The sequence below is a fragment of the Natronococcus amylolyticus DSM 10524 genome, from assembly GCF_000337675.1.
Classification (GTDB): Archaea; Halobacteriota; Halobacteria; order Halobacteriales; family Natrialbaceae; genus Natronococcus; species Natronococcus amylolyticus.
Window position 1 is genome coordinate 275,899 of record NZ_AOIB01000031.1, and the last position, 52,717, is coordinate 328,615.

General features: G+C 61.8%; 52 protein-coding genes and 6 pseudogenes. 28 read left to right on the forward strand and 30 right to left on the reverse strand.

The features are described from left to right. Window positions 1-116: 116 nt before the first annotated feature. Window positions 117-1,265 carry a glycosyltransferase family 2 protein gene (locus C491_RS16595; RefSeq protein WP_005558348.1) on the forward strand — a complete coding sequence of 383 codons (1,149 nt, stop codon included), beginning with the start codon at window positions 117-119 and terminating at the stop codon, window positions 1,263-1,265. Window positions 1,266-1,343: 78 nt separating this feature from the next. Here C491_RS16595 and C491_RS16600 read toward each other — a convergent pair whose 3' ends face one another. The 5 genes and pseudogenes from C491_RS16600 to C491_RS24035 form a co-directional block, all read right to left on the reverse strand. Beyond that, window positions 1,344-1,820, reverse strand: coding sequence for an FKBP-type peptidyl-prolyl cis-trans isomerase (locus C491_RS16600; protein WP_005558350.1), 477 nt, complete (start codon window positions 1,818-1,820; stop codon window positions 1,344-1,346). 272 nt (window positions 1,821-2,092) lie between these two features. Continuing rightward, window positions 2,093-2,529, reverse strand: a pseudogene (locus C491_RS16605) (hypothetical protein). Beyond that, entirely contained in the window at window positions 2,526-3,089 is a 564-nt protein-coding gene (locus tag C491_RS16610) for a DUF7342 family protein (protein WP_005558352.1), read from the reverse strand. Before C491_RS16610 ends, C491_RS16605 begins: the two are co-directional and overlap by 4 nt. 777 nt (window positions 3,090-3,866) lie before the next feature. Beyond that, complete coding sequence (locus C491_RS23380) at window positions 3,867-4,019, reverse strand: hypothetical protein (protein ID WP_005558354.1); 153 nt, start codon at window positions 4,017-4,019, stop codon at window positions 3,867-3,869. 152 nt (window positions 4,020-4,171) lie between these two features. Continuing rightward, window positions 4,172-4,297 (reverse strand): hypothetical protein, encoded by a 126-nt coding sequence (locus C491_RS24035; RefSeq protein ID WP_275040018.1) that lies wholly within the window; start codon window positions 4,295-4,297, stop codon window positions 4,172-4,174. Between the two features lie 472 nt (window positions 4,298-4,769). Here C491_RS24035 and C491_RS16620 point away from each other — a divergent pair, with 472 nt between their 5' ends. From C491_RS16620 to C491_RS16630, 3 genes are all read left to right on the forward strand, one after another. Continuing rightward, window positions 4,770-5,090 (forward strand): DUF7344 domain-containing protein, encoded by a 321-nt coding sequence (locus C491_RS16620; RefSeq protein ID WP_005558358.1) that lies wholly within the window; start codon window positions 4,770-4,772, stop codon window positions 5,088-5,090. A 138-nt stretch (window positions 5,091-5,228) separates the two neighbouring features. Then, window positions 5,229-5,678 carry a DUF2062 domain-containing protein gene (locus tag C491_RS16625; RefSeq protein WP_005558361.1) on the forward strand — a complete coding sequence of 150 codons (450 nt, stop codon included), beginning with the start codon at window positions 5,229-5,231 and terminating at the stop codon, window positions 5,676-5,678. 593 nt (window positions 5,679-6,271) lie between these two features. Next, window positions 6,272-6,646 carry a MarR family transcriptional regulator gene (locus C491_RS16630; protein ID WP_005558363.1) on the forward strand — a complete coding sequence of 125 codons (375 nt, stop codon included), beginning with the start codon at window positions 6,272-6,274 and terminating at the stop codon, window positions 6,644-6,646. A gap of 169 nt (window positions 6,647-6,815) precedes the next feature. On the opposite strand, the pseudogene hepT reads toward C491_RS16630, so the two are convergent. From hepT to C491_RS16660, 6 genes and pseudogenes are all read right to left on the reverse strand, one after another. Beyond that, window positions 6,816-7,132 (reverse strand): annotated as a pseudogene (gene hepT / locus C491_RS24145) (type VII toxin-antitoxin system HepT family RNase toxin). Between the two features lie 67 nt (window positions 7,133-7,199). Next, a complete protein-coding gene (locus C491_RS16640; protein WP_005558365.1) occupies window positions 7,200-7,712 on the reverse strand; it encodes a nucleotidyltransferase family protein in 513 nt (170 codons plus the stop codon). Window positions 7,713-7,836: 124 nt separating this feature from the next. Next, window positions 7,837-8,247 carry a type II toxin-antitoxin system VapC family toxin gene (locus tag C491_RS16645; protein ID WP_005558366.1) on the reverse strand — a complete coding sequence of 137 codons (411 nt, stop codon included), beginning with the start codon at window positions 8,245-8,247 and terminating at the stop codon, window positions 7,837-7,839. Further along, a complete protein-coding gene (locus tag C491_RS16650; protein WP_005558368.1) occupies window positions 8,234-8,461 on the reverse strand; it encodes an antitoxin VapB family protein in 228 nt (75 codons plus the stop codon). Before C491_RS16650 ends, C491_RS16645 begins: the two co-directional genes overlap by 14 nt. Before the next feature lie 124 nt (window positions 8,462-8,585). Next, window positions 8,586-8,830, reverse strand: a pseudogene (locus tag C491_RS23830) (hypothetical protein). Between the two features lie 229 nt (window positions 8,831-9,059). Further along, window positions 9,060-9,425 carry an ArsR/SmtB family transcription factor gene (locus C491_RS16660; protein ID WP_005558370.1) on the reverse strand — a complete coding sequence of 122 codons (366 nt, stop codon included), beginning with the start codon at window positions 9,423-9,425 and terminating at the stop codon, window positions 9,060-9,062. A gap of 131 nt (window positions 9,426-9,556) precedes the next feature. On the opposite strand from C491_RS16660, the gene C491_RS16665 reads away from it, so the two are divergent. Beyond that, the gene (locus tag C491_RS16665; RefSeq protein ID WP_241431346.1) at window positions 9,557-10,210 is read left to right on the forward strand and encodes a DUF7509 family protein; all 654 of its coding nucleotides are present in this window, start codon (window positions 9,557-9,559) and stop codon (window positions 10,208-10,210) included. A 9-nt stretch (window positions 10,211-10,219) separates the two neighbouring features. Here the strand turns inward: C491_RS16665 and C491_RS24285 are convergent. From C491_RS24285 to C491_RS16680, 3 genes and pseudogenes are all read right to left on the reverse strand, one after another. After that, window positions 10,220-10,321, reverse strand: a pseudogene (locus C491_RS24285) (VapC toxin family PIN domain ribonuclease); the annotation flags it as partial. Beyond that, on the reverse strand, window positions 10,321-10,566 hold the full coding sequence (locus C491_RS16670; RefSeq protein ID WP_049892189.1) for an AbrB/MazE/SpoVT family DNA-binding domain-containing protein: 246 nt from the start codon (window positions 10,564-10,566) through the stop codon (window positions 10,321-10,323). The gene C491_RS16670 and the pseudogene C491_RS24285, both read right to left, overlap by 1 nt. A 1,024-nt stretch (window positions 10,567-11,590) precedes the next feature. After that, window positions 11,591-12,055 carry a universal stress protein gene (locus tag C491_RS16680; RefSeq protein WP_005558379.1) on the reverse strand — a complete coding sequence of 155 codons (465 nt, stop codon included), beginning with the start codon at window positions 12,053-12,055 and terminating at the stop codon, window positions 11,591-11,593. A 141-nt stretch (window positions 12,056-12,196) separates the two neighbouring features. On the opposite strand from C491_RS16680, the gene C491_RS16685 reads away from it, so the two are divergent. Then, the gene (locus tag C491_RS16685) at window positions 12,197-12,388 is read left to right on the forward strand and encodes a hypothetical protein (protein WP_005558381.1); all 192 of its coding nucleotides are present in this window, start codon (window positions 12,197-12,199) and stop codon (window positions 12,386-12,388) included. 83 nt (window positions 12,389-12,471) lie between these two features. Here the strand turns inward: C491_RS16685 and C491_RS16690 are convergent, their stop codons facing one another. Next, window positions 12,472-12,720, reverse strand: coding sequence for an ArsR family transcriptional regulator (locus C491_RS16690; protein WP_241431347.1), 249 nt, complete (start codon window positions 12,718-12,720; stop codon window positions 12,472-12,474). 88 nt (window positions 12,721-12,808) lie between these two features. On the opposite strand from C491_RS16690, the gene C491_RS22665 reads away from it, so the two are divergent. Further along, window positions 12,809-12,979: a hypothetical protein gene (locus C491_RS22665; protein WP_005558385.1), complete on the forward strand. Its 171-nt coding sequence runs from the start codon at window positions 12,809-12,811 to the stop codon at window positions 12,977-12,979. Between the two features lie 244 nt (window positions 12,980-13,223). On the opposite strand, the gene C491_RS16700 is transcribed toward C491_RS22665, so the two are convergent. The 4 genes from C491_RS16700 to C491_RS16715 all read right to left on the reverse strand — a co-directional run bounded on the left by C491_RS16700 (window position 13,224) and on the right by C491_RS16715 (window position 15,119). Beyond that, window positions 13,224-13,727, reverse strand: a complete 504-nt coding sequence (locus tag C491_RS16700) for a hypothetical protein (RefSeq protein ID WP_005558388.1) — start codon at window positions 13,725-13,727, stop codon at window positions 13,224-13,226. Beyond that, window positions 13,724-14,035 carry a ribbon-helix-helix domain-containing protein gene (locus tag C491_RS16705; protein ID WP_049892191.1) on the reverse strand — a complete coding sequence of 104 codons (312 nt, stop codon included), beginning with the start codon at window positions 14,033-14,035 and terminating at the stop codon, window positions 13,724-13,726. The genes C491_RS16700 and C491_RS16705 overlap by 4 nt, the downstream gene beginning before the upstream one ends. Before the next feature lie 380 nt (window positions 14,036-14,415). Next, window positions 14,416-14,847: a type II toxin-antitoxin system VapC family toxin gene (locus tag C491_RS16710; RefSeq protein ID WP_005558392.1), complete on the reverse strand. Its 432-nt coding sequence runs from the start codon at window positions 14,845-14,847 to the stop codon at window positions 14,416-14,418. After that, window positions 14,844-15,119, reverse strand: a complete 276-nt coding sequence (locus C491_RS16715) for a hypothetical protein (RefSeq protein WP_005558394.1) — start codon at window positions 15,117-15,119, stop codon at window positions 14,844-14,846. The genes C491_RS16710 and C491_RS16715 overlap by 4 nt, the downstream gene beginning before the upstream one ends. 50 nt (window positions 15,120-15,169) lie before the next feature. On the opposite strand from C491_RS16715, the pseudogene C491_RS16720 reads away from it, so the two are divergent. Continuing rightward, a pseudogene (locus C491_RS16720) lies at window positions 15,170-15,598 on the forward strand (Cdc6/Cdc18 family protein); the annotation flags it as partial. A 330-nt stretch (window positions 15,599-15,928) separates the two neighbouring features. On the opposite strand, the gene C491_RS16725 reads toward C491_RS16720, so the two are convergent. Then, entirely contained in the window at window positions 15,929-16,264 is a 336-nt protein-coding gene (locus C491_RS16725; RefSeq protein ID WP_005558398.1) for a hypothetical protein, read from the reverse strand. Further along, window positions 16,261-16,578, reverse strand: coding sequence for a helix-turn-helix transcriptional regulator (locus tag C491_RS16730; RefSeq protein WP_005558400.1), 318 nt, complete (start codon window positions 16,576-16,578; stop codon window positions 16,261-16,263). The genes C491_RS16725 and C491_RS16730 overlap by 4 nt, the downstream gene beginning before the upstream one ends. Before the next feature lie 235 nt (window positions 16,579-16,813). Here C491_RS16730 and C491_RS16735 point away from each other — a divergent pair, with 235 nt between their 5' ends. Next, entirely contained in the window at window positions 16,814-18,103 is a 1,290-nt protein-coding gene (locus tag C491_RS16735; protein ID WP_005558402.1) for a Cdc6/Cdc18 family protein, read from the forward strand. A 707-nt stretch (window positions 18,104-18,810) separates the two neighbouring features. On the opposite strand, the gene C491_RS16745 is transcribed toward C491_RS16735, so the two are convergent. Further along, window positions 18,811-19,794: a TackOD1 domain-containing metal-binding protein gene (locus C491_RS16745; protein ID WP_005558404.1), complete on the reverse strand. Its 984-nt coding sequence runs from the start codon at window positions 19,792-19,794 to the stop codon at window positions 18,811-18,813. A 563-nt stretch (window positions 19,795-20,357) separates the two neighbouring features. Between C491_RS16745 and C491_RS16750 the strand changes: the two genes are divergently transcribed. The 3 genes from C491_RS16750 (at window position 20,358) to C491_RS16760 (ending at window position 24,659) form a co-directional block, all read left to right on the forward strand. After that, window positions 20,358-21,587: an outer membrane protein assembly factor BamB family protein gene (locus tag C491_RS16750; protein ID WP_005558406.1), complete on the forward strand. Its 1,230-nt coding sequence runs from the start codon at window positions 20,358-20,360 to the stop codon at window positions 21,585-21,587. Window positions 21,588-21,778: 191 nt separating this feature from the next. Beyond that, a complete protein-coding gene (locus tag C491_RS16755; RefSeq protein WP_049892193.1) occupies window positions 21,779-23,200 on the forward strand; it encodes an O-antigen ligase family protein in 1,422 nt (473 codons plus the stop codon). Between the two features lie 109 nt (window positions 23,201-23,309). Beyond that, window positions 23,310-24,659, forward strand: coding sequence for an acyl-CoA thioester hydrolase/BAAT C-terminal domain-containing protein (locus C491_RS16760; protein ID WP_152421361.1), 1,350 nt, complete (start codon window positions 23,310-23,312; stop codon window positions 24,657-24,659). Window positions 24,660-24,779: 120 nt separating this feature from the next. On the opposite strand, the gene C491_RS16765 is transcribed toward C491_RS16760, so the two are convergent. Then, window positions 24,780-24,980 (reverse strand): DUF7835 family putative zinc beta-ribbon protein, encoded by a 201-nt coding sequence (locus C491_RS16765; RefSeq protein WP_049892215.1) that lies wholly within the window; start codon window positions 24,978-24,980, stop codon window positions 24,780-24,782. Between the two features lie 554 nt (window positions 24,981-25,534). On the opposite strand from C491_RS16765, the gene C491_RS16770 reads away from it, so the two are divergent. Then, window positions 25,535-26,887, forward strand: coding sequence for a polysaccharide deacetylase family protein (locus tag C491_RS16770; RefSeq protein WP_049892194.1), 1,353 nt, complete (start codon window positions 25,535-25,537; stop codon window positions 26,885-26,887). A 169-nt stretch (window positions 26,888-27,056) separates the two neighbouring features. Here C491_RS16770 and C491_RS16775 read toward each other — a convergent pair whose 3' ends face one another. Both C491_RS16775 and C491_RS16780 read right to left on the reverse strand, forming a co-directional pair. After that, window positions 27,057-27,509, reverse strand: a complete 453-nt coding sequence (locus tag C491_RS16775; RefSeq protein WP_005558417.1) for a hypothetical protein — start codon at window positions 27,507-27,509, stop codon at window positions 27,057-27,059. A 129-nt stretch (window positions 27,510-27,638) separates the two neighbouring features. Beyond that, window positions 27,639-28,808: a mechanosensitive ion channel family protein gene (locus tag C491_RS16780; protein WP_005558418.1), complete on the reverse strand. Its 1,170-nt coding sequence runs from the start codon at window positions 28,806-28,808 to the stop codon at window positions 27,639-27,641. Between the two features lie 307 nt (window positions 28,809-29,115). Between C491_RS16780 and C491_RS16785 the strand changes: the two genes are divergently transcribed. After that, window positions 29,116-29,340 (forward strand): hypothetical protein, encoded by a 225-nt coding sequence (locus C491_RS16785; RefSeq protein ID WP_005558420.1) that lies wholly within the window; start codon window positions 29,116-29,118, stop codon window positions 29,338-29,340. Between the two features lie 636 nt (window positions 29,341-29,976). Here the strand turns inward: C491_RS16785 and C491_RS16790 are convergent. Further along, entirely contained in the window at window positions 29,977-30,342 is a 366-nt protein-coding gene (locus tag C491_RS16790) for a hypothetical protein (protein WP_241431348.1), read from the reverse strand. 542 nt (window positions 30,343-30,884) lie between these two features. Here C491_RS16790 and glmS point away from each other — a divergent pair. The 5 genes and pseudogenes from glmS to C491_RS16815 all read left to right on the forward strand — a co-directional run bounded on the left by glmS (window position 30,885) and on the right by C491_RS16815 (window position 38,405). Further along, window positions 30,885-32,764, forward strand: a pseudogene (gene glmS / locus C491_RS16795) (glutamine--fructose-6-phosphate transaminase (isomerizing)). 210 nt (window positions 32,765-32,974) lie between these two features. Further along, window positions 32,975-34,054, forward strand: coding sequence for a mechanosensitive ion channel family protein (locus tag C491_RS16800; RefSeq protein WP_241431349.1), 1,080 nt, complete (start codon window positions 32,975-32,977; stop codon window positions 34,052-34,054). 562 nt (window positions 34,055-34,616) lie between these two features. Continuing rightward, the gene (locus C491_RS16805) at window positions 34,617-34,865 is read left to right on the forward strand and encodes a hypothetical protein (RefSeq protein WP_005558426.1); all 249 of its coding nucleotides are present in this window, start codon (window positions 34,617-34,619) and stop codon (window positions 34,863-34,865) included. Between the two features lie 801 nt (window positions 34,866-35,666). Beyond that, the gene (locus tag C491_RS16810; RefSeq protein WP_005558427.1) at window positions 35,667-36,917 is read left to right on the forward strand and encodes a hypothetical protein; all 1,251 of its coding nucleotides are present in this window, start codon (window positions 35,667-35,669) and stop codon (window positions 36,915-36,917) included. Between the two features lie 24 nt (window positions 36,918-36,941). Continuing rightward, window positions 36,942-38,405 carry a flippase gene (locus tag C491_RS16815; protein ID WP_005558429.1) on the forward strand — a complete coding sequence of 488 codons (1,464 nt, stop codon included), beginning with the start codon at window positions 36,942-36,944 and terminating at the stop codon, window positions 38,403-38,405. Between the two features lie 62 nt (window positions 38,406-38,467). Here C491_RS16815 and C491_RS16820 read toward each other — a convergent pair whose 3' ends face one another. After that, on the reverse strand, window positions 38,468-39,139 hold the full coding sequence (locus C491_RS16820; protein WP_005558432.1) for a hypothetical protein: 672 nt from the start codon (window positions 39,137-39,139) through the stop codon (window positions 38,468-38,470). A gap of 170 nt (window positions 39,140-39,309) precedes the next feature. Here C491_RS16820 and C491_RS16825 point away from each other — a divergent pair, with 170 nt between their 5' ends. From C491_RS16825 to C491_RS16835, 3 genes are read left to right on the forward strand one after another with little or no spacing between them, the layout of a single operon-like run. Next, complete coding sequence (locus C491_RS16825; RefSeq protein WP_049892195.1) at window positions 39,310-40,275, forward strand: glycosyltransferase family 2 protein; 966 nt, start codon at window positions 39,310-39,312, stop codon at window positions 40,273-40,275. A gap of 51 nt (window positions 40,276-40,326) precedes the next feature. After that, window positions 40,327-41,430 (forward strand): glycosyltransferase, encoded by a 1,104-nt coding sequence (locus C491_RS16830; RefSeq protein ID WP_005558436.1) that lies wholly within the window; start codon window positions 40,327-40,329, stop codon window positions 41,428-41,430. Further along, window positions 41,427-42,194 carry an AAA family ATPase gene (locus C491_RS16835; protein ID WP_083909374.1) on the forward strand — a complete coding sequence of 256 codons (768 nt, stop codon included), beginning with the start codon at window positions 41,427-41,429 and terminating at the stop codon, window positions 42,192-42,194. Before C491_RS16830 ends, C491_RS16835 begins: the two co-directional genes overlap by 4 nt. 117 nt (window positions 42,195-42,311) lie before the next feature. Here the strand turns inward: C491_RS16835 and C491_RS16840 are convergent, their stop codons facing one another. Continuing rightward, on the reverse strand, window positions 42,312-43,406 hold the full coding sequence (locus C491_RS16840; protein ID WP_005558441.1) for a glycosyltransferase family 4 protein: 1,095 nt from the start codon (window positions 43,404-43,406) through the stop codon (window positions 42,312-42,314). A gap of 197 nt (window positions 43,407-43,603) precedes the next feature. Then, window positions 43,604-44,266 carry a sugar transferase gene (locus tag C491_RS23835; RefSeq protein WP_241431350.1) on the reverse strand — a complete coding sequence of 221 codons (663 nt, stop codon included), beginning with the start codon at window positions 44,264-44,266 and terminating at the stop codon, window positions 43,604-43,606. Between the two features lie 72 nt (window positions 44,267-44,338). Between C491_RS23835 and C491_RS23840 the strand changes: the two genes are divergently transcribed. The 6 genes from C491_RS23840 to C491_RS16875 all read left to right on the forward strand — a co-directional run bounded on the left by C491_RS23840 (window position 44,339) and on the right by C491_RS16875 (window position 51,995). Then, complete coding sequence (locus C491_RS23840) at window positions 44,339-44,569, forward strand: hypothetical protein (protein WP_005558445.1); 231 nt, start codon at window positions 44,339-44,341, stop codon at window positions 44,567-44,569. A 1,279-nt stretch (window positions 44,570-45,848) separates the two neighbouring features. Continuing rightward, complete coding sequence (locus C491_RS16850) at window positions 45,849-46,196, forward strand: hypothetical protein (protein ID WP_005558447.1); 348 nt, start codon at window positions 45,849-45,851, stop codon at window positions 46,194-46,196. A gap of 284 nt (window positions 46,197-46,480) precedes the next feature. Next, the gene (locus C491_RS16855; RefSeq protein ID WP_005558449.1) at window positions 46,481-47,131 is read left to right on the forward strand and encodes a hypothetical protein; all 651 of its coding nucleotides are present in this window, start codon (window positions 46,481-46,483) and stop codon (window positions 47,129-47,131) included. A gap of 1,531 nt (window positions 47,132-48,662) precedes the next feature. Continuing rightward, the gene (locus C491_RS23000; protein ID WP_005558453.1) at window positions 48,663-49,115 is read left to right on the forward strand and encodes a hypothetical protein; all 453 of its coding nucleotides are present in this window, start codon (window positions 48,663-48,665) and stop codon (window positions 49,113-49,115) included. 683 nt (window positions 49,116-49,798) lie between these two features. Continuing rightward, on the forward strand, window positions 49,799-50,437 hold the full coding sequence (locus tag C491_RS24410; protein ID WP_449289271.1) for a DUF7344 domain-containing protein: 639 nt from the start codon (window positions 49,799-49,801) through the stop codon (window positions 50,435-50,437). A 130-nt stretch (window positions 50,438-50,567) separates the two neighbouring features. Continuing rightward, window positions 50,568-51,995 (forward strand): hypothetical protein, encoded by a 1,428-nt coding sequence (locus tag C491_RS16875; protein WP_005558457.1) that lies wholly within the window; start codon window positions 50,568-50,570, stop codon window positions 51,993-51,995. A 249-nt stretch (window positions 51,996-52,244) separates the two neighbouring features. On the opposite strand, the gene C491_RS16880 is transcribed toward C491_RS16875, so the two are convergent. Further along, on the reverse strand, window positions 52,245-52,717 hold a 473-nt coding region (locus C491_RS16880; protein WP_241431354.1), incomplete at its 5' end, for a DUF7344 domain-containing protein.

A 52,717-nucleotide genomic window follows, 5' to 3' on the forward strand; every position in this document is an offset into this window, starting at 1 on the left:
GAGAGCCGCTTTACCGCCGTCGAAAGTCTCACGAAACCGCGGTACGGCCAGCCGACTGTCTCGGAGCGATCGTTCCGACACCCGGCAGCCGACGCAGAGCACATCTCGTTCACCCAATGATCACCCCACAACAGCACTCACCGATAGCGTCCACAGAAGCACAGCTCGGTCTCGGACTGATTCCCGACGACGGTCGGTTCTCGCTCGGGACCGTCTCCCGAGCACGCGCCAGCAACTACGCCGTCTTCGTTCTCGACACGGGCCTTGAGGCCGACCTCGTTTCCTCCCTCGAGGAGCTGGGAGCCACCGTGCTCGAGTCCCCCGACGACGGCGAGAGTCGGCAATCGAAGCTGGCTTCGGCCGCCGAGACCGACGGCTGTGACGGACTCGTCGTCACGGGAAGCGGCGACCGGGTCGATCTCGACGCGAGCCGCCGTCGGAGCATCGCGTCGTCGTCGTTCAGCACCGAGGCCGTCACCACGGCGTCATCGGCCGACTCCGACCGTCTGATTGGAATTCCGGCGTACAACGAAGGGGCCAGTGTCGAGGCTATCGTCGAGCAGGCGGCCGAGTTCGCCGCCGAGGTCGTCGTCGTCGACGACGGGAGCAGCGACGACACCGTCGAGGTCGTCGCCGAAACCGACGCGACGCTGCTCGAGCACGAGCACAACCAGGGGAAGGGGACGGCGTTGCGGACGCTGTTCGAGTACGTCCGAACGACCGACTGCGACTCGCTCGTGATCCTCGACGGCGACGGCCAACACCTCCCGGAGGAGATCCCGACGGTCGTCGAACCCGTCGAGGCGGCCGGCGCCGACATGGTCATCGGCAGCCGATACCTCGAGGCCGACGAGGACGAGACGCCGGGGTACCGACGCGTCGGCCAGCAGGTGCTCGACTACCTCACGTTCGGCTCGAGCGGAACGAAGCTCTCGGACACCCAGAGCGGCTTTCGCGCGTTCTCGCGGGACGCCGTCGAGACGCTCTCGATCGAGACGACCGGGATGGGCGTCGAGAGCGAGCTCATCATGGACGCCCAGGACGCCGAACTCGAGATCACCGAGCGTCCGATCGACGTCCGGTACGAGGACGTCGACGGCCAGACGCTGAACCCGGTCCACCACGGCCTCAGCGTCGCGCTGTTTCTGGCCAGATCAATGCCCGAGCGCCGACCGGCGCTGTTCTACGGAACGCTCGGCGCGGCGCTGCTAAGTGTCGTAGCGATCGTCGGCTGGCTCACTCGGTTGGCGTCCTCGAGCGAGTAGCGCGTCCGTTTCTCGGTTCGGTCGGGCTCGTCGAGCTCTCGGATTCGTCGTTTTGCTCCGGATGTGCCCTCGAGGGACTCAGTGGATCTTGAGGACTTCGAGGTCGAACTCGAGGGTCTCGCCCGCCAGTTCGTGGTTGAAATCGATGCGGACGATCTCCGGATCGATATGTGTGACCTCGCCGACGCTGCCGTCTTTGGTCTCGATCCGGGTCCCCATCTCGAGGGAGCGCCCCTCCGACTCGAGCATCTGGTCGAACTCGACGGTGTTGTGTTCGATAACCCGGTCGTCGCGTCGCTCGCCGTAGGCCTTCTCCGGCGGGATCGTGACCGTCTGCTGTTCGCCCTCGTCCATTCCGACGAGCGCGTCGGTGACCCCCTCGATGAGCTCGCTATCGCCGACCTCGAAGGTCAGCGGCTCGAACTCGCGGTCGGGGAGGTGCTCGACCAGCCCCGTCTCCTCGGCGACCTGTTCGTCCGTCGTATCGAACACGGGGCCGTCGGCGAACCGGGCCGTGTACTCGATGGTGACCGAGTCGCCGGTTTCGATCGACATGGGTAGTCGTCGGTGCTGGAGCGGATAAAGGACTCGACGCCGAGTCGATCGCGGTCGACGAGTACGGGTGACGGGCTCGAGAGAGTGGTGGCTCGAGGTGGATGGAGAGGGCTCGAGGTAGAGTCGACACCCCGAACGCCCCGCCCGCGGTGGTCGGATCGTCGTCGCGATGTCGCCGGGTCGACTCTCGAGGCCGGCTGTCGGCCTCGAGGGGCGTCTCGAGACACTACGAGGACGAGAACGGATCCGATCGTCTCGTTCCGACTCGTCGGCTACCGCTTCCAGAAGGCCCGCTGTCGATCTTCGATCTCCTCGAGAGGACGTCTCGCCAGTCTGCTGGGTGAGACGCGTCATCACCGGGCGTCGGTGCGTTCGGTCCGGGGCGGACGTGGTCACGGGCGTTGTGATCGGACGGATGGCGATCCCACCGATGATCGAACGTCCCGTTGGTATGGTCTTCGTGGTAGTGAAGCGAAAAATCCCCGTTTTCGAACCAGACGATCTCCAGACGAGCCGCTCGAACGCTATTCGGATAGAACCGCTGCTCGTAGCGACAGACGAGCCGATCGGGCGCGAAATCGGGTCGTTTGTCTATCCGTGCGAACCGTTCGTCGGTCGAAAGCCGCTTCTCGATGAGCTCGAGTCGGTCGAAATCGATCGGCGCGCCAGCGACGGAGTCGGGCGCGATCGCTTCGTCCTCGTCGGTCATACCGCGGGCTGCTGATCGGCAGCGTCGCCGGATTCGTTCGTTAGTGCTCGCTCGAGAAGCGCGATCCGGCGACGAGCCGTCTTCCAGTCGGTAATCTGCTCCCAGACGTCCTCGACCGACTGTCCCGTTTCGGACGCGTGGTCCGCGATCGAGATTTCGTCGGGCGACGCTCCGTCGAACGCCTCGGCGATCCCTTCGGCACGCTCCGTTTCCGCCCGCAGAAACTCGAGGAGTTCTTCGCTCGAGTACTCGTCCCGAAGGTGCTGTACGCGTCGCCAGTTCAGGTACGCCCGGTTGCGTTCGTACGTCGCGGGCGACTCGGTAACACGCGTGACTATTCCCATTCGGTCGAACCACTCGAGATACTCCCTGGCTGCATCCACGCCGTGACCAGCCCGCTCCGCCACCTCTCCGACCGTGGCCGGGGTCTCGAGTCCGAGCACCGCGTCGAAGAAGTCGTCCCGCGTTCGCTCCCCGCGGACGAGTTCGTCGAGGGGGACCAGAGCGTCGAACTCCGGTGGCTCGGCATCCGTTCGCCGTTCGGAACGCGGTTCCTTCATGCTCATCCTCTCGGACCGAAACGGAATAACTCTTTCCGGGGCGGATTATTCCGTCCACTGGTCGATGCGAGGCTTCGAAATGAGTATTGGATCAGTGATCCCGCTCTGTCAGGCGAGTCTTTGGTCCTCCGTGTCCGCTTTCGAGGGGGACCTCGAGCACGGTCGACGGCGGTGTCGTCGCTTCGCCCTCGGTCACGTCGTTCACTCAGCGGGGTTTCGCACTCAAGACGGGCCGCGATCGTAGACGAAGCGAGTCCCGGCGGGAGCGGACACTACCCCCGTGCTTCATTGCTCGGTCGCTCGAGTTCTTCCCGACGCTCGAGGACGAGCACCGGATCGAGTCGGACTCGTCGTGCCGCCCACTACCGCAGGGCGATACCGGGAGAGACGGATCCGAGACCCGAACGGTCGAAGCCGTCTCTCGGTCCGTCCCCGTTCGCGTGTTCGTCCACGTCCTCGACTCTCACAACCTTCGACGAAACATGTAGGCTTTAGTGTACGCCTCGAGACGGTACGACCGGGCGACCTGGCTTCGGCAGGCAGAAGCGGTCGTTTGGAAACGTGTCATAGATCGCCGTCTCCGACTGTCCGTTTCGCTGTCGTTTCTGGGTTGCCTGCTGTGAGGCGGTCATCGTGCGTGGGGGTTCGGGATCGGTATCGAAAACAGGTGAGTGGCAACCGTCTCGAGCCGTCGTTCGGCGATCGATGCGAACGATGAGCTGTCGACGGTCGAACGCGGAACGGAGATCGGACCGGTGTCGTCGAAGTGGCCGAGACTCACTCGAACCACTGGGTGTACTCGTCACAGCGCTCGCACGTCGCGTGGACCACCCACTCCTGGCCGCGGTCGTGGTCGGTCGGCGGGACGCGGGCGAGGTTCAGCTCCGTCGTGCCACAGTCGGGACACTGGGCAGGGATCGCCTCGTTCATTTCGCGTTCGTTTCTCGGGGACCGTTGTAACAGCATGGCATGATTCCGGGCGATGAGAACGAGCGAGGGGTCGGTGTCGAGCGCTCGAGTCGGAATCCGTCCGGAAAATGGGAATATAAAACCGAGCCATCGGGTCTCGATTCAGGTCCCGCTCAGCCGGGTGTGGGGGAGCCGGGTCCCGTCGGCGCGTCGTTCTCGGTTGGATCCTCGCGGTTGAGGATCGCCTCTCGGACGCGGTCGAACGCCGATTTGTCCGTGCGGACGGGAGGGAGTGTCATACTACGCCCCCATGCTAGGTAGTGGCACACTTAGACCTGGTGGATAGGGCTACCTCACCACGACTCGCCCGCCGCACGCTGCAGCAGGTGTCGACACACAGGTGCTATGAAGTACCTCGAGGAGTCCGTTTCGGTGCCACCCGAACCTCGAGACCGGTTCGGCTCGTCGATCCAGACCAGGAGTCCGTCGAAGCTGCGGATCGGTCCGTTTCACGAACCGCGGGACTCCTCGTGGTCAGACAGCGGTAGTTCCGCTGAAGACGAACGGAAACGGTGCGTTCGCCGGCGCCACCGCCCTCTCGAGCGCCCGTTTGCCGACACGGCTCCCTCCGAGACGGACCGCCACGACCGACCCATCGGGTGAGCCGGTCGGCGCTGCGGTGGCGGACCTGATCGCGAGGTGAATCGTCTCGCTGACGGGTCCCATGTGTTTTGGAGCGGACCTTTTGCCCGCGTTGTCCCCAGGACGGGTATGGACACCCACGAGGCGTTCGCCATCCTGGCTGACACGGACCGCCAGCATATCCTCACGGAGCTGCTCGAGAACGATGGCCGCTCCACGGTGGGCATCCTGGCCGACCAGCTCGCCGCTCGCCGGCAAAACCACGCCGACGAACTCGAGCGCGAGCGCGCCGAGCTTCGGCTGGTCCACAACCACCTCCCGCGGCTGGCCGACCACGGCGTGCTCGCGTACGACCGCGCGAGCGGCGAGGTCGTCCTGAAGGAGGTCTCCGACCTCGAGCCGTATCTGACCGACCCGACGCGAAAGCGGACGATCCCGCTCGATTCGTAGGCGACGAGTTCGGGTGCGGCGATCGAGATACGCGGTGGGTCGCGAGGGGCTTGGCCCCCTCCTCGAGCCATCACGTCGCGTCCGGCTCTAACAGTGCACAGGGCTTTGTAGCTCAGTGTCGTTCAGGCGACCACCGTAATGAATTCCAGCTGGGTCACGCGCCCGGTACTCCGCGTCCGGAGCGCGTTCCGGGTGGCGTTCACTGAGGATCACCCCCCGCAGTGGATCGCGAGTAGCTTCGCCCTCGGGATCTTCGTCACGGCACTGCCGACCCTCGGCACCGGGCTGCCGGTGCTCGCGTGGGCCAGCCATCGGTTCGTCTGGGCCAACAAGATCGCGTTCGTCGCCGCCGTCGCGGTCCTGAACCCGCTGGTGAAAAGCGGCGTCTACGCGGGGAGTTTGCTCATCGGGATCCAGCTGCTCGGGCCGGTTTCAGGTTCCTCCAACGTCGATATTGGACTCGATGCCGGCGCGGACGTGCTCGTGCGGCTGCTCGTCGGGAACGTCATCCTTGCGGTTGCCTTGATGATCGTCGGCTACGCCGTCGCCTATCGGACCGCACACGCCGTTCGTCGGCGTCGATTGTGACACGCCAGCACCTCGATCCGCTGACGGACTCGGCGCTCGAGGCGCTACTGCGTCGGCGAGACAACGTCGGCTCGAGTCGGTCGCCGGTGTGGCTCGCGAGGCGCTCCTCGAGGTTGGGTTCGTCGATCGGGGCGTCTCGAGGGTGCGGGGCGTCCTCGAGGAACACCCGATCGGCGATCCGGTTGTCACTCGCGGGAGAGTAGATTTCGTGTGCTTTGGCGACTCGGCCAGAGTGTTGTCATGCAGTCATCCGTCTTCTTTCAAACCGGTGTTCGTCTGTTTCGTCTGCTTTCTCGACCTCACATATCCCGACGATTTTCCTCGAGCTGACCGCTGTTCACCCGATATCCGAATTGAAAGCACACGAAATCCACTCTCCCATCGATGCTTCCGAAACGGCGACCGGCGTGTTCATGATCCGTGCACGGACCGAGAACCGCCAGCTGTGTAGCACGTCTACGTCGACAGCTCGGAAAGTGGTAGTGAGGGATGTAGTATTCAGTGTCCGTCCCGGTGCTTGTCGTAATGACCGCGCTACTATCACAGTGCTTTCGAGAGTAACAGGTATAACAGCCCGTACACTATCTACGCGTATGTCGATCGACAGGGAGACGTTCGAGCGCTCGAGCGAGGACGAACTCCAGGAACTGTCGAGCACCGACCACGTCCTCGGTTTTCTCGCTGCGAACGAGGAGCGGGCGTTCAAGGCGTCCGAGATCGCGCGTCGAACCGAGCTCGACGACGGTGTCGTGAGCACTGCTCTTTCCCGTCTGAAGAGCCGCGATCTCCTCGAGCACAAGGGACAGTACTGGGCGATTACGACGAACGAGCAGCGACTCGCGGATCACGACGGATACGCTCGCACGACGGCACTGCTCAACGAGCAGTTCGGCGAGGAGGATCGCGAGGCGTGGGAGGAGCATGCACCCGACGAGCCACATCCGAGTCTCACGGATGATGAGGCGTGACCGAGCGGGAGACCCCGATCTACGAACCGGGCGACGTCGTGTACGGCGTCGATCCGTACAAGGGTGACGAGGCAGCGCGTCCGTGGCTCATCATTTCAAACCACGACGGCCGTCCGTTTCGCCGTCGCTTCTGGGTTGTCCTGATAGTCGAGACCGAAGTGCCCTCCGTCTATTTCCGGTCTCGAAGCCACGTCGCGATCTCTTGCTGGAATCGATCGATCCATTCGAGATTCTCCTGTAACACGTCGTATACAAGGTCGTGGTCGATGGTGCCGTAGCGATGCGCGAGGTGGTTTCGAAAGCCGCTGCTTCGGACAGCTTCTCGCCTGTGTCTGAAGCGATGATCCCAGCCTCGACGACCGCTTCGATTTCTTCGCGTGACGTCTCGGCAGTTCCGAGATCCTCTGTCGCCCGAATATGGCTCGCAAGATCGATACAGGACTGAACGGCGTTCATCAAGGATCGTTCAACTGCCCGCTGCAACACGAAATCGTCGAGATACTCCGCTCTGGAGACGCCCGCATCTCCTTGCAGTCGCTCGTATACTGGTTGATCAACTCGAGCCGGTCGATGACGACCGCTTCGTCGACCAGCAGACGTCTCCCTCGGCGAGCCGATCGATGAAGTCGCGTCGTCGCCGTTCGCGTCGGCCGCTCGAGTCGGCAACGCGTCGTGCGAGGCGTCGTTCGTCCGCTGTTTTCGTCGCGGCCTCGCCGTAGACGAGGATGCCGTCCCGAAGCGCGTTCAGTGCAACGGTGTCCGGAAGCGCTTCGAGATCGCTCACGTCGACGAATCGATCGGTCTCCGACTGGACCGCCGCATCGAGTCGGTTCCGCTGTCGAAAGCGCTCGCGTCGCGGGCAGGGCTCGGCGAATCGGATACAGAGACCGAGATCCGACGCCGGTGAGACCGTTCCGCTGGCGACCGATCCGAACACGACGGCGTAGCGGACGTCGGTATCGTCGAGCGTCGCTCGGAGCCCCTCGAGATCGACGACCGCCTCGAGCGCACGGTCCGAACCCTCCGTTATACCGCCTCCTACGCCACGGGACGGCTTATGGGCCACGGCACCGCAGTTTCGAGGGCTTCGAACGAACTCGAGTTTTCGGTGACGGCTGCCATCCCGTGACGTCACTGGAACGCGAACTGGCGAGTCGACAACGTGCAACGGGTGCCTCGGGGCGAACCAGTCAAAAGCTCGTCCAGTCGACGACGGTCACGTCATCCATCCGTTCGAAGTGATCTCCGTTCGCGGTGAGCACCGGCAGCTGCTCGGTCAGTGCAGTTGCGCCGATGTACACGTCGTGGAGGTCGTGGAGCGGTTCGCCCCGCCCTCGCAGCGTGCTGATGAGGTCGGCCGCAGCGGTTGCAACGGCCCGATTGACGCCGACGATCTCGAACCGGGCGAGCAGTCGATCGAGGTCCTCGAGGGCCGTCTGTCGCGCTTCCGCGTTCTCGTATCGTTTGTTCACTCCGAGTCGAAGTTCGGTAACCGTCACCGTACTGATCGCGTGGCGACCCTCGTCGTCGAGCTTCCGGACCCGGTCATCGACCCCGCCGCGGTCGATATCGACGAGGACTGACGTATCACAGAGTTTCATCGTCGAGGCGCGACAGCGTTCCCTGACTCAGTCGCTCGACATCGTCTTTCACGTCCGTCTGCGTGTCAGGATCGAGGACGCCCGCCCCCGTCACGTCGGCAAGCTGGCGGCGGTCCTCGAGGTGGTCGCGGATCACATCGCTGAAACTCCGCTCGCCTTTCTCCCGCTCGAGTTCGCGGTAGACGTCGTCGGCGATGGCGATGTTCTTGCTCATGGGTAGTGTATGGGTACCCATACGCAAAATTCTTCCGTAGCCTCGAGTACGGTACTGGCAGCATCGTGTCCGGACGCGTCGACGTCGTGATCCGCGTCCAGGACTCCAGTGTCGACGAGAACCGTCATCCGTACAGTACGTCGTCGATATCAGTCTCATCGATCTCGACACCCGACTGGAACCGATCGCGACGCATGGCCTCCGTGTCGGCGTCCGAGAGCGGGACGGTCGTCTCCCGGAAGAATCGATGACCGCGTCGCGTGATTCGTAGGCGTCGTCGATGAGACGTGTCAGGAGCTGCTGTTGTGTAACGTTTTGCCCCGTCCGTAGCCGGATCTCCGCCTGAAGTTCCTCGAGTCGATCGACGATACTGAGACCGGCCGTCGGTTTTCGAACGAGAGGACCACTACAGATCGGCGATCGACCCAACGGGAACGTCTCGGTGCTTCGCTGCGTCCTTGAGGGCACCATCTTCCGTGATCAGTTTAAGATCGTCGCGTTTCGCAACCGCAAGATAGTATCTCCGATCCGCACCCCCCACTTCCCTTGAGGTCCATGCCACTGAATCAATTGACATCCTTCCAGTCCTACGAGATCGTCAGACCGCTTGGGCGCGGTTTTTGATACTATCGAAGATAGTGTTCACGAGGTTTTCTGCTAATGGGGAAAGTTCATACACTCGAGCCTGTCCATCTCTATACTTCCCGATGAGTCCCGCCTCTTCCAGCGTGTTCAGGTGGTGATACAGATCGTTCTGGTGGCGGCCGAGCTGGTCGGCCAACTCTCCGCTTTCCATCTGCTCTTCCTGAGCGAGAAGATAGAGGATGGTGAAGCGAGTTTGTTCACCCATCGCACTAAACCGGTTGACTTCCCGCTCGAGGTTCAGCGTTCCGTTGAGCAGCTCCTGCTCAACCCGCTCTTTTGCGGGGCCTCGCTCGGTTTCTGTGATTTCTCGCTCCGTCATATCTTCGAGTTCGGGCTACACGCGCATATACTTAATGACCGTTAAGACATCTAACATACATTTGATTTTAAGCTATTGCAGGCTCCTGATAGTCGTACATGGAGCCCCTCTCTACGTATGAAGGCCAGGACGTGGACGATATCATCCGTGAGTCGATTCCCTATAGTGACCCGTCTGACCGTCTTGTACTCCTCATGGGGCCATACCGACTTCTCGATCCAGGCTACCTCTACCAAAATCGGGATTTCAACCTCCCACCGGACCCGCTTGCTCCGTCGGAGGGTGCTGAACCAGATTTGATCGAAACGACACTGAGAGCGATAGCCAAACAGGTCTCTGAGGAAACGCCTGCAACAGTGTTCATCGCGAGCGACGTGGACATTCCGACGAAAACAGAAGTCGGACAACAGGAGCTGAAAGAGCCCGGAATGTCGGTTATTGATCAGTCCGTTGCGTTCGCAAAAGTCAGTGCTGGAAACGCCTTCGTGTTCACGAAAGCCGGGCTCACAACCGGTGTTGGGGCAGAATCAGGGGCAATTCCTGAATACTTCGATCTACGTGACTCCGATCAGCGAACACGGAACCCACAGACGTTTTGCATCTTTGCTGAGGCCGAGCGTAACGACGGTGATGGGAAAAAATACGATCCGAAGTTCAGCAGTGCGTCGATTGACGAAATGGATGATGCATACAGTCTCCGCTATTCCTACTTCGCAGATCAAGACGACCTCGTGTCGAAGATAACGACCTTCGTCGAGTCGTACGTCGTCCCACTATCTCAGTAGATGGAGTTCGTGATCGATTCCGCGGACGAGGTCTCGTGCTCGGTCGTGGTACGTGTCACGAGCGCTCGCGGCGGCAAACAGCACGTTCGTATCGAGGAGCGCGACCGCCATCACTCCGCTCCGAACTCGCTCTCGGCCGCGACAGCGTCCGTCTCGCCGACGTCGACGGGCTCGAAGTCGTCGAAGACCCCTTCGCGCTGGTGGACGATTTCGACGGTCAGCGCTCCGTCCTCATCGACGTTCCAGCGAAGTTTATCACCCGGACCGATATCGAGCGTCCGACGGATATCGGCGGGGATAGTGACCATCCCTCGGTCGCTAACCGTCGTTTCTTCGGGCGGTTCATCAGCAGCCATATTCGATCGTACGTCCCCTCTTCATATACATGTTGCTCCACATGTAGGCTCCCGACCGCTCGTCTCGCGGCGTGGGTTCTCCGTCTCGAGGACGGTAATCCCCGGAGAGTGGGTGGGACGCAGGACCAGCGAGAGTCGAGTCGTGTGTCTCGATCGTCGACCCCTGGTCGTCGAGCGTAGACTCGTGGTGCTCGAGTTGTTCGGTGAGTTGGTCGCGGTCAGTTTCTAACTCGTCGACTCTGATTTCTAGGTTGTCGATCGTATGCTCGAGGTCGGTGACCCGTGTCGTGAGCCGGTCGTTCTGGGTTCGGAGTTCATGGAGTTCGGTGAGGACGTCCTCGAGGGTGTGGTCGCTATCAGTTGTCCGAGACTGGGGAGGCGTATCTGGAGGGAGAGCTCGATGGGAGTGAGCTCGAGGAGTAAGGGGTCAGGAACGCAAACACTCCGAAAGCCCCTGGCGCTGTAGGCTCGCGCGCCTCGCTGTCGTTCGAGAGAGCGAAGCTCTCTCGTGAGTGAGCAAACGCAACGCGTTTGTGATCTATGCAAGACCGGCGGTCTTGCAGTATGACGAAAGGCGTGTTGCGCCTTTCGAACCACGCTCCTCGATCGCTCGTTTCACTCGCTCTCTGTGGTGCTTACTCCGCGAGACTACGTCTCGCTTGCCCTCGCTCACTTCGTTCGCGAGGATTTCGTCGTGCTTCGGCGACACCGCCAGCCCCTTTCATTCCCACTCGCGGTGGTTGGTCAGTGGGCTCTGTTCGGCGGGTGATCGGGTGGTCAGATGGTGTGGTGGAGTACTCGAGCTACGATTCTCGAGGATCCTCGACGAACTCGTAGAGTCCACGACTCGCTTTTCGGACCCAGCCCGCATCGTGGAGCCGTCGCAAGAAGTACTCGACGGTGCTCTTCTCGAGTCCGTCTTACTCCACACCCGCTCCCCAGACGGGTCGTACGAGCGGCGACCAGTGCGTTGACCGTACCTCCGTCGAGAGTTCCCCTCGAGTGAGCGACAGCCAGTCTTGTACTACCGGACGATCGTCACCGGCACCGGCGACCGCCGGGCGACCGTTTCGGCCACGCTCCCGAGGAGGAGCCGACTCGCCCCGGTCCGCCCATGACTGCCGATGACGAGCCGATCGACGTCGTGGTCCTCGGCGTAGGCGATGATCCGCTTTGGGACCTTCCCAACGAGGGCCTCGGTCTCGAGGGCGACGCCGGCAGCCTCGGCCTGGCGCCGCGCCTCCTCGAGGAGGCGGTCCACCTCGGCCTCCCGTCGGGTGCGAATCCGTTCGTAGTCGTCTCGCACCCCCGTCCCGGTCTCGAGGTCGGTCTTCGCCCCGGTCTCGAGACCGGTCGCCCTGTAGATCGTGCCGGGATCGGTCACGTGGATCGCGACGAACTCCGCGTCGGGGAACTCCTCGAGGGCGAACTCGAGGGCCGCCCTCGCCTGTTCGCCGCCGTCGATCGGGACGAGTACGCGTGCTGGCATACCACATACTCCGTCGGCGGTCCGAATAAAGCTCACCGACACGCCCCGTGGGCGGGCCCGATCGCTCGACGGGCTCGCTCCGACGACAGTTGGACGCGGCAGCGCTCCGGGCGGACCGGACGAGACGGCTGTCGCTCCCGCGTGCGAACACGGCCGCGACCACACCAGGTCGAGGAGCGCTCGTCCGACGAGCGGGCCGAGTACGTTCTTGGCGTTTCGCTCGAGACGTGGCTCGGGTACCATCAGGATGGCGGACGGGTGCTCGAGGACTGTGCGGCGGTTCGGTACGAAGCCCTCCGGATGATGTGGGAGGACGTAGTCCCCGGTCTGTAGCTGGCAGTCTCGGTGGCTTCATTCGCGTCGGCGGAGCACCGGACGTCGAATCTCTTCGTCACCGACGATCCGCGAGTCGGTGGTCAGGTGGTGTCCGTTTCTCGAGGATCCTCGACGAACTCGTAGCGTCCACGACTCGCCGTTCGGATCCAGCCCGCGTCGTGGAGCCGTCGCAAGAAGTACTCGACGGTGTGCTTCTCGAGTCCCGTCTCGTCGATCACGTAGCGGGGATTCACACGTCCCCAGGGTTCGTTCTCGTCGCGTCCCCGTTTGAACATCTTGGGGGTAACAGCAACCCACGTGGGCTCGAGGACCGCATCGACTCCTGCCACTCGAGACTGCAGGACCGACGACGTCGAGGCTCCCGAACCGTTATCCGTACCGTCGTCGGGAGATAGACACACGTAGTTCCGCTGGAACATGAACAAGTACGACGACCTGTTCGACGAGACGGCGCCGGACGAGAGTCTCTTTACCGACAAGGGCGCGCTCGACCCGCTCACCGACGCCCGGGAGATCGTCGCCCGCGACGACCAGGAACGCGAGCTGCAGGTAGTTGAAGACGATGTGCGGTGGGGACTCAGCGTGTGATCATCGCGGTCGCCGATGCGGGTCCGACTATCCATCCCGACGAGATCAATGCGCTCGGACTCCTCTCGACTATCGACCGAGTCCTGATTCCGCAGGCCACCTCCGATGAACTCGCAGCGGGTATGGTCTCCCCTGCGCTCAGCGACACCGAGTCCGAACTCGTCGAGGCCGACACACCCACCGCAGCGGTCCGTGTCACGTCTCGCAACGACCCGCCACACACGCGTCGCCCTCACCGACGCAGTCACTCGAATAATCGAGTTGCCTGATAGACGTACGCGTTGCCGTCCCAGCTTCGGCGATCTGCGATCGCCTCGAGAAGTGCTTTTGCGGTCGCTTTCGACAGATCCTCGTGGACGACGAACGCCTTCAGCAGGCGGGGCGTTGTGACGAGTTGGGCGTCGGCAAGCGACGCGTGAATGAGTGCGAGTTGGTTGTACTCGTCACAGTAGAAAAACGGCGCCTCGAGCCGGTCAGCCAGCTGTACCGCCGCGTTTTCCCCGTCGTCGAGCGGGAAGTCGGGATCGAGGTCGACAGCCCGAACCGTCAGCCGGTCTCGCGCATCGAGCAGCGTCCGTGCGGCTGCGCCATCTTCATCATCGTACTCCGCGAGTTGCTCGAGTTCATCGACCACCTGTTCGGGGACGGCCACGTCGTAGCCGTCCAGAAGCACCGGCAGTGCAACCCGCCGTGACTCGGCGGTACTCGCCAGGCTTACGAGCGCAGACGTGTCCGCGACGAGCCTCATTCGTCACGCGCGGCTGCGAGGTCGTTGCTAATGCTGTCATCCGTCAGCTGGCGTTTGAGCACCCGGAAGTTCTGGGCGGCTTCGACGCCGACGATCGCTTTCACCTGGTCGAACTCGAGTTGCCCTTCGTAGTATGCGTTTGCGATCGCCTGCTGGACCCGTTCTTCGTCGCTCGCGGTTGCGAGATACTCACGAAGCGCCTCGACGAGCACGTCGGTTCGATTCTTTCCCTCCGCGACCGCGAGCGCGTCGGCCTGTTCGATCAGGCGTTCGGGCGCACGGAAATGCACGCGCGTGCTCGAACTCATACGCACACATTGTGCACACACATCCGTAGGTCTGTCGGTGCTTCGTGAACCGGGTCGGGGTCACGTCGCTCGAGAATCGACGGACCGAGCCGTCTAGTTCTACGTGCTGGACGCCCTCCAGACGACCCTGCTGTCGGTCGAGCTGGGAGGTCTGTCTCAGCACGCGTGATGGACGATCGATCTCTACAGCGAGGCGGCCCTCGAGAGCCAGGCTAGCAGCGACCTTCCGACCGGAACAAAGACGGCGTACGTCTGTGTCGTAGCGAATGGGAGATGGACACCGGGGATTCGCCGCCAACGGAGCGGTCTCTCGCGGCGAGCCCGGGCTCCCCCCGTTTCGGAGTGGAGGCGAACGCCCACGACCGAGGTCGGGGGAGCTCTCACAGCGTCGCCGGATCGATCCGGCTGACGATACCATCGAAGTCGTCGTCGAAACTCATGACGGCGTCGAGATCGTGTCGCCGAGACAACGCGACGGTTGTTGCGTCGGTGAAGCTCAGCGCTTGATCATCGTACTGCTCGAAGACGTCGACGGCATCGGCGAACACGGCCGCTGGCACTCGGAGCATATCGTACACCTGCGGGTACGAGGCGGCACCCCGCAGCTTTTCGCCGAGTCGCTTTGCTGGCGGAAACGACCCACCCCGCATGAGCGTCAGTGTAACGGCTTCGTCGTAGATGTAGTCGCTCACGTACGGCTGGCCGAAGTCGCCGTCGTAGACGCCTTCGAGCGCGGTACTGGCAGCGTCGTGTCTGGAGGCGTCGACGTCGTGATCCGCGTACAGGACGCCGGTGTCGACGAGGATCGTCATCCGTACAGCACGTCGTCGATATCCGCCTCGTCGGTCTCGACACCGGACCGGAACCGATCGCGACGCATGGCCTCCTTCTCGGCATCCGAGAGCGGGACGGTCGTCTCCCGGAACGAGTCGATAACGGCATCGCGGGATTCGTAGGCGTCGTCGATCAGTCGAGTCAGGAGCGCTTGCTGTGTGACGTTCCGACCCGTCCGCAGCCGGATCTCCGCCTGGAGTTCCTCGAGGCGGGATTTCGCGTCCTCGTCGACCTTGACTGCCGTCGCCATATCTGCTGGTACCGTCCGAAACGCAGTAAACGTTTCTACCAACTAGTGGGACGACGCGACGGATCTGTCGGGAGTTCGCCGATCGGAACGAGTCGGTCGCCGTCGAGTACGTGAATCTGAAGGAGTGTCGCACGCTGTTTAGCGCCGCTAACGAGATCCTCTTTCAGCTCGCCGACGAGAAGAAGGGCGCCTACGAGGGGTTAGACGGGGTGTTCGAGGGCACCTGGGCCGCTCTCGAGGCCTACCCCGCGTGGACGGTGCTCGTCCTCGACGAGATCGACCACGTCCGCCAGGATACCAACTACGACCCCAGCGACTTCTTCTACCGACTGCTGCGCGGCGAGGGGAAACTGCAACGGGGGATCAACCTCTCGGTCTGGCTGGTGAGCAACGAACTGCTCGAGGTCGATCTGCGGTTAGATAGTCGTGTCCAGAGCGCGATGAGCGACGAGGCCGTCTTCTTTCCGCCCTACGGCGAGGGGGATACTCGAGGCGATCCGTGAGCCCCTCGCGTAGCGAGACGGTCGGCTCGTAGCCGAGGGCGGTTCGGGCCGCCATACTGTCGGCCTCGCTCTGGCGGCTGTCACCGTGGACCGGAAGCGGCTCATCGTTTGGGCCTGTTCACAGCAGCTACGGAGCACGCCGCCGTCGTCGCCGGTCGTCTGGCCTGGATGGCAGGCGACATCCCGACTGGAGCGGGTCATCCCCGGTGTCCGGCTACTGATTCGCTGACGGGGTGGCACACACTGGAGCGAGGACCGGTTCCGCATGTCGCTGCCCGTTGTGCCGAACCGACGTGCAACTCCTGTTCACGAGATTCCGAGATAGCCAGCGGCTTCACGGGCGATCGTCTCAGTCGTCGCCTCAGTTGGCTGTCCCTCTTTCCCCTGGATATCAGCGTGTCGGATCGAGACGACGGTCCACGGGTTGACGTACGTCTCTCGTGGCAGTCCACCGATCACGAAGTCGTCGTCCGTGAGCGGAACGGCAGCCGCGCGACGGGTCGTCGTGGCCGCCGCGTACAGTCCTTCCTCATCGTGAAACGGATGCGTCTGATCGCTCAAGCAGACGTACGGCCGGTAGTTGTGATCGGCGAAGAGATCAGGCCCTTTCACAACGGCACCGCGCTCGTAGCTCTCAGTCATTCCTCTTCGTAGTAGTCATCGGTCGTCGAGGCCGAGCTGGCGTGGGTCTGGGCGGCGTACGAGGCGAGTCGGTCGTCGTCGCCGATGGCCCAGTATCGCCCACGATGTCGCACGAGACCACGATCCTCGAGCCGCGACAGCGTTGCGCCAACACTCCCGCGTTTGATTCCCGTTGCGTCGTGGATCTCGGTCTGTGTGAACGCCTGGTCGTCGTTCTCGGCGAGGAACTGCAGGATTCGGTGGGGATGGGTTCCCTCCTGTAGGTCGAGAGCGTCGGTCGGTTCCTCGTCGAAGCGGTCGATGCTGATCGGCATGTGTAATAGAACGCAATAGAGTGTAATAACAGTGTGGGAGCCACCCGGTTGCAGCGCAGTTCGGGGGAGCCCGGTGACAGGTGATGTTCTCGGTCGACCCTTCGAGCGGGGTTCCACGCGTTGGGCCATCCGAATGTGGCCGTTCGTCGGCGCCACCGGAATCTGGTGACCCGAGCGAAGATGTGACGTGTGATGCGTTCATAAGGGACACCGTCCTACTCTCGGTGAGTCCGGGATGAGTAAGTACGACGATCTGTTCGACGCCACCGCACCCGACAACAGTCTTTTCGCCGACAAGGGCGCGCTCGACCCGCTCGCCGATCCCAAGGAGATCGTCGCCCGCGACGCCCAGGAGCGCGAGCTGGCGACGATTCTCAATGGGTTGCACGAGGGGTATCTCCCGCCGACGGTGTCGGTGTATGGCCCACCGGGCACGGGCAAGACGCTGACGACGCGACGCGTCTGTCGGGAGTTCGCCGCCCGAAACGACCGGGTCGCCGTCGAGTACGTGAATCTGAAGGAGTGTCGCACGCTGTTCAGTGCCGCCAACGAGATCCTCTTTCAGCTCGCCGACGAGAAGAAGGGTTCCTACGAGGGGTTGGACGGGGTGTTCGACGGGATCTGGGACGCCCTCGAGGCCTACCCCGAGTGGACCGTACTCGTTCTGGACGAGATCGATCACATCCGCCAGGATACCAACTACGACCCCAGCGACTTCTTCTATCGGCTGCTGCGCGGCGAGGGGAAACTGCAACGGGGGATCAACTGCTCGGTCTGGCTCGTCAGTAACGAACTGCTCGAGGTCGATCTCCGCCTGGATAGTCGCGTCGAGAGCGCGATGAGCGACGAGGCCGTCTTCTTCCCGCCGTATGGCGAGGACGAACTCGGGGCGATCCTCGAGGCCCGCCTCGCCCGGGCCTTTCGGGAGGGCGCGGTACCCGATGCGGCGGTCGCATACGGAGTTCAGGAGGCCGCCCGTCGGTGGGGCGACGCGCGGAAAGCACTGACTCTGTTTCGGCAAGCCGGCGAGACCGCAAGCGAGCGTGACCTCGAGGCGGTGACCCGGGAGTGTGTCGAGGCGAACCTCGAGACGACCGAGAAGGCGGCGTTCCTCGAGCGGGCCGGTCGGCTGCCCGCCTCTCACGTCGGGGTGCTCCGCGCGATCACGGCCCGGCGCAACCGCCACACCGGCGCGGTCGACCAGCCGGTGACGACCGAGCGGATCCACGAGGTGCTCCACAGCGAGGGGGTCAGCGACCGCTACCGGCTGAGGCGGCGGGCGATCCGCGAGGTCGTCCACACCCTCGAGACGATGGGACTGGTCGAGACAGCGATGGAATCCGGGGGCCGTGACGGCCGCCGCAAGCGGATCATATCAGATGCCCGACCATGCGTACACCGAGCACGGGCGGGTCGCGCTGCTGTGCTGCCATCATGCGCTGGACGGCCTGCAAGCGACCTTGCTGTCGGTCGGGCTGGGCCGTCAGTCTCAGGACACGCGGTGGGTCCTCGAACTCCACAGTGACGCGGTGCCCTTCGACGAGCCCCTCGAGGCGGCCGCCGAGCGGGCCACGGAGATTCGCGTGTTGTTCGGCGAGCTGTGGTACGCAGTCTCACTCCTGCGAGCGGTTTGCTGAGACGGTGCTTGGCGTGCGATGGCGAGCTTCGTTCGGACGATCTCGAGCGAGAGTAATCGTCCTCGAGAGGGATGCTTGTAAATGCGAGCACTCCGAAGGCCCCTGGCGCTCTTGCTGGTTGCGACTCGCTGTCGTTCGAAAGGCGCGAAGCGCCTTCCACTCCCACCCGTGGTGGTTGGTCAGTAGGCTGCCGTCACAGTAGTCCGCGTTCGTTCGGCCCGATCTCCTCCTTTCGGGTGGAAACCGACATCAGGATCCCTCTCTGATACAGCCATTCTCTCCTCTCCATGGTTACAGACCGTAATACACACTCGTATCTCGGCTGGAGCACGACACTCATCGGACGATGCTTGCCCCGAGATGGCCGGAGCTGACCAGGACTCCCGTACATCGGTTGACCCCGGTGGCGGTGAGTCAGAGACTCCTCGGAAGCCATCTGACCGTGACTCTCCTCGAGCATATCGATGGCTCTCTTCCCCGTTCTCGGTGGCGATAGACTGGGGAACTGGCTCGGACGTCGTCGGCCGACGGCTGTGGGTGACGGAGAGTTCCTTCGGTTCAGGGCTGTGGATAGAGAAGGCTGTCGAAATCTGAGCTATGGGCGACCGGGAATCTCGAGCACCGCACTCAGGCGTTGGAAGAGACCGCTTTCGTGGGCACGCGCGTTCTCGACGGTCTCGTACTCCGCCTCGAGCGTCCCCTCGCCGTCCCCGTCGAACGCGAGCACCGTCAACTCGGTCTCTTCGGCCCGCGTCGCGACGTCGGTTTCGACGGCTCCCGACGTCGTAATCACGACCGGGAGGGCACCGAGCGACTCGTTTGCGAACGCACAGAACCTGTCGACGTCGCCGATCGCCGGCGTCTCGTGGATCGAGACGACTCGTTGTTCGCCCATCAATTCGTCTCGAGCCAGAAGGTGGACCGGTTGGGACGTTCCCCCATCAGTCACCGTCGTGTCGACCTCCGTCGTAAACCGTCGTTCCTCGAGTGTCTCCCTGGCGGTCTGTCGGGCCCGTTTCTGCCGGTCGAGCCACTGCCTGCCGCTATCGGTGAGGCTGTAGCGGTACAGTACGCGCTCGATCGCCTCCAGCGGCGGGAGATGGTTCGTACACGCCCGGCACCGCAGTCGGTTATCGGGCGTTTGGAACCGCTCGGAACACGCCTTACAGACGTATTGGTGTTTCTTCTCGATATCAACTGATTTGAGGTCCTGTTCACACTCGGGACACCGGTAGCCGTCGTCGGTCTCGAACTCCGACTCCCGTCCCGTATGTCCACAGCTGTGTTCGACCAACGTGGTCTGGACCGCGTGGGGATCCTTGCAGGCCGGACAGGCAGTCGTATACTGGAGCCCCTCGGTCGCACAGTCCGGACAGACGTACACCTTCGTGATGAACTCGTCTGCCAGCACGCCACGGGCGGTAAACCGCTCGAGGACGGTTACCGGTTCGCTGTCGGTCGCATCGAGACACTGGGCTGCGTCGGTGTAGCTCACGGCGCCGTCGTCGGCGATCTCCGGTTCGAACGCCTCAGTGCTGGTCAGTCGTTCGATCAGACGAAGTTCTCCTGGTGAAGCCATCGGTTGAGGTAACTCTCTACTGAACCAGCATATATTTTTCTTCTTAGATATAAGCTACAAATTACAGTCTGACGATAGTCATGGAGGACCCGTTCCGGCGCTGTCTCCCAACAATCTTCGGCACACGCCTCGGGAACCGGCCGACGGCGCCCGACGACCCGCGTGGGTGAAACCCTCTTTCCAGAACGAATCTGCTCTAAGCTATACTATCAATGGGAAAATATTAATACTTCTACGAGAATACCTCATACGGCTGGAGGACACAGCGTGCCCTCTTCCCGGCACACCCGTTCACCCCCCAACGAGCTGACCACCTCCGGCCTTTCTGTCCGCTGCGGTGTCCCGCGCGCAGAACGGTTCGTCTAGCCACCCCGAAACCCCACGCTGGAGACTCCCCCATCTACCTGAGGCCGCTCTGGGCACAGCTGTGCCACGGCTGATTCCGTTCAGCACGGACCGTTCTAAATACCGATTACTTCATAGAATCAGTTTTAGCCTTCTACTAGACACAAGTATTATATAATTGTTAGAGAAACAGATGCTCAGTAGGTGTCAACAAGGAGATGGCAGACTGGCAACGTCGATCGGTACTGGCGACAGGTGCAACGCTTACGGCTGGTGGGCTTTTTGCCTCGCTCGGGAGCGGGACAGACTCAACGGAGAAAACGCCGCTCGCGGAGCCCGAGGGGTGGTCATCCTACGCCGGGAACACGGGAAACACCCGGTTTGTCGCCGCGAACGACGAGTTCGAGGAACCGGATCTCATCGACTGGCAGTACGGCGAAACCGGGGACGCAGTCGCAACCAAGGAGATGGTCTATCTGCGAACGGGGACGGGCGTTCACGGGCTTGATGCGACAACCGGGGAGCGTCTGTGGACCTGTGAACGGATCGAGGCCGCAGGAACGCCGGCGGTCGCCGACGGGACCGTGTTCGTTGCCGGCTCCCGGCTCACCGCGATCGACGCCGACAGCGGCGACGTCAAGTGGAGCAAACAACTCGGCGACGAGGTTTCGACGTCGGCGCCGGTCGCTGCGTTTGATTCGGTCTATCTCACCGTCGACGGCACGCTTTATGCCTTCGAAGCGGACGATGGCTCACTTCGGTGGACGTGCGAGACCGTCCGAGTCACGCCGGAACATACCGATGACTCAGATACCGTCAGCTACGTGTTCAGCACGCAGCCCTCCACGATCGCCGCGATCGACGGCTCGGTGATCGCACTGCTCGACGGCCGCCGGAGCGAGCGTTCGATCGACGCCGACGCTGTCGCGGCGTTCGACCCGCTGTCGGGGACGACCCAGCGTTCGGCTCAGCTTCGAGCCGGCGACTTCGGAAACGGGCTTGCGGCGACCGACGAGGCGCTGTTTATCGAGAACAGCGGAGAAGAAGGCGTTACCAGCCTCGACGATACGAAAGAGCGCGAGGGGTTTATCTCCGATGCGCTGACGACCGCAGCCGTCGGCGACCGGACTGTCACCCGTGGCCGGTACGAACTCAAGATGACGGGCCCCGAGTCGGAGTGGTGTAAGAACGGATCGCACGCGTACGGTCCGCCGGCGATCATCGACGACACGGTCGTCGTCGCCCACAGCAACCCTGGCTCGTCGAGCCCCGACGAGGTGGTCGGCTACTGTCTCGAGGACGGCCACGAGGAGTGGTGTTTCACCTTCGATGAGACCGAGTGGTCCGATGGGTTCAACGAGGAGTGTCTCGTCACTGAGGACGCAGTCTACGTCGACCGTAACGGAGGGCTGACGGCGCTTTGCCCGCGTGGCAAGCGCTCCCAGTAGAGCAGTCTGCTGACACCGCCAGCGAGGCCGGGCTACACCGGAGCCCCGGTAGCGTGTACGGCCAACAGCGCTGTGGCGTCCGGTCTCCGTCGACGCTGCCCGACTCGTGTCTGGGATCGAAGCGGTGACTCCCAGTCGCTCGGTCACTGACCAACGGAAACCTTTACCCGAGACTTCTGATCAGTACACTCATGGGAACTGTCACACGAAGCCCAGGGACGTCACAGGGACGCCACTGGAGCGTAAGCCGGCTCGTAGCCGGCGTGATTTATGGGCTGTTCGGGCTGTACCTGGGGCTCGTAACCGTCGCGTACGCGACCGACCTGGTGTTCGCGTGGCAGCTCGCAGCGGTTGCCGTCCTGCTGGCGGCGGTACTTGGCGTTCGTCTTGCCATCGACCGCTATCGGGACTCGGAGCACCGCCAAGCCGCACTCCTGTCCGTACTCGGCTTTGCCTTGGCCGTGTTCGCCATGATCTACCAGAGCAGTTCACCCGGTCTCGGCCTCGGGCCAAGTCGACCGCTTGCAATCACCGTCGTCTTCGTGCTGTTTCTGTCGTTCCTGTTGGCTGTAACTGGCCCCCGCCGGTACACGCCGGTCCAGTGGGCCGCTATCGGCTGTTTTATGACGCTTTCGATGCTTTATCTCGTCCACACGCTCGCGTTCGACCCCTCGAGCTCGCAGTCTCGCTGGCCGATCTGGGCTCTGTTCGTCATGGGGACGAATCTGCTGGTCGTTCCACGGCTCGTCCCCAGACGGGTGTTCTTCTGGCTGTTGTCCTGTCTGGGGTCGCTCGCCGTCCTGCTGGGGCTGGCCACCTACGGGATAGGGGAGTACGCTGTGTGGATCTTTGAGGTCCGTCAGTGGTCGAGTACGCCGCCGGTTCCCGGTGTCGACACGACGCTCCAGTCGGTGTTCCCGAATCCGAACGGCTTCGGGCTGTTGTCGTTTGCCGGGTTCGTCGCAGCGGTCGTCGAGTTCCACCGGTCCCTTGTCGCCCGGCGACCTCTGGGAGCGGGACTGGCGATCGTCGCCGGAAGCCTCTGTGGACTCGGTATCTTGCTCTCGAACGCCCGGGCTTCGATGCTTGCCGCGATGGTCGTCGTCGTGGTCTATGCGGGATACGTCCTCGGTGGACGCCGTCTCGGGGCGCTTACGCTCGCCTCGACCGTCTTCGGCGTGGTCGCCGTGCTTGCGGGGATGGCCGTCGGCCTCATCGATATCTCCTCGGCGAACCGGTTCGAGCTTTGGTCGGCGAGCCTGCAGGCGATCCGTGACGGGCCGTTGCTGGTCGGCCACGGCGGTGGCCCAGCCAGCGTTGTGATCGAGCCCTATCTCGCAACCGAGACGGCGCCGTCGCCGCACAACTCCTATCTGTCGGTCGTGATCCAGACCGGCCTCGTCGGCGGGCTCGCCTACGTGGGCCTCCTCGGCGGCAGCATCGTCGCCGGAATGGTCGACACCGGCGAACTCGACGCCGCGATGCTCGCGTTCGTGACCGGCTGGGCGATCCACCAGCTGTTCGAGTCGTACACAATGTTTCACTGGTCGTTGGGCTCGGTGGTGGTTACCCTCTCGGTCGGGTACCTGCTGTTCGGGGAGCGAGCGGGCTAGTCGAGTTCTCCAAGTCCACAAATGATATCTATTTTCGAGTATGATAATGGTTCAAAAAGTCCTTATACCGTCGCCGGGACGAACGAGTCGATGAAGGATCTGTGATTCGATGCCCAGCGACGGACCACCGGCGACCGGCAGGGAATCGCGGCGTGTGCGCTCGCGGCGCCAGGTGCTGGCGCTGCTAGGTGGGACAGCCAGCGTTGCGCTCACCGGGGGGACGCTGGCTCCCGAGGAGTCGCTGGCGGTCGATCAGCCGGCGTCGGTCCGCGTCGACGAACCGATCGAGCTGACGCTTCACGGCGTCCCCGTGGGATCGGAACTCGAGGTCGTCCTCGACGGCGAGTACACGACCGGCGAGACGTTCGGCGCCACCGTCACCGTCGAAGCCCAGACGTCGACGCTGTCGCTGAACGAGGCGCCGATCGTCGGCGGCGACGTCCCTGCGGGGCTCGACGTTCCAACCACGGGGGCCCTGATCCAGTTCGCCGACATCCCGTGGGCGGCGTACGCCGGCGAGACTGTCGACCCGGAGCGGTGGCCCCCCGAGACCAGCCTGACCTACCATCTCGTGGCCGACGACCGATCGATCGGTGCGTTGACCCTCGAGCGGTGGCACCCCGTTACGAACGTCGTTGAACCGGCCGGCGACCTCGTCGGCCGGGTCTTCGAACCTTCGAGCGGTGGACCCGGACCTGGCGTGCTCGTCCTCCACGGCGCGGACGGCACACCCCAGGAACACGTCGCCGCACTACTGGCCCGACACGGGTTTACGGCGTTTGCCCTCGAGTACGTCGGCGGCCCGGGGCTCCCGGAGGCGGTCGTCGAGGTCCCGATGGCGTACGTCAAGGCCGCGATCGACTGGCTGCGCGACCGCGAGCGGGTCGCCGGCGACCGGATCGGGATCTGGGGAATCGGGCGGGGTGGTGAGCTCGGACTGTTCGCGGGGAGTCTGTACGATGGGGTTGGGGCGGTCGTCTCGGTCGGCGGCAGCGGGATCCTCTGGGAGGGTGGGGCGGTGCGTGGTCGCCCGGCGGGGACCGCCGCCTGGGCGGTCGACGATAGCTCGCGGTCGTATCTTTCGGTTGTACCGGAGGAACAGACGGAACGCCCGGCGCGTTACGCCGAGGCGCTCGCGGCTGCCGGGGAGCTCGAGACCGAGACCGCAACGATCCCGGTCGAACGGATCGATGGACCGGTGTTGCTCGTCTCGGGCGACGATGACGGGGTCTGGCCCAGCACGCGCCTTCACGCCCTTGCAGCCGAGCGCCTCGAGGCACGCGGCCACCCCTCGTTCGACCACCTCCGGTACACCGACGCGGGCCGACAGATCCTGCAGCCCTACCTCCCTCTTCGAGGGACGACGGGGCCAGCGTACGGCGGCACGCTCGCTGGCAACGCCGAGGCTGCACACGCCCACTGGCCGCGTGTCCTCGGGACGCTCTCGACACTCCCGTAGCCACCCACTAGTCGAACGCACTCCCCGTGAACGGGGTGTTCCTCCGACGAAGGCCGTAGAGTTCACGGCTGCCCTCGCTAGAAGGAGGCAGATCACGAACAGCGCAAATCAGTGGACCGGTCAGGCGTTGTTCATCCGTTGGCTCTCTCGAGCGTTACACTCCTGGCACTCGCTGACGCGGTACGGTTCTCGAGAGAACGCCGTATTCCGCTGTTTTGTGCTCTCAGTCCGGATCTGGATGGACACGCTGTGGAGCGTCTCACGGTCACACTGGTTACAGTGCTCCGTCAGCCCATCGAAGGAGTGGTCCGTTGTTGCCATTATCAATAGCTTTCGGCCGAACAAACATGAGTCTTTCTTTAGACCCAAGATATCTAAAATTGAAGCATCGTATACGAACCAGGATGAGATGCAGCGGAAGCGACTCTCGGTTGGGGAAGTGCCGTCCGTTCCCATCTGGTCGGTAGATTCTTCTAATAAACAGTGTTCAGGATACGTCTAAGCGGTACAAGATTAACATTGGTTCTTACAGAAGTTATTAGTGTAGGCGCGAGTAGAGTGTATACTGTCGGGGTGTCGGTGCCTGTTCAGGCGATCCGCCCCCGACTACCCTGTCAGGTAGGTCCGAACGCGAGGGACTGCGGTCAATCCCTCGCCCTCGGGCACCAACACTGCGATAGGCGTGTCGACTCGACGACCCCGGGCTCCGGTCGGACTTCTACTCGTGAGGAACGGACACGCCTGCAGCAGGTGACTCCGACCGGCGACGGTCGAGTTCTCGATGGGTGTTCTCTCCCGGCTGCCGTGAACACACCTTTTCAATCTTCATTCTGATTCCAAAATAGTAAAATAATACTTCTTCTAACACCTATCCAATGGTGGAACGTTCGCGGTTCCGACGACAGTTTCTGGCAGCGTCCGGTGCGACGATGGGGATGGCTCTGGCCGGTTGTATGGATCAGATCAGTTCCGGCTCTTCGGACGACGAGGGCAACGAGTCGTCGAACGAGACCGACGGTGAGGACACCGAGACCGAAGGCACTGAGAGCGCGGACTCCGACGACGTCGACTCGCCCGAACTTACCGTCGAGACGGAGTACAACAGCCGCGAGGAGTACCGACAGCCCGGCGAGGCGTTCGTCGACTTCGAGAACCTCGAGGAGTGGGAGCTACTGGAGGGCTCGGGTGACGCCGAGACGGACGTCGTCTTCGATGGGGACCAGAGCCTGCGGCTGACCGCCGAGGACGAGGACAATGCCGTCGTGGCGACGGAGTTCGAGGCGACGGATCTGAGCGACCGTGACGTCTCGATGGCGGTCCGGACGACGACGCCGGCGAACATCGCCCTCGAGATCCAGCTTCGGGATATCTACGGCGGCTACGCGAGCTACATGCTGCAGTCGGTCTCCTACGGCAGCGACGAACCCGGCTGGTTCCGAACCTGCCCCGGTTTCGCCGACGAGAGCACGACCCCCGTCGAGCAGGACGCGATCGACGAACTGCGTGTCGTGGTTCACAACACCGGTGACGAGGCCGAGGTCTGGGTCGATGATATTCGTACACACGAAAAGCCCGACCAGGGGTACGTCATCCTCTGTTGGGACGATGGGTTCGAGGACTTCTATGAGCCGGCGGGGCCGATCCACGACGAGTACGACGTCATCGCGGTCCAGGCGGCCGTTCGTCAGTGGACCCGCGATCAACGCGACGGCATCATGACGACCGACCAGCTCCTCGAGCGCCAGGAGGCCGGCGATCAGATCGTCGCCCACGGCACTCACACCGAGTTCGCCGACATGGAGCCCGACGAGCTGCGCGACTCCATCGAGACCGACAAGAACTGGGCGGTCCAAAACGAGTTCCAGGGCGGCCACTACCTCGTGTTCCCCCACAACAACTTCAACCGGGAGGTCCTCGAGTTGGTGTCGGACTACTATTATGCTGGTGGGTTCAACCAGGCCGGGAACGTCAACCTCACCGGCGTCACCGGCTACGATCCGCTCGTCCTCCCGCGGACGATCGGCCACGACCTCGAGATCGCGGCACAGTGTGTCGACACCGCTGCCGCCCACCGGCAGTGTACGATCCTGAACTTCCACGCCTTCGATCTGGACAACACGATGGACGCCGACGACTACGAGGACCTGGTCCAGTATATCGCGGAGACCGACGGCGTCGAGGCCATCGACTTCGACGATCTCTGGGCGATGCGCCGGGCAGGACACTGAAACGGGGCGGCTCAGAACCGACCGAGCCGCCTCCGAGCGACTACGAACACAGGTGATGACCGTCGCTGGTGGACAGCGACCACAGGAGAGTCGGGTATCCGGTCGTGTGTACGACAGCGCTCGAGCAGTCGGTCACCCCGATGGCCAGACGGGTGGAGAGAGCCAGTCGCTACTGGAGGTCCGCGTTGTCAGGATGCTCTTCATCGGGTGCCTGTAACGCGTGGCGGAGCCGGTCCACCTCGGCATCGAGTTCCTCGATTCGTTGTTCGACCCCGATGAACCGTTCGGGTATCTTGCGCTCGAGGTCGGCGACCGGGAACTGCCCGCCCTCGCAGTCAGTGTAGTACAGCGTCCCGTCGAGGGAGTGGACTTTGAGACGCTCGTGCCAGGCGAGCTTTTCCAGTCGACACGCCACGAGCGCGATCCGCGATGCGGTGGTGGCGTCCTCGGCGAGCAACGCGTCCGGAAACACCCCTGGCGTCGTCTCCACGAGTGACTCCGTGATCTCTGCAGGCGTGTACGCCAGCCCCGAACGCGCCCGGAGGAACCGCTCGAGTTCTACCTCCAGCGTATCGACCCGTGTACTCCGTTCCCACCGATCCGACTCGACGTCAACTGGCATTGACCGCCCGTTCAATGTCGATATATATTAATCCTCTTCCAGTAATCGAATTAATCATCATATCCTAGCAGATAGTATGGCGAACCAACGGTGGTCACGCGGGGTGTGATCGCCCCCACAGCCGTAGCCTCAATCCTGTTCGTAGCTGGAGACCAGCTGCCTGTCCCTCGTCGGTTTCGCGTCCGTGACCGAGCGGAGGTGTGGGTACGGAATGTTGATTCTGGCGTCCTCGAGCGCCGTTTTCACCGCCTCGAGCACCTCGTCTTCGGCCTTCCACATCTTTTCGGTGTTGGGTCTATCGACCCAGAACCGGATTCGGAGGACGACCGACGAGTCGTCTAACTCCTCGATGCGGACCGACGGAAACGGGGTTTCCTCGACGATCTCGAGCGAGTCGACCGCCTCCCGTGCGACCTCGCGGGCGGTTTCGAGATCGGCGTCGTAGTCGACACCGACATCGACGGCGAACCGGAGCCGGTTTTCGTTGCTGCGGTTGCGGATCGTTTGGCTGCCGACCACCTCGTTCGGGATGATGACGTGTTCGCCGTTTGGCCCCCGGATCCGGGTGTGGACGATCGTGATGTCGGTGACGATCCCCCGGTCGTCGCCGACGACGATCCAGTCACCGATCTCGAACGGCCGCGAGAACATGAGGATAAACCCCGCGATGACCGAGCCGAGCGTTTCCTGTGCGGCGAAGCCGAGAATCACTCCGATGACGCCCGCGCCGACGAGCAGTCCCGAGATATCGAAGTTCCACAGGGTGAGAACGAACAGCACCGCCGTGAGCAACAGCGTGAGCTGGAGGACCCGCGTGATGATCTCCCGATCGTGGCGATCGATTCCGGAGGTGTTCGCCGAGAGCGAGTCCATCCACGAGGCGATCGCCAACCCCCCGAAATACGCCGTGATCAGCACGACCCCGCTCGCGACCATCCGCGAGAGGGTCGGCCACATGGCGGTGAGGATCTCGATCGTGTACCAGATGGGTGATTCGTACCCCCAGAGGTGAAGCACGCCGACGGTGCCACCGACCACGACGGCCAGCTGGCTGAGCCGCACGATCGCGTGGGTGAGCCGGCCGACCGGGAGATAGCCCTCGAGCGTCTCACCCCATTCACGTTCAGTTGCGTTCTCGAGTGTCGCCTTCAGCCGCTGGATGCCACGCGGGAGTACCGCCAGGAGGAGCCCCGTCGCGAGGAGGACCGCGACCGTCAGACCGAGGAGCTGTTCCTGGGTCGTGACGAACGGCAGGGAGGAGACCGTCTCGTCGGCGATCGTCTGACCGCTGTCGCTCATTGGCCGCGGTAGCAGTCACAGCCCAAAACATCTACTGAAACGAAGTGACTGGGATGGCGCGCTCCCGGCGACGATCCGTGTCGCTGGGCGTGGGGAGCCGACCGCCGACTGGCCCGTGTTCCACCCACAGCCGACAGTGAAACGACTGGGAGCTACGGGGTGGTCCGGCGGCGAGGAGCCGGCCGCGCGTCGCGGATAGTAACGGCTATATGTCGCTTCGATGATAGTGCAGCCACAGCTTGCACCCACTTTCGAAGCGAACCCTGTGCGACGACGACCACCCCCACTGCGATTCCTGCCAGCCGCCATGATCGAGCAACCACGACTGGCAGCGCTCGGCATCGCGATTATGATCGTCGGGCTGGTCTGGATGGGAGCTGCGTACCTCTGGGGGGGCGGTTCAGAGTCGGCGGACGAGAGACCAAACGCCGAGTTCCCAGCCACACCCGTCGGTGCCGAGGGGGAACCGGATACCGAGGACGACGGTGGGCCCACCGGCGAACGAACGGACCAGACTGAGGGAGAAGCTTAGACAGGGACTCCTCCTTTCCAATACTTATTTTATCCTCCAGTAGTAATAGTTGCATATGACTGGTGGCAGAATTAACTCTATAGATTCCAATTCTATAGCTAATAATAACCAAAATAATAACTGTGCTCAGAGATATAGACTCAATAGAAGGAGAAGGTAGAATGAACGAGACAATTATTATCGAGTGGTCTCCCGAAGATACCTGTAGTCAGCGATATGTTTTTGAACCACAGAAGGGTGAGAGATGGCTTCGCACCCAAAAGAAGCGCCAGGACGGGAGCTGGCAGATCGTTACACAGGAGTTCGTCACCGACGTACGACTCGAGTGTCCACCAAGGGACCCTCGCGGCGACCACGGCGTCGATACCTACCGTGGTCCCTGAGTTGGGTTCGCGATCGCTCGTTGAATCACCCGAACGTCACCGAATCGAAGCCCGCGATCACGGCGGGTCGTTCCGATTGGGGTCCGTTTCGAAGGGGGCCCGTCTACGGGCCTCCCAGGCAGCTGTCGGGCGTCGTCCGGATCGAGCGGCGCGACCGGGTGTTCGGCGGACAGTCACAGGATGGGGTCCGGCGGTACCATCTCAGGTCCACCCAACACCTCCTACGGCCTACCGCCCGTTTTCAGTTAGCGATCTAGTCAACGGCCAGTTCGTGGGCTCGGTCGAGGCGCTCGAGCATCACTGTCGACGGCTCGCCGCCGAGGCTCTCACAGACTCGTAGATACCGCTCGAGAAGCTCGATTTCGTCGTCGTATCGGAAATCCTTCCGATAGATGATCGCCAGATGCCGATAATAGCTGTGTGATGGCGTGTCGTACCCCTTCCCCTCCGCTTCCGCCTCCACAAAATCGATACACCACAGAAGTAGTTCCTCGGCTTCGTCGTGACGTCTTTCACGCTTGAGTTGTTTGACGTCGGCGATCGCATGGGTCGGACGAGTGTAGGGCTGTTCCTCGATCCGAGCAAACCCGAACTGCTCTCGGATGATCTCCTCGACCAAGCTCGTCTGCTGCGACGACTTCGTCTCGGTTGCTCCATCGGTTCGCGATCTACTCAGCCCAGAGAACAGCCGAGAGACGAGCCGTCGCATCTCTCGTGTTGTTTTGATTGGGTGCTATTGAAACTTGTCTGAAAAGAGGTGACTACCGTCGACCAGTTGTCAGTCGACGGGCGAGCTATCGTCGACTGATTCTCGCCAGCTAGTACGCTGTCGAGTCTTGAGACAGTCTTGGCCCACACATTAGAACGACAGTTCCAGGGGAGGATGCTCGCGACCAACCGAGGAGCCGCTGGCGCCCGAAACGTCCACGAGTCAGCGCAACGAGACCGAATCCGATCGGGGTCCTGTTTCGTCACTGGGGCACAACGCTCCACCCGACTCCCGTTCGCTCGCTTTTGCCGACGAAAATACTTCACTCAGTACTGACCAAAACAAATAAACAGGAACACTTCCGTTAGTAATAGTATGTCGAGTGTGCAGACTATTTGTGACCTACATCTTATCATGAGTGGGAAGCCAATTAATTCACAGAGGGAGAGCTAATGTGTGGGATCATCGGCTACACCGGGGAGGGAAACACGCGTGAGGTCCTCCTGACGGGACTCTACGGGTTGGAGTACCGGGGGTACGACTCGGCGGGCGTCGCCCTCGCGGCGGACCCGATAGCCGTCACCAAACGCGAGGGCGACGTCGCAACGCTCGAGTCGGCCCTCCCCGCGGAGGGACTCGACGGGGTGGCCGGCCTCGGCCACACCCGCTGGAGCACCCACGGACCGCCCTCCGACGAGAACGCCCATCCCCACACCGACTGCAAGGGCCGCGTCGCGGTCGTCCACAACGGGATCATCGAAAACTACCGGACGCTTCGGGACGAGCTCGCTGCGCGTGGCCACGCCTTCACCAGCGAGACCGACACCGAGGTTATTCCCCACCTGATCGAGGAGCGTCTCGCCGCGGGCGCGGACCGCCAGACGGCGTTTCGTCAGGTCGTCGACCGCCTCGAGGGGAGTTACGCCGTCGCGGCGGTGTTCGAGGATACCGACACCATCTACGCGGCACGCCACGAGTCGCCCCTGGTCGTCGGCCTCGGCGACGAGGGGAACTACCTCGCGAGTGACGTCCCCGCGTTCATCGAGTACACCGATCGCGTGATCTACCTCGAGGACGGCGAGTTCGCGACCCTGACGCCCGACAGCGTCACCGTCACCGACGCGTCGGGAGCCGTCGTAGAGCCAACGGTCGACGAGGTCGCCTGGGAACCCGAGGACGCCGGTAAGGGCGGCTACGACCACTACATGAAAAAGGAGATCCACGAACAGCCCCGTGCGATCCGGAACTGCCTGCGGGGCCGGGTCGACACCGCCGCAGGTCGCCTCACCCTCGAGGAGTTGGCCGATCTCGAGGCGCCCAGCCGGGTCCAGCTCGTCGCCTGCGGGACCTCGTATCACGCCGCCCGCTACGGAGCACGACTGTTGCGCGAACACGACGTCCCGGCCCAGGCGTTTCTCGCCAGCGAGTACCGTGCAGAGACCGTCCCGGTCGGCGGCGAGACGCTCGTCATCGGCGTCACCCAGAGCGGCGAGACCGCCGACACGATGCGGGCGCTCCGGGAGGCGAACAGCGCCGGCGCGGTGACGCTTGCACTGACCAATACCGTCGGGAGTTCGGCCGCCCGCGAGTGTGATCACGTCTGTTACATCCGGGCCGGCCCCGAGATCGGTGTTGCGGCGACGAAGACGTTCGCGAGTCAGCAGGTCGCGTTGGCCCTCGTTACCAGCACGCTGGTCGATACCCCTGACCCGGCGTTGCTTGATGCCCTGGCCGAGCTGCCCGCCCAGATCCAGACCGTCCTCGACGATTCCCAGGCGCGGGCGATCGCCGACGCCTACGTCGACGCCGACGCCTACTTCTTCATCGGCCGGGAGTACACCGCGCCGGTCGCCCTCGAGGGCGCCCTGAAGATGAAGGAGATCACGTACAAACACGCCGAGGGGTTCGCTGCCGGCGAGCTCAAACACGGCCCGTTGGCGCTGGTCACNAGGGCGCCCTGAAGATGAAGGAGATCACGTACAAACACGCCGAGGGGTTCGCTGCCGGCGAGCTCAAACACGGCCCGTTGGCGCTGGTCACTGAACGGACGCCGGTGTTCGCACTGTTGACCGCGGGCTCGCGTCTGGAGAAGACCCTGGGCAACGTCAGGGAGGTCCAGGCCCGGGGTGCCCCCGTCATCGCGGTCACCGACGTCCCCGATCGGGTTCGTCACTCGGCCGACCACGTCCTCGAGGTACCCTCCACGCATCCCCATCTGACGCCGATTCTGGCCAACATCCAGCTGCAGCTGGCGTCGTACTGGATCGCGAACCGCCTGGAGCGCTCGATCGACAAACCACGGAACCTCGCAAAGAGCGTCACCGTCGAATAAGGACACCAGCGACGGCCAGCGCCGTGTACTCTCGTCGCTGTTTGCTCTCTACCCAACTGACTAACGCTATGAGCTTTTCCGGTTAATTCATATACAAATAGAGTGAACAACAGTCCACTGGTCGACACACTCAGTGAGACGGTTCGAATGCTCGGTCCACTCTCTTCACGGTCTCTGTGGCTCGACTCGCTCGGCCCCGACGTCCTCACAGTGGTATTACCCGAGTGGGAGTGGCTGGTGCTCTCGTTGATTCTGCTGACGACGTATCTGTTGTCGCGGCTCGTCCACTGGGGTGGTCGCTGGTACCTTCGCCGGTCGGCGACCAACGAGTCCACATCGCTGTGGCGGGTGACCGCGAAGGAGAGTTATACGCCGCTTTCGCTCTCGGTTCTGTTTGTCGGCGTCTCCCTTGCACTCCAGGCGTTCGGCCTCATCACGTCGCGATCACTCCTCAGTAACCTGGTGTTGACGGCGCTGGCTGTGGTGTGGGCGCGCGCTGCGATCCGGGTCGGAGAACAGTGGCTCGAGGTCGCAAACGAGCGCGAACAGCGCTACGAGTTCGCACCGATTGTCCAGAACTTCTGGACGATCACGGTCGTTGTCGTCGGGGTGCTGTTCGTCATTGGAGTGTGGAACGTCCAAGTAACGCCGTTTCTGGCCTCTGCCGGTGTTCTCGGCGTGGTTATCGGCTTTGCCGCTCAGGACGCCATCAGAAACCTGATCGGCGGGATCTCGCTCTCGTTCGACCACACGTATCATCCCGGCGACGTCGTCTTACTCGAAGACGACATGCGGGGCACCGTCACGAATATCGGAATCCGGTCGACGAGCGTGCTGACTCCCGATAACACGATGGTGACCGTCCCAAACGCAGTATTGAACTCGACCCAGGTGGTCAACCAGTCGGCACCACAGCGACACATCCGGCTCGACGTTCCCCTTTCTGTGGCGTACGGGACCGACTACGAGACCGTCGAGCGGATCGCCAACGAGGTCTGTGAGGAGGCGCCGATGGTTCGGGGCTCGCCACGGCCACGCGTCCTGTTTACCGAGTTCGGTGATTCCGCACTCCTGTTCGAGGTACAGGTATACGTTGCTCATCCGCTCACTGAAAAGCGGGCGATCGATCAGCTCAACCGGCGCATCTATGACCGATTCGCAGCGGAAGGGATTGCGATCCCGTTCCCACAGCGCGAACTCTCCTTTCTCGAGCAAGAAGGGGAGCCGAACCGACGGTCGGAGTCCTCACCTGGGGACAGAGTTACTTCACAGAACCCACCACCCGAGTGAGGGTGGCCGCCGATGTTCGACCGCGGCTGTCAGTCGAACCACTCCGTGTACTGGTCACAGTGTTCGCATGCTGCATGCGTAACCCACTCGTCGCCTCGGCTGTGTTCACTCGGTGATACACGCGAGAGTTCGAGATTCGTCGAGCCGCATTCCGGACACTGCGGAGGGATCACCTCGTTCATACCCTTTTTCTCTGATTTCTAGTATATTAATACTTGAGCAGTATATCTAAATTGTCTTATCTCAAATCGGTAGTATACACCTTTTGTAGGTTGAAGCAATTGCGAGAGCCTACAGTAGGAGTGATACTCTGTTGTGAAACGGAGATACGCTGATAGATGGCGAGTCCAGGCGATCGAAGGCGGTGGAAACCGGAGCGTGCCAGAGATTAATATTTCTGACGGCGCGTGGAGCCGTCCGCTCTGTCGGCACCGACTGGATCGCGATCACTGCTGGCTGCTGCGGCAGGTCACTCGGGCGTGTGGTGTGTTGCAAGACGTTCTCTCTCAGTGAGTTATCGAAATGAACATCCTTTTACACTTGAGTAGCCAGCTATCAGCCAATGGACCCACTCATCTACCTCGTTCTTGCTGCTGTTTTCTTGCTGCAAATTCCGGCATCAGCGGTGGTCTACTTCGATGCGAGAAAGCGCAAACTCAAGCACCCCGGGCGGTACGAACTCGGGGTCCTCGTCCCACTCGGTGGGCTCGGAATTATCGTTGCTTACGTGTATAAACGGCGCGAGCTGCCGACGGGCTCTCCCGACACCTCCCAAACTGCGGAAAGAGAGGGGGCAAACGAGATCCCCTAGTTACGGGTCAGCAATTCAGTGGGGCTGTTCTGTGACCGAACGAACCGTCTGCTGGCAATCATAGGATTCACACCGCCGGTTGTAGTCGACGTGGCAGAGAGCTGAGTCCGGGGCCAGTCAGCGATAGCAGTGATGTCGCCGATGGGACACAGAGTATCGTGTTCGTCGGCGATAGCGGTCTGTTCAAGACCCGTGCAGACGACTCAGCAACACGAACACGTCTGCTGTACGGTAACTGTTCGACATCTCTCCATAGGGTGATAGGCGAGAAAAACAATGAAAGGGGTTTGTAGCTGCCCGACCGACCGGAGACGTGGGCAAGCGCCTTTCTTTTGACTCCTACCGTCGGAAAGACCGTTCCGATGGGTGTCGCGGCAGCTGTCAGCGGGGCCTCCGCTGTGTGGCGTAGCCGGTGGCACATGGATGCGATATGAAAATCCTTTTGCAACTGAATAGCCAGCTATCGGTAAATGAAGCCAGCCGTTTTCCCTCTCCTTGCCGCTGGTGTCTTTTTGCCGTTCCCAATGACAACGATGAGTCGTGTTGGTACGAAGGAGTGGTCCTCTCCTTATCCAGACCGGGCCGGACCGCAAGTTCTCCACCTAGACGGCGGTATCGGCCGTCTCGAGGCGCCCCACCGGGACTGGCGTGTTCGTTCGCTATCGACCGCCGCTGAGGAGCGGCCGACCAAGCAAGGAGCAGCTAACGCGTCGTGATCGCCATGGTTTCTTGCAACAAGCAGCACTCGGTCACCTCCGCAACCGGCAACAGCGGGCCGGAAGCCGCTACTCTCCACGGCTCATGGACTCACAGCAGACCGACACCGGTTCGGATCCACCGCTCATGAGTACGGCGGAGCGATCTGCAGTCTACATCGGCGTTGCAATCGTGTTTGCGGGGCTTGCACCGACGACCTGGTTGCTCGAGCCAACGATTGGCTATCTCATCTCGGCGGGGATGGTGCTCCCCATTTGCTATCTCGGGGTTATTTCGATCACGAGCCGCGGACGGGTGGGCGTGTCCCGCTCAGCCACGCCCGTACTCGGGCTGTTCGTGGCTTACTGGATCGGCCTGGTACTCCAGTTCATTCTCACCGGAAGCGTTTCGATCGTCCCGTATATCGTCCTCACTCCGACTCTAGTCGTCGCCCTCTTTTTCTTCGCCGCACCCATTATCATCAAAGCCCCGCGGTCGTTCCTGCGTGGGTTTGTCGGTGCTGTAGGAGCACTCACCGTACTCGGGATCGTTCTTCTCATCCTGGAACACACCACCAGTGCAAGTTTTCCCTGGACCGGGAACAACGTCTTTGGGCTACCCGGGTACCGGATCGCCTCGATCTACGCCAATCCGAACGCTCTCGGGTTTGTCACCGCCGTAGCGAGTCTGAGTGCTCTCTGGGGCGTTCTCGAAACACGGCGTCCGACGTGGGGGATGGCGTTCGTGGTGGTCTTTGTGGGGTTGGTACTTACGGATGCGACGATGGCGTTAGCTGCGTTTCTGGCGGCCACGGTCACCCTCTTCGTACTCAGAGCGCCTGCTCTCGGCGTCGGATTTGCGGTACTCAGCACGGTCGCGGCCGTCGGCTTCTTGCTGACGGAGGTCGGACTCTCGTATCTGACACTCATCGTTGAGCGAGGCGGCAGCGAGCGCCTCGAGTTCTGGCAGGTCGCGCTTGCGCATGCGGCCGAAACTCCACTCGTCGGCGCTGGTTTTGACCACGAACTCCAAACCCACAACTCGTTCGTCGCAATCGTGTTGAACCTGGGCTATCTTGTCGGCGGCGTCTACATCCTGGCAATTCTCGGCGCGGTGGGTGTTGCCTGGCGCAAGGCACGGACCGGGTCGCCGTGGAACGAGTTCGTCCTTTCGATGCTGGTACTACTGATGTTCCAGATGCTGACAGAATCCTTCACATTGGGTGGTCTATCGACGGAGTCGTGGCTTCTGGCGACGTTTGTCGGCGTCTCACTGCTGTACAGTGCCGACAGCGATGTTTCGTTCCCCGACTCGCTTCACTCGCGGAGACCGAACAGTACAGGCTTGAAACAGTAGCGGCCGCCCAGAACACAACTCCAAATGACACTCAGTGAAAAAATCGCTGCTGGACTGAAAGCCGACTTCCTCTCACAGGTCCTGAAAAATCTCTCCAACGGACTCCTCGTCGTGATCTTGGCACGGTTGCTCTCCCCGGACGCATACGGTCTGCTGTATCTCTCAATCTCGCTGTTTGCTATCGTCACGGTCGTCGGCAAGCTTGGGCTCGGAAAGTCTGCGGCCCGCTATATCACCGAACACGAGGAGACGACGTCCGGCCAGATCCCCCACATCATCGAGACCGTTGGCCTTGTCCTCGTGGGGACGCTTTCTCTCGTCACCGTTGGACTCATCCTCGCCCGTGAACAGATTGCAGTCCTGCTGGGGGAACCGGGGATCGAACCGCTGTTGCTGGTTGGGGGACTCTACGTCATCACCCACGGGGTATTCAATTCGGGGCGAAGCATCTGTCAAGGGTTCAAAAAGATCGAATGGGCAGCCTCTATCGCCCTCGTCGAAGCGGTCGTCCGCCCACTTGTCGCGATTGGGCTCGTTCTGGCTGGACTGGGGGCGGTCGGAGCCCTGGTCGGCTACGTGGTCAGTTCGTTCGTGGCGGCCGCTTTGACGGTTGGTGCCGTCTACTATCTCTACACTACCTCCGAGCGGGGTCGTATCGAGCCTGGGCTTCGCCGCCGACTCATCGAGTATGCGCTTCCGATCACGCTCACGGAGAACAGCAGTACGCTCATGAAACGCGTCGACATCCTGCTGATCGGGGCGTTCCTGACACCACTCGCAGTGAGCTACTACGTCGTCGCAAAGCAGATCATGACGTTTCTGAAGGTTCCAGCGAACTCGCTCGGGTTTGCCATCTCGCCCAGATACAGCGAGCAACTCCACCGCGACAATCTCGAGACCGCCTCCCGGCTGTACGGTGAGGCGCTCACGAGCACGCTTCTGTTCTACGTGCCGGCTGCCGTCGGACTGGTGATCGTCGCGGAGCCGACGCTGCGGCTCCTGTTCGGGCCGGAGTACACCGGCGGGACGATCGTCCTGCAGCTCCTGACGATCTATCTCGTCGTTCAGGCGATCTCTTATATCACGAGCGGTGGGCTGGACTATCTCGGCCGCGCAAAACACCGCGCATACGCGAAAGGCGTGACGGCAGTTGCCAATCTGGGTCTGAACCTACTGTTAATCCCGACCGTCGGGATCGCCGGAGCCGCGATTTCGACGGCCGGAACCTACGCGGTGTACGTCGCACTGAACGTGTATCTCATGCATCTCGAACTCCGTCTCGACTGGTGGGCGATCGGCGCGCGCTGTGTGAAGATCACTGCCGTGACCGGCGTCATGGTGCTTTCCGTGTTGCCCTTTGCGCCTGTGATCGACGGGTTCCTCTCGCTGTTCGCGGTTGTCGCCCTCGGCGGTCTAGTCTGGCTTGTCGCGACCGTGTCGGTCGGCCTGATCGAGAAACAACAGCTACAGTCGCTGGCTCCGATCTGAGCCCGTCCTCAGCACCCCAGTCGCCTCTCTGGGAGGGGGTCGTTGTTACCGGCCGGTTTCGGTTAGCAGATGACGTCGATCCAGGCAGGCCGTAACCGGTCGACGTATGAGAGTGAGGGATGCTTTGTGAGCTGTGCTTCGATCCCTTCGCCCCGATCCCACCAGTTCTCGTGGATTACGTTTAGTCGCACGGGGATCGTCTCTACCGCCAGGATCTGAGCCGCTATGAGCCGGTGGAATCCACATGAATTGAAAATAACCGCTCCGTTACGGCCAATATTGACCGCAATCTGATCGTATCTGTCGACCGGTTGGGTCTGTGATCCAGCGCCCGTGTGATCGGTCTCGATTCCGTTTCGCTTCACTGAGTCGAACAGTTCATCGAGATACGTGCCGTAGCCGTACTCGGTGTAGAACGCTGCCTCGCTTTCGGGGTAGCCGGCCGCCCGCAGTCGCTGGTACGTCAGTTCACTGCTATCGATTACTCCCGTCTGATAGTCGCGTATGAGCCGGTACTTGGGACTCGACGAGAGCGAGACGGCGCGCAGATCCCACTCGCCGGATCTGATGTGGCCGGCGTGGCCGTACTTGGTGAACACGTCGTACTCGACGTAGCTTTCGATTTCGGTTGGCGACACGTCGCAGATCGTCACGGGCGGAAAAACCGAACCTGGCGTGAACAGCTCACAGATCGTGTCCCGTGCGTTCAGTCGGAAGAGATCCCGGTCGATCATAACTGGCCAGGAGACGGTCGCCGACTCCAGACATTCCCTCGTGGCTCCATATGTGCTGACAACTGCTGATCGGTAGAAACATCTGCCGGTTCGTGCCGATCTCGTCTTGTACGTTCGAGTCCGCCACCCGAAACGGTAGGCTAAAGACGGTGAGCGTGACTTTCCTGGATATGACAGCAGTCAGTGTGGTCATTCCGACGTACAACCGGCCGTCTTTTCTCGCGGGTGCGATCCGAACAGCGCTCGATCAGACACATGATGAGTTAGAAGTGATCGTCGTCGATGACGGCTCATCGAGTTCGTACGCCAGCGAGACCGTTGGCGAGTTTCCAGCAACCGTCACCTGTATCGAACACGAGACGAACAAAGGGTTGTCGGCCGCGAGAAACACCGGCATAGCGGCCGCCGATGGGGAGTATATCGCATTTCTGGATGACGATGATCGATGGGCAGAGACGAAACTTGCCGACCAGGTCGTAGCGCTCGAGGCCGCGCCTGAGAGCGGTCTCGCGACCTGTCTTTGCATCTCGGTGTCACCAGACGGTGATCCGATTTACGTCGAATCGAGTGCGCCAAGCGGGGATCTCTCGGATGCTATCCTCCGCAAGAACCTCATCGGATCGCCGTCTCGTGTTCTGGTTCGACAGGAGGCGCTCGATCAGGTCGGTGGCTTCGACGAGACACTCCCCACGAAACAGGACTGGGATCTCTATCTCAGGCTGTGTCAGGAGTGGCATGTCACGGCCGTCCCCGACCATCTCTGTTTTCGAACCGCACACGAGAGTATGTCCAGTTCGCCGGCGGCGATCGAGCGCGATTACGCCGCGGTGCTCAAAAAACACGAGAAGCTAATCCACGAGCGTGGGTACCTCGGCGCCGCGAAGGCGTCGATAGACGAACGCGCGGGACGGGCGTACTTGGGAACCGGCGAGTTGCGGTCCGCCAGGGGGTCCCTGAAACGAGCCCTCGACGCGGAACCGACGAAACGCAGAGCGGCCCTGCTGGCGCTCGCTTACACGCATCCAGCCGTCGCCGACACAGCAATCTCGTTGACACGGTCGCTGCGACTGCTGTTCGGTACCGAGCAGGTCGCTGGGGAAGAGATTGCCGCACAGTTCAAGCACAACGCGATTTGAACTCACGATAACGATAGTTTTACACTACGAAACAAAAGTGAAATAAATAGGATGACCCGCGTCTTTGCCGTACTAAGCCATATTCGAGATACGACCTTCTCATACGAACTCTCGGAGCGGATTGCACTCGCCAGCGATATCGACGTCACTGTCGTCTCGTACTATGACTCCTCCCCTGCGGAGGCCGCTCTCGCCGCCGACACGAACGTCGGGTTGATCCCGCTGGGGGCGGATTCGCGCGCCGATCCGGGCGCGATCCGACGCCTGCGCCGGGTGTTGACCACCGGCGAGTACGACCTCCTTCATACGCACCACAACTTCGTTGGCTCGCTGGCGCGATTGTTGACGCCGCGTGGAAAAGCGATCGTTGACACCGAGCACGCCAACCACAAGGAACACTACTCGCTCCCGCAGGTGTTGGTAAACTTGCCAACGCTTCCGAGAGCGGATCGGATCGTCGCGAACTCGGAGCAGACACTCCGTTCGCTGTACTCGGCCGAACGCCTTCTCACTCGGGACCGGCTTGATGTGATCTACAACGGGATCGATGTCGATCGGATCGACCGGGCCATCGCCACGCCGGACAACCCCTACGAGATCGCTGGGACGCGTCTCACGTGCGTTGGTCGGTTCAGCGAGACGAAAAATCAGTCGTTGCTCCTCCGGGCGTTTGCGTCGATCGCCACCAACGATGACGATATTCGGCTGACGCTGGTCGGGGACGGTCCCTTGCGCAGCGACCTCGAAGCGCTCGCCCGATCACTCGGGATTCGTGATGCCGTCGAGTTCACGGGGTTTATCGATCGAGATGCGGTCTATCAACTGCTCGCGGCGACCGATCTCTACGTGCAGCCGTCGCTCTCGGAGGGATTCTGTATGGCGGTCGTCGAGGCGATGGCCTGTCGCGTTCCCGTCATGGTCAGTGAGATCGACGTCTTCCACGAGGTCGTCGGCGACGCCGGCGTTTTCGCGAATCCGCGCCGTCCCGAGGCGTTTGCAGGACAACTTTACGACCTGCTTGAGGATACCGACCGTGCAACGGCCCTCGCCGATCGGGCGTTCGAGCGGGCACGGACCCGGTTTCCCCTCGAGAAGACCGCCACGGAGTACCGCAGACTGTACAGAGACCTCGCCGACGGCCACCCAAAACCATGAGCCCGGAACTCACCCGGGATGGGGAGGGAAACAGCAGACCATCGACGGGTGCGAAGGGGACGGTCGTGGAGTTCTTCGGCGTGCCGGGCGCTGGCAAGTCAACGATCGCCCACCACGTCGGGCAACGACTCGCGGCCGACGGGTACTCGGTCGCCGAGCCGACCTACACGCTGGTCCACGACAGGACGCGCATTCGACGATATCTCGCAAAGATGAGGTACGCTGTGTCGACGACCGCCCGTCGGCCGGACCGGACGCTTTCGAGCGGGCGGCTGCTTGCAGCGACGGCCCAACCGACACACTCTACGACGGGAAAGCTGCTGTTCAACTGGTTGTTCGTACAGGGCGTGGTCGATGCCCACCGGGGTGACGGCGTCCGACTCCTCGATCAGGGGCTCTGCCAGGCCGTATGGTCAGTTGCACTGCGTGCTGACCACGATCGTCTCATGGAGCTGTCTGAACGGGCCGTAAACGCCCTGTCGCGGACAGGATCCGCCCACATCGTCATCGTCGAGATCACACCGGAGACGGCGCGTAACCGGCTCGCGGCACGGGCGACCGATGAGAGCCGCGTTTCGCCGACCGAAGCGGATGGAACGATCGTCGACGCCTTCGAGTGTAAAGCCAGGGTCGAGAAGGCGATCGTCGCTGCAGCCGCTGACGAGCCGACGATCGACATCGTTCGTGTTCGAAACGAAACGAGCGCGGATCTCGAACGGAGCACGGGCGAGCTCTACGAGGCACTGACGACCACCTCGGCCTGACTCATCGTGTCCCGGCAGCGACAGTTGCGTTCGATGGGGCCGACGGGAGGTGTCAACCCTGATCCGGCGGGACAGAAACACGAGCGACGAAAGGTGCCTCCGCTGTCGCAGGGGGTGTCAGGACTGGGTGAGTTGCTGGAGTGTCTCCGTAACAGCAGCAACGGTCGTCCGCCAGTCGTAGTTCGGTGTAACGCCGCCATCCCCTCGCAGTGGGTGTGAGAGTTGTGTTCGGATTTCGGCAGCGAACCCCGAGACATCGCCGACGGGCACCACGGCGCCACCGTCCCCGACAACCGAGGCGACCTGCTCGAGGTCCGAACAGACGACGCGCGTTCCGGACGCCATCGCTTCGAGGACCGTTCGTGGGACGCCTTCGGCGCGACTCGGTAGGACGAGCACGTCCGCCGAGCGATAGATCCGGGGCATCTCGTCGTACGGGACGTGACCGAGAAAGGCAACGCTGTCGCCGACCGTCTCGCTCGCCTGCCGCTCGAGTTCGTCGCGCAACGGCCCCTCGCCACAGAAGTACACCCTCAGCTCGGGGTAGTCCTCACGAACGGCCGTAACGGCATCGAGGACGTCCTGTGGCCGTTTGCCCTCGACCAGTCGGCCGACGAACAACACTACCGGCCCATCCGCATCGATCAGTTCGCTCGTCGGCCCCTCCGGGGTAAAGCGCTCGGTGTCGATGCCGTTCGCGGCGACCGTGATCTCCGTCTGGACGCCGAACTCGCGGAGCCGTCGTTTATCGACGTCCGTATAGCAGAAGACGGTGTCCGCCTGGTTGAACGTCCACCGCCCGATCGTCTTCAGATACCACTCGAACACTCGTTCCGGGGCGGTCTGGGAGTAGAGGCCGTGATTAGTAATGGCGAGTGGAACGTCTCCGAGCCACCGTTTCAGTGCCGCCAGGTTCGTCGAAAAGTACAGATGCGAGTGGGCATGGACGACGTCGAACCCGGCAGCGTTTTTCAGATACCGAGCGACACCGGCTGAGATCTCGTTCCCGAGCAGCGTTACTGACGGGTCGTACCGGACGACGGTGTATCCATCGCGCTCTTCGACGTGTGGCATATCGGGGTCGCGGCGGATCGTCAGTACCGTGACGTCGTGTCCCATCGCTGCTTGGTCGCGACTCAGCGCGTGGACGTGGTAGGCACCGCCGCCTTTCACATCCGGGTATGTGGTCTGTGCGACCCGAAGAATTCGCATCTGCTGGTCTGTCGTGGATGGCTCGTCTGTCATTGATCCGGTCTCACTTGCTCTATCGGTCAGCGGTAGGCGTCGGAACTGGACTAGGTCTTAAATTCATCTGACCTGTGAAAAAATCATCGACTCTCTATTAGTGATTGTACGGGCAGGGGCGGTGATCGAGTGTTGGCCGTCGGGTAGGTCGACTCGCTGTGCCATCATCGGTGCCGCTCGGGGTCCTCGTTAGTACGCCGGAGCTGTAGCGTAAGTGGTATGAGATCCGTGACGACCAGCCAGAGCTGCAGGCAGACGAGTTTGATATCGAACCAGAGTGACCGCCGTCGCACGTACTCGAGGTCGTACTCGAGTTTCGTCTCGGGTTCGAACCCGGTGACGTCGTTGATCTGGGCGAGTCCGGTCAGCCCCGGTTTGACGAACCAGCGTTTCGGCCACTCGAGGCCATCGGCCATGAGCTCGCGATCGATCGCGGGCCGCTCAGGCCGCGGGCCGACGACGCTCATTGCACCGGAAAGAATCGAGAACAGCTGTGGAATCTCGTCGAGGTGAGTTTTCCGAAGCCAGTGGCCGACCTTCGTTACCCGAGGGTCTGTCTCGCCGGCGTCCTCTCGGCTCAGCTGAACACCGTCGGCTTCCGCGTTCGGATCCATGCTCCGAAACTTCACGAGCGAGAACGTCTCGCCAAACAGAGACGTTCGGGTCTGTTTGTACAGGATTGGCCCCGGAGAATCGAGTTTGATCGCCACCGCGATACCCAGGATCAGCGGTGACAGTACAACGAGGCCAGCCGCTGCGAACGTGACGTCGAACACCCGCTTGATCGCCCGGCTGTGCCACGGCCATGGCGCAAGATCGACGCGCACCAGTGAGTCGCCGACTCGCTCGTCACTGCGGACTCGCGTTGACAGTGATTCGTGAGCAAGGACCTCCACACCATGGTCACGACACGTACGGAGCGCGCTGAAACACGTTTCGCGGTCGGCCACCGAGAACGCGAGCGCGACGGTATCGACGTCATGGGTCCGGAGGACGCGCTTCAGCTGGGCGGGATCACCGAGGCGCTCGATACGGCGGTCCGGGACTTCCCGATCGACATCGAGCCTTCCTCCGTCGGTTACGACGGCCGACTCGTCGTCGGTCGGCGACGGAGACTCCGACTGGGCTGAAAACGTTATTTCGATTGGTCGGTCGGACAATACCGGCGAGAGAAACCCGACCGGTGTCGTCGGCACCGATCGAGTCGCCGACTTGAGCAACCGCGGCTCGTCGCCGACGACAAGGATACGATGGGATCGAGTCCGACGCCGACAGACACGATACCAGGCCGGTAGGGCGACAACGAGGAGGCCACCAGTTGCAAGGGTCGTCGTCACTGGCGGTACACCGGGGACGCCCACGGCTGCAAAGCCGATGAGCACGAGACAGGCGAGTCCGACCTGTTGGCCGGTCTGTCTGAGCACTGCTGGCGTCGACCGGGGTTGGGAGGTATACAGCGGGATGAGCGCAACGCCAACAGAACCACCGATGAACGCAACCGGGGGAACGACCTGTTCCGTGACCGGCCCCGGTATCGTAAGAACGGACGCTACAAACCCTGTAATAACCGCAATCACCACCGTCCCGAGGGCTGCGGTACGCCGGTAATCACAATCACGCAGCATTTAGTATAATGATATCATAGAGTATTCAATTAAAGCTTGTTGGAATGGATCTTGAAATCGAATCGAACGGCGTTGGTCGGTACTCTCCTTAGGATTTTCCGTTCTACCGTCTCGATCCGAAACAACGGCACCGACCGGTTCTGTACTCTCGCCCAAGAGCGTGGCATTTCCGAGGAGGAGCGAAGCAGTTCGGAGGACAGTCCCAGCAGTATCGAGGAGCCAGTGAACTACCCCACCTACCGCGCCCGGGCTTACCCAGCTCTCGGTTGTTGAGGGTTGGGGTTCCTGGTTCTGTGTCAGAACGTGCAGGAGCAAGTCCCACAGCATCCACGAGAGCTTTGCTCTCGTGCGGCCCGGCAGAATCGAAGGTTCTGCGGATGGTTCCAGACTCCGCAGTCGACTTCGCTCTGGGGTGGTTCGGAGTGTCCCACTTCTACCGAATGGACACTCGACCACAACCGCCGTTGCATGCTTGTTCTCGTTCGAAAGATCGGACGTCTTTCGTGATGACGAAACGGCGTAGCCGTTTCGAACCACGTTTGGACAACAGTGACATCCTCGCCCGCCGTAAACGGCGGGATTCTCTCGCTGCGTAAAGATAGGGGTGTGGTGAGCATCGTACTGCCCTCTTTGATCGCATAGGTGGCAAAGACATTAGATAGAATATATGAATATCGTGCGGGCGGTGTATTCTCTCCCTGCTCGCTCCGCCCGCTGAGGAAGGGGCTTACCGCCCTTAATTCAGCTAACGAAGATTTTTCAAGGTGTACGCGAAACCCAGGGTATGGCCAACGAGAGCGAGTCTCGAGGCGACGACACTGGCGTCGAAATCCTGGAGGACGACGGCGACTCCTCCGACCGGTTTGGAGAGACGATGGACTATCTCGACCAACGACAGGAGGCGACCGAGGCGGCAGCGCAGATCAATCGCCTGACTGCAGTTCTTCGAATGAAGGGGATTGTCTCGAAAGCCGAAGCTGAGTACATCAAAACCGGGCAACTGGACAAAGAGAAGCTCTTTGCGGAGATCACGTACGAGGAGATGGAGCCCTTCCTGCTCGAAATGAACGAGCAAGGGACGTTCTCGGAGGAGGAGCTTGACCAGTGGAAAGCGTTTCTGGGAACCGAGTAAGCTCGATTACGCGGTTACTGACCCAGATCCGATAATAGATCAACCCCATCTCTCCACTGCTTCTTGCCGGCACCTCCGTTGGTTGGACCGCCATCGAGAGCAGAAAACCGACACGTCTCCGACGTATCTGCCGTTCACAGAGCTTCTACCCTCCGTTTTCCCGCCGATTGGCAGCGTTCGAAACGGGCTTCTTTTCTAATGCAGGACGGATTATTCATACCTCGAAGTTAGCAGCCCAAAAGTATATATGATGAGTTATGAAAATATAAGGGAGTGACGACGCCTTGGTAGCTGTCCTCTCCGAGGGAACGCGACTCCTCTTTCCGGTGGTGTACGTACTGTTCTTTCTGGGCACGCTCGGGATTCTGGCGGTCGCTCGCCGTCGATACGCTCGAGAGGTCTGGCTTGCAGGCTTTTTTACGACGCTGCTGGCGGTCACGCTGGTGGGCATGCCGCTGTTGCCGGTCGTCGATATGCATAAGTTCGCCCAGCCGTCCGAGGAGGAAGAAACCTACTACGAGATCCGGATGGTCGACGCGTCGGGCGAGGAGCTCCGGGTCGACGACCGTGCGACGCCGCCGGTGACGGGGACGCGAACGTCGACGGTCGGCGGGCAACTGGCCGACGAGTACACCGATGACCAGCGCCTCGAGATGAGCGAGTTCTACCTCGAAAACGCCAGGGAATACCGCCAGACGGTTGAGGCCGGCGAGCGGTCGGTGACCGACCGGCTCCAGCCGCCGCGGTACGTCGACGACCGGGCCTGGACCGCCGCCGAACTCGAGGAGTACGAGGCGTTCGAGGCGATCCGGATCTACGAGCACACGGTGGTTTACAGCGACGACAACACGGCGATCGACTCGACCGAGGAGCGGCCTCGGGTGACGATCGATCCGACCGACGGCACGGTTACCGAACACGAGGAGAGCCGATGAGCGCGTTCGTCAACTACGTCGCCGACGACGCACGCGGGTCACCGCTGAACCTCGCCGTCGTCCGCGTCCTGCTCGGGATGTACGTCATCTGGCGCGTGCTCTCGCTCGAGTGGGCGGCCTACGGCGAGTGGCCGGACTTCCACGTCGACGAGACGATTGGCTTCCTCCACCAGGATCTTTTCTTCGCGCTGTTGCCCTACCAGCAGTGGGTCGTCGCCGCCCTGTTGGTGCTGTTTATCGTCGGCTATCGGACCCGCTGGACCGGTGGCCTCGCAGCGCTGTTGGTGATGCATATGCTGTCGGTCAAAGCAACGATCTACCTTGCGGGGACTGTCGAGTCGCTGTTCGTCTGTGCGTATCTGCTTCTTCTCTTTGCATTGTTCGCCGAGGACGACCCGCTGTCAGTCGACGGCTTTCGCCGGACGGACGAGCGCTCGCTCGCGGAGCTGAACGCCGTCCTAACCGACGGAGCCGACCGGGTCTACCGGCTGCGTGCACTCAAGTGGGGGCTACTCGCAGTCGCGATCATCTACGTCGGGTCGGCCTGGGGGAAGGCGCTGAACGGCCCGCTCGAGATCTGGCTCTCGGGTGCCGAACTCCAGCGGGACATCCTCTTTTATGGCGAACTGACCGGCATCGACCGAGCGCTCGGCGCCCCGCTCGTCGAACACGAGTGGCTCGCCTGGGTCGGGTTCGTCGGGACCGCGCTGGTCCAGATCTCGCTGTTCGCTGCCGTCGTGCTCGGGGTTTCGGTGACGCTTCCGATCCTCGGGATACTCGGCTTTCACGTCTCGGTGATCCTCACGCTGGGGCTGTACTTCATCGACATGCTCCTCGTCCTCTCGCTGTTTGCCGCCTGGGATNTCGGTTCGGGTCGGCTACGACGACCACTGGTCGGGCTGTGTGCGAACGCTCGCTGTCCTGGCTCATCTCGACGTCACCGACTCGGTGGAGTTCGTCCCGCAGTCGGATGCGCCGCCGGCGCTGACCGACCGTGCGGCGGGACTGGTGCTCATCCGGGACGGGACGGGCTACCGTGGCTACGAGGCGGGCCGCCAGCTGTTGAGCCAGTTTCGGCTCTGTGCCCCACTGGCGGTCGCGATGGCGACACCGCCGGTCAGAGCGCTGGGAACGCGACTCTATGCGGCGGCGGCCCCCGCCCGGACTCGATCCCTCGGCAGCGAGACCGACTGACGTCCCCGGATACGCCAGTCGGAGCCTGGACTCGGTCCTGGACGTATGAGGCAGCCATAGGCCGCCCAAACCGGGTGGAGTCGACGCATCAGGTCCCGTCTCGTCGGCGAAACCCGGTAAGCGCCGCAAGGGACGCGGGTTCATCGCTGCTCCGACCGGCGAGGGAGGTGTTCGTTGTGGGCGCCCTCTCTGGGTATTCCCCAGCAGCAGCCGGCCACCCGAGAGCCGCTCGGGTGAACGCTCACGACCAGGAATCTGTCTGCCATACATAAAGGCACTGGTCGGTCCGTCAGACGTACATCTATATATATCATCTCAGTATTTCTCCGATTGGAATATGTCAGAGAACTCGTTAAATCGACGACGGTTCGTAACGATCGCTGGTACCGGTGCTGCGGTCGCCCTGGCCGGGTGTGGCGATGAGGAGGAAGAAGAGGAGGACCTGGAGGACGATCCCGAAGAGAACGGTCTCGACGAGAACGGCGATGACGACCTCGAGGACGAGGACGATCTCGAAGACGACGATGACGACGACCTCGAGGACGAGGACGATCTCGAAGACGACGATGACGACGACCTCGAAGATGACGACGAGGACGATGCCATGGATGACGACGAGGACGACCTCGAAGAGGACGACGACGCCATGGACGACGACGAAGAGGACGGCCTTGAGGAGGACGACGACCTCGACGAGAACGGCGACGATGACCTCGAAGACGACGAGGATGACGTCGAGGACGAAGCCCTCGACGAGAACGACGACGCCTTCGACGACGAGGACGAATAACCACTAGAGCCCCTCTCAATTCACGGCCGCCGTGTTAGGGGGGCTACGCGGCTGCAGATTTCTGACGTGGTAACCAGGGAGCTTCTCGAGTCGAGACGGGAGTCGGTCCATCCAGAGCGACCACTGCAGGGCAGGATTACCAGAGGATGAGTCATCCCGACGAACAGACGGCGGACCGAAGGAGTGGCTGGCGAGTGTGCTCGCTCTCTGTAGTGACTCTTCGCGCTCACTTGCGGACGGGCCGAGACACCACGCAGCGGCTGATCGACCGAGGCGTCGCGGGTCGAACACAGTGGTATCGGTCGTCGACACTCTCGCTCAGTATTGCAGCGATGGGATGAGGGAAGGAAGCGCGCAGTGGATCGGTCCATCGCACGCCGCCTGTATCTTTCAGGCCTAGTCGTTTAAATTTCACGGTTTCTCGCCGAGATGGTGAGTCACTGCGAAAGTCGGTGTGCTTCAGGCGAGAGAGTGGCGCTGGGAGGCGACCGGGGTTGGGGAGCTCGTCGACGCTACCTTATCCGACGGGAGCCTGGTCACCGGCACGGGCCCGCTCAAGCCGACTCGGTACGGCTGATTGCGCGGGTGGAGTGATGGGTTCCGGCCGCGAGCTGCGGTGTGTCCGTGACGGTCCCCACGTGGGTTGGAGGGGCCCTTTTGTCCGTGTTGGGCCGACAGCGGGGATGGACAGCCACAACGCGTTCGCCAGCCTGGCTGACACGGATCGCCGACAGATCGTCACGAAGCTGCTCGGGGCCGGTGGCCACTCCACGGTGGGCAGCCTGACCGACCGGCTCGCCGCTCGCCGGCGTACTCACACCGCCAATCTCGAGCGCGAGCACGAGCGTGCCGAGTTCCAACTGATCCACAACCATCTCCCGCGGCTGGCTGATCGGGGCGTGCTCGCGGCCGACCGCGCGAGCGGTGCGGTCGTCCGGCAGAAGGCCGCCGCCCTCGAGTCGTCGCTGCCCGACTCGACGCGAACACGGTCAACGCGGCTCGATCCGGAGGCGGCGCTTCGAGACGGCGCTCGGGATTTGCGGTGGGTCGCCAAGAGAGTACAGTTCGTGTGCTCTGAACGGAACTCTGCCGGGCCAAAGCAGAGCTTCCGTGGACCTCATACTCGAGTGAGTGCTCGATCGTACCGAGCCATGAGGGGAGTTCAGAGAGTTTTGCACAGCGGATCTATAGGAACGCTCCGGTACGTGAAAGGACAACGACGTTCGTTGGGCGTTCGCTGTCTGTCTCCAGGGGGTGTAAAAATCAACCAAATCTGCTGGCGGGGGTATGATCGGACCAGTGATCAGCCGTTACTAACATAGTGCTCTCTATTTAAGTGTGAAATTGCTTGAATGTATCTTAGAGTTTATGTTCAAAGTGGCATCAATCGCACAAGTATTTCCCAATATGCTTTGGGATTAGGACTATCGGACAGTACACTAGACATGACTTATGCACAGACGAACTATTCTAACTGGGTCTGGTGTTGTGGTTTCTGCAACTCTTGCCGGGTGCTCTCAATCACCTGCTGACGATGAGTCGGAGAGTGAGGGTACAGACGATGACGAAGACAACGGATCTACCGACGATTCTGGAGGGGAACTCGAGAGTGATGAGGAAGACGACGAAGAGTCAGATGACGGATCTGAAACTGAAGATGAGGAACTCGAGGAACCAGGAGAGGACGAAGAACAACCCCCGGAGGCAGAAGAAGACGAACCCGAAGAAGATGGGCCCGAGGAAGGAGACGAGACAGAAGAAGACGATGAGGAGCCCGCTTCCGAAGAGGAGGGTGAAGACTCTGAGGAACAACCTGACGGGTCTGAGAACGAAGACGATGAGGACGCTGGATCAGAAGACCAAGACGAAGAGTCCGATGAGACAGAAGACGAGGAGTCGGAAACGGAGGACCCAACCGAAGAGTCCGAGGAGGAGCCAGCGGACCAAAACGAAGAGTCCGAAGAGGCGTCCGAACCAGAAGAGCAGGACGAAGAAGACGAGGACCCTGAAGAAACAGGCGACGGAGAGGAGGCCCAAGACGAAGAGTCCGAAGAGGCATCCGAACCAGAAGAGCAGGACGAAGGAGACGAGGACTCTGAAGAAACAGACGACGGAGAGGAGGACCAAGCGGAATCGGAAGAGGAGACCGAGTCAGAGGACCAAGACGAGGAGTCCGAAGAGGCCTCCGAACCAGAAGAGCAGGACGAAGGAGACGAGGACTCTGAAGAGACGGACGAGGAAGAGGAGTCCCAAGACGGGGAGGAATCAGACGAGGGAGAGGAGACCCAAGATGAGGAAGAGTCAGACGAGGGAGAGGAGACCGAGTCGGAAGAGCAGGACGAAGAAGGCGAGGACTCTGAAGCGACAGACGACGAAGAGGATAGTGACGAGAGTGGGGACGGCAGTGATGAGGACACGGAAGGGGACGGAGCGGATGACTCCGATGAGGGCGAGGAAGGAGACACGGACTCGGATGAAGACGGCGGCGACGAGGAGAGCGAGGAAGACGACTCCGTTGAAGACACTGGTAATGGAGTCCCGCCCGAAGACATGGAGGGACAGATTCAGTACACCGATGCAGAGGACGAAGAGGTGCTTGAGGTTACCGACCACGGGATAGAGTGGGCCGATTCCGATGTACAAGACGATTGTCTGATCAACTATTCGCTTGAAAATGTGTCCGACTCCCAAGAGATGAATCTTCATTACGCAGGGGAACTGCTGGATGAAAACGGCCGAGTGATTAGTAATATGGATGATATGGTGTTTTTGGCGCCTGGTGAGGCTTCAAGTGGCCATCTTGAAGCATACGGATGCGATGAGGCAGCTGATTACCGGATTTCGCTCAGCATCGCCCACCGCAGTGACGTATCCGATTAGAGCGATCTGACCGGTACGACTGATGGTGGCTCCCTCATCGGATTCCAAGCCATCCCGTCGACTACGTTGAGCAGTGTATTTCGCGGTAAGTTTGACGGCCGTATCCACTCCCCAGGAGAGCCGGTCTCGAGTCGGCCCACCACACCGCGACACACGTCCCGGTAAAAATACCCACGAGCCGTGACTGGCGGTTCGATACTACCACTTCCTCTAGCCAAAGGGCGACGCGAGACTGCTTGGACACCAACCTTACAGAACCATGAGGCTAGTCGGGGAAGAGAACCTGTCGTTGTCATCAATATCGGGTGTATCAAGCACTGCCTGGATCTCATCGAACCGTTCGCCTCGTTCTATCATCTGTGTCTCCGGATTCCAGTGGATGTACCCCAGATCATCCAGTTTGGGAAGGTGGTTGTGATACAGTAGGATTCGGTTTTGTTCCCACTGACTAGCAACTGTCTGGTTCTCATCGGCGAGACTGTCGAAACCGATGCCGTCCTCGTGCTCAAGGAGAGTGCTCAACACCTGCCGCCGGAGAGCCTTCAATAAGGCTCTGGAAGCCTCATCTGACATAAGATACCATGGCGCTCGGAAGGGAATAGCTCGCAGGCCTGCACGTGCGAAACCGAGCTTATAGTGTGAAGCAGGCGCAAAACCCACGACTTCAGTCGTGGGATACGCGCCGTGAGCTTGATTGGTCAACCGACCGTAACGGTCGTTGT

Excerpts from the sequence above, each read along its gene's own strand:
- C491_RS16595 (WP_005558348.1), top strand. The coding sequence starts at position 117 with ATGATCACCCCACAACAGCACTCACCGATAGCGTCCACAGAAGCACAG.
- C491_RS16600 (WP_005558350.1), bottom strand. The coding sequence starts at position 1,820 with ATGTCGATCGAAACCGGCGACTCGGTCACCATCGAGTACACGGCCCGG.
- C491_RS16610 (WP_005558352.1), bottom strand. The coding sequence starts at position 3,089 with ATGAAGGAACCGCGTTCCGAACGGCGAACGGATGCCGAGCCACCGGAG.
- C491_RS23380 (WP_005558354.1), bottom strand. The coding sequence starts at position 4,019 with ATGAACGAGGCGATCCCTGCCCAGTGTCCCGACTGTGGCACGACGGAG.
- C491_RS24035 (WP_275040018.1), bottom strand. The coding sequence starts at position 4,297 with ATGACACTCCCTCCCGTCCGCACGGACAAATCGGCGTTCGACCGCGTC.
- C491_RS16620 (WP_005558358.1), top strand. The coding sequence starts at position 4,770 with ATGGACACCCACGAGGCGTTCGCCATCCTGGCTGACACGGACCGCCAG.
- C491_RS16625 (WP_005558361.1), top strand. The coding sequence starts at position 5,229 with ATGAATTCCAGCTGGGTCACGCGCCCGGTACTCCGCGTCCGGAGCGCG.
- C491_RS16630 (WP_005558363.1), top strand. The coding sequence starts at position 6,272 with ATGTCGATCGACAGGGAGACGTTCGAGCGCTCGAGCGAGGACGAACTC.
- C491_RS16645 (WP_005558366.1), bottom strand. The coding sequence starts at position 8,247 with ATGAAACTCTGTGATACGTCAGTCCTCGTCGATATCGACCGCGGCGGG.
- C491_RS16650 (WP_005558368.1), bottom strand. The coding sequence starts at position 8,461 with ATGAGCAAGAACATCGCCATCGCCGACGACGTCTACCGCGAACTCGAG.
- C491_RS16660 (WP_005558370.1), bottom strand. The coding sequence starts at position 9,425 with ATGACGGAGCGAGAAATCACAGAAACCGAGCGAGGCCCCGCAAAAGAG.
- C491_RS16670 (WP_049892189.1), bottom strand. The coding sequence starts at position 10,566 with ATGGCTGCTGATGAACCGCCCGAAGAAACGACGGTTAGCGACCGAGGG.
- C491_RS16680 (WP_005558379.1), bottom strand. The coding sequence starts at position 12,055 with ATGCCAGCACGCGTACTCGTCCCGATCGACGGCGGCGAACAGGCGAGG.
- C491_RS22665 (WP_005558385.1), top strand. The coding sequence starts at position 12,809 with ATGAACAAGTACGACGACCTGTTCGACGAGACGGCGCCGGACGAGAGT.
- C491_RS16700 (WP_005558388.1), bottom strand. The coding sequence starts at position 13,727 with ATGAGGCTCGTCGCGGACACGTCTGCGCTCGTAAGCCTGGCGAGTACC.
- C491_RS16705 (WP_049892191.1), bottom strand. The coding sequence starts at position 14,035 with ATGAGTTCGAGCACGCGCGTGCATTTCCGTGCGCCCGAACGCCTGATC.
- C491_RS16710 (WP_005558392.1), bottom strand. The coding sequence starts at position 14,847 with ATGACGATCCTCGTCGACACCGGCGTCCTGTACGCGGATCACGACGTC.
- C491_RS16715 (WP_005558394.1), bottom strand. The coding sequence starts at position 15,119 with ATGGCGACGGCAGTCAAGGTCGACGAGGACGCGAAATCCCGCCTCGAG.
- C491_RS16725 (WP_005558398.1), bottom strand. The coding sequence starts at position 16,264 with ATGACTGAGAGCTACGAGCGCGGTGCCGTTGTGAAAGGGCCTGATCTC.
- C491_RS16730 (WP_005558400.1), bottom strand. The coding sequence starts at position 16,578 with ATGCCGATCAGCATCGACCGCTTCGACGAGGAACCGACCGACGCTCTC.
- C491_RS16735 (WP_005558402.1), top strand. The coding sequence starts at position 16,814 with ATGAGTAAGTACGACGATCTGTTCGACGCCACCGCACCCGACAACAGT.
- C491_RS16745 (WP_005558404.1), bottom strand. The coding sequence starts at position 19,794 with ATGGCTTCACCAGGAGAACTTCGTCTGATCGAACGACTGACCAGCACT.
- C491_RS16750 (WP_005558406.1), top strand. The coding sequence starts at position 20,358 with ATGGCAGACTGGCAACGTCGATCGGTACTGGCGACAGGTGCAACGCTT.
- C491_RS16755 (WP_049892193.1), top strand. The coding sequence starts at position 21,779 with ATGGGAACTGTCACACGAAGCCCAGGGACGTCACAGGGACGCCACTGG.
- C491_RS16760 (WP_152421361.1), top strand. The coding sequence starts at position 23,310 with ATGCCCAGCGACGGACCACCGGCGACCGGCAGGGAATCGCGGCGTGTG.
- C491_RS16765 (WP_049892215.1), bottom strand. The coding sequence starts at position 24,980 with ATGGCAACAACGGACCACTCCTTCGATGGGCTGACGGAGCACTGTAAC.
- C491_RS16770 (WP_049892194.1), top strand. The coding sequence starts at position 25,535 with ATGGTGGAACGTTCGCGGTTCCGACGACAGTTTCTGGCAGCGTCCGGT.
- C491_RS16775 (WP_005558417.1), bottom strand. The coding sequence starts at position 27,509 with ATGCCAGTTGACGTCGAGTCGGATCGGTGGGAACGGAGTACACGGGTC.
- C491_RS16780 (WP_005558418.1), bottom strand. The coding sequence starts at position 28,808 with ATGAGCGACAGCGGTCAGACGATCGCCGACGAGACGGTCTCCTCCCTG.
- C491_RS16785 (WP_005558420.1), top strand. The coding sequence starts at position 29,116 with ATGATCGAGCAACCACGACTGGCAGCGCTCGGCATCGCGATTATGATC.
- C491_RS16805 (WP_005558426.1), top strand. The coding sequence starts at position 34,617 with ATGGACCCACTCATCTACCTCGTTCTTGCTGCTGTTTTCTTGCTGCAA.
- C491_RS16810 (WP_005558427.1), top strand. The coding sequence starts at position 35,667 with ATGGACTCACAGCAGACCGACACCGGTTCGGATCCACCGCTCATGAGT.
- C491_RS16815 (WP_005558429.1), top strand. The coding sequence starts at position 36,942 with ATGACACTCAGTGAAAAAATCGCTGCTGGACTGAAAGCCGACTTCCTC.
- C491_RS16820 (WP_005558432.1), bottom strand. The coding sequence starts at position 39,139 with ATGATCGACCGGGATCTCTTCCGACTGAACGCACGGGACACGATCTGT.
- C491_RS16825 (WP_049892195.1), top strand. The coding sequence starts at position 39,310 with ATGACAGCAGTCAGTGTGGTCATTCCGACGTACAACCGGCCGTCTTTT.
- C491_RS16830 (WP_005558436.1), top strand. The coding sequence starts at position 40,327 with ATGACCCGCGTCTTTGCCGTACTAAGCCATATTCGAGATACGACCTTC.
- C491_RS16835 (WP_083909374.1), top strand. The coding sequence starts at position 41,427 with ATGAGCCCGGAACTCACCCGGGATGGGGAGGGAAACAGCAGACCATCG.
- C491_RS16840 (WP_005558441.1), bottom strand. The coding sequence starts at position 43,406 with ATGCGAATTCTTCGGGTCGCACAGACCACATACCCGGATGTGAAAGGC.
- C491_RS23840 (WP_005558445.1), top strand. The coding sequence starts at position 44,339 with ATGGTCACGACACGTACGGAGCGCGCTGAAACACGTTTCGCGGTCGGC.
- C491_RS16850 (WP_005558447.1), top strand. The coding sequence starts at position 45,849 with ATGGCCAACGAGAGCGAGTCTCGAGGCGACGACACTGGCGTCGAAATC.
- C491_RS23000 (WP_005558453.1), top strand. The coding sequence starts at position 48,663 with ATGTCAGAGAACTCGTTAAATCGACGACGGTTCGTAACGATCGCTGGT.
- C491_RS24410 (WP_449289271.1), top strand. The coding sequence starts at position 49,799 with ATGGACAGCCACAACGCGTTCGCCAGCCTGGCTGACACGGATCGCCGA.
- C491_RS16875 (WP_005558457.1), top strand. The coding sequence starts at position 50,568 with ATGCACAGACGAACTATTCTAACTGGGTCTGGTGTTGTGGTTTCTGCA.